Source organism: Butyrivibrio sp. VCD2006, from assembly GCF_000423925.1.
Classification (GTDB): Bacteria; Bacillota; Clostridia; order Lachnospirales; family Lachnospiraceae; genus Butyrivibrio.
This window is the reverse complement of sequence record NZ_AUIX01000001.1, coordinates 115,344-173,014: the sequence shown is the minus strand read 5'-3', so window position 1 is coordinate 173,014 and position 57,671 is coordinate 115,344. Positions and strand designations below refer to the sequence as shown.

Here is a 57,671-nt window from a genome sequence, read left to right as displayed (position 1 = left end):
TAAGGTCATCCTTGTAAATGGAATCAACCCCCTTGTTATCCATCCAGTTTCCTGCCTCATCATACTGCATCCAGAATGTAGGGCACTGAGGTGCAAGAACATAAGCTCCACCCATCACCTTCTGGAATTCATCACTATAAAGAGCAGTTACTTCATTTCCGAGAGTGTTGAGTCTGGGATCATTTCCGCCCTCGCCTGCGCCGTGAAGCCAGATTACGAGAGGATGCTTTTCTCCGTCGTCCTCGGGCTCGTAGGATGCATAGTTAAGAGTGAATTTAGAGCCTTCAAATGTAGCTGTTACATCAGTTTTTGCAAGCTGAGGATAGATAGCACTGTCAAAATTGATTGCCTTCTCAACATCAATTGAAGTTACAGCCTCACCGGCTTCATCTGTAAGTGCTGCGCTGTCGGATAATGCGATTGTAAGATCGTAAGGCGCGCAGATAGTGTTATTACCTTTGAAAAGATCATAGCAGAAGGGTGAGCCTTCATCGGGGCTGTAGCTGAGCTCTAAAGTGATATACTCTGAATCAGCAGCTTTTTCACCATTCTCATCACTTGTATAAGCATCAAGCACTTTTCTGCCTGCTTCTGCCTCTATGTGCTTTGTGGGATCAGCATCTGAGCCTTCTGCAAGCGCTGCCCAGTTAAATGACTCCTTTGTCTCGGTTACTGTGAAAGTATCAGCCTTAACAGAATCTGCCTTTACCTTCTCGTCAAGCTTTATGACTGTTTTTACAACTGCGGGACCCCAATCCTGGCCCTCGATAACAGCTGTCTGTGTTCCTTTTAATTCCTTACCCATGGTGTCCTTTGTTACCTCCTCTTGAGTTGTGTTTTGTTCTGCTGCATCTGTAGCCTCAACGACATCATCTGATGCGTCAGATGGTGCTGCTGCTTCATTTGCCTGCGTTGCTACTTCTGTTTTCTCTGATTCTGCTCCGCATGCAATTAGCCCTAATGCAAGTGAAGCGGTCAGAATAGTAGAAACTACCCTCTTTTTCATGTTACTATAACCTCCCAAATAACATTTAGTATGACAGTGTCCTATACTGATAAGATCTGTCCTTCCCTTTTCCTTCACTTACGATAGACTATAAAACACCCCCAAAAAAGAGCCGGATTTTGACTTTAATGACTATCCTTTACTTTTTCGGGGGTTCGATTTTTGACTTACATACCCGCTTTTTGTTTTTGAGGTCTATTTATGCGAGATTTTCCTCTTTTACAATCTTTACTACTCTACTTGTTCCGAGTCTGTCAGCACCAAGCTCCATGAATTTTTCCGCATCTGCGATACTTCCGATACCACCTGCAGCCTTCATCTTTACATCGGGACCGATATGCTTTGAGAAAAGCTCAATATCTTCAAATGTTGCACCGGCTGTAGAGAAACCTGTGGATGTCTTAATATAATCAGCCTTAGCTTCTGTAACAAGTTCGCACATCTTGATCTTTTCCTCATCTGTAAGGAGGCAGGTCTCGATGATGACCTTCAGGATATTACTTCCGCATGCTGCCTTAATCTCTTTGATCTCATTAAGAACGTAATCGTAGTTCTTTGCGCGAAGCTCGCCAATGTTGATGACCATATCGATCTCATCAGCGCCGTTTGCAAGAGCATCCTTTGTCTCAAATACCTTGGTAGCTGTTGTCATGTTTCCGTTGGGAAAACCGATTACTGTACAAAGCTGAACCTTATCGCCTACATAGTCCTTAGCCCTTTTGATGTAGCAGGGGGGAATGCAGATAGAAGCGGTGTTGTATTTAATAGCATCATCTGCGATTTCCTTTATCTGATCCCAGGTAGCTTCCTGCTTTAAAAGAGTGTGATCACAGTGATTTAAGATTGTTTTGATATCCATTATATTTCCTTCTTTCTTTATAAAACTTAGCCTTGTTTATGCCAAGGTGGCTTGTTACTTGTTGTAATCCTCTAAAAAGCTCATGTTCTTTGGACCAAAGCCAAGAGGTAAGAGCTCTGATAGCTTGAAAATCTTACAATTAGCAGGATCATCCGTACCAAGTATTACATCAAAACTGTCAGGATCAACAAATTCGTTTAGAACCTGTCTGCAGACTCCGCAGGGAGCACAGATTGGAAGATGCTCAGCATTATCGGGACCGCCTACAATGGCAATTGCGGTAAAATTCCGAACGCCTTCGCTGACTGCTTTGAATACGGCAGTTCTTTCGGCACAGTTGGTAGGTGTATAGCCTGCGTTCTCAATATTGCAGCCAAGATATACATCCCCATTCGCTGCCAAGAGTGCAGCACCTACTGCATGATGTGAATATGGTGTATAAGCAAGTTTTCTTGCTTCAAGTGCTTTTTTTACAAGTTCTTCGTATGTCATAGACACCTCTGTTTAATTAGTTATCTTTGACCCTTATCGTAAGGAATACCTTCAGCCTTAGGAGCTCTAGAGTTCTTGGAAGTAAATGCAAGAACAAGGAGTGATATTACGTAAGGCATGATATTGTATACGGTTCCTGAAATAGGAAGTGCCTGCAGGAATCCAATACCCATATATACGTTTGATAAGGATCTGAAAACAGCAAATAATATTGCTGACCATGCAATTCGCTCGGGCTTCCACTGACCAAAGATCATAACGGCAAGTGAGAGGAAACCGGCTCCCGCAACACCATAGTCAAAGTGCCAGGTTGAGTTTGCGGCAGCTATGTAGATGATTCCTCCGACTCCTGCCAGGAATCCGGAGATGATAACGCCTGAGTATCTCATTTTATAAACGTTTATACCAACTGAATCGGCAGCCTGAGGATGCTCACCGCAGGCGCGGAGTCTCAAGGCGAATTTTGTCTTATAGAAGACTACAATTGCAATAACCAGAAGAACTGCAGCTACAACAACAAACCATGAAAGCTGAAGCGGTCCTACACTAAACATGAAGGCATCATGACCTTTGATGTAGTCGAGCTTGGCAGAGAAATCAGAGCCGCCTGACCTTGCTGTATTAAAGGCCTTGATGATAACTGTTGCTGCTGCTGTAGCAAGCATGTTAAGGGCGGTTCCGATAAGTGTCTGGTCTGCATTAAAGTTGATGCAGGCAACAGCGATCAGCAGGGATGAAACCATTCCTGCCAAGGCAGATGCAAGAAGTGTCAATGTTATGATCTTGAACTTTGATGAATCAGCAGGAAGGAGAACCATTACCATGGCTCCTGCCATAGCGCCGAAAACCATTATTCCTTCAAGACCCAGGTTGATGATACCGCTTCGCTCTGAGAACATACCACCTAGAGCAACAAGAATCAAAACAGCGGAGAAGATAAGTGTGTACTGAATAAGTAATGCCATATTCTTACACCTCCTTTTTGTCAGCCGTTTTGTCTGCGGCGTTATTGTCTGATGAAGTTGTAGTGACTATTTTCTTTGGCTTATTGATGATTGTCTTAAAGAACAATACGAAGCCACACAGGTAGATGATGATGGCAATCATCAGATCTGCAACCTGAGGGTTGTAGTAGTTGGTGTTGAGGTACTGACCACCCTGAGTAATATAGGTTACAAAAAGTCCTGCGAATATTGTGCCAATCGGGTGGAGACCACCGAGGAATGCAACAGCGATTCCGGAGAATCCCATACCGGGTACTGAAGAAGCAATCTTATAATGCTCAATACCTGTCAGATAATAAAGTCCTGCAGCCATACCTGCTATAGCACCTGAAATAACAAGGCTGAGGATGATGTTTCTTTTTGCGTTCATACCTGCATATTTTGCAGCATCCTTACTGTGACCGGTTGCTTTGAGCTCATAACCGAAGGTTGTCTGATTCAGTACCCAAAGAATAGCGATAGCAATGATGATAGTAAGAGGTACTGCAATAGTCATGTATTTGTTTTTTCCAAAGAACTCGCTTAAAAATGCAGGAAGGAGACTTGCATCTTTTACGGGATAAGTTTCTGATTTGGTTGTGTTCATTACTGTCTTGTTGCCCAGGATGATGTTGCAGACATACAGTGCAATCCAGTTGAGCATGATTCCGGCTATAACTTCGTTAACATTGCAGTAAGCCTTGAAGAATCCACAGATAGCTCCCCAAAGGGCTCCGGCAAGTATTGCGGAAAGTACACAGAGTATCCAGCTCCAGTGGAGTGCCAGAGCAGTGTAGAGGCTGGCAATAATTCCTACTGTATATTGTCCTGCACAGCCTATGTTGAAAAGTCCTGTCTTATATGCGAAAAGGATTGCCTCCGCACAAAGGATAACCGGTACAGACTTAACGAAAATAGATCCCATGGCATTCATAAGCTTTTTCTGGTTGCCTGCAAACTTAAAGAAGTTACGAAGGATTGCAAACATACCTTCAGCTGCATGCTCCGGGTTCATGAAGAGCAAAATTATATAACCGAGAATTATACCGAGCACTGCACACAAAACGGATGCAAGTAGCGTCTGGAATCCGGGTTTTTTGAAAATGCTTGTATTCTCTTTCACGCTTATGCCTCCTTTCCTGTGTTGCGTTTAGCGCCGGACATATATAGTCCGAGTTCCTGAAGTGTAGTTGTCTTTGGATCGACCTCACCGACAATTTCACCCTCGTACATAACAAGTATTCTGTCGGAAAGATTCATAACCTCATCCAGTTCCAGAGATACCAGAAGAATGGCATTGCCCGCATCGCGCTCTTTGACGATTTCTTTATGAATTGTCTCTATAGCTCCTACGTCAAGACCTCTGGTGGGCTGAACTGCTATAAGGAGCTTGTGCTCGCGATCCATCTCCCTGGCAATGATGGCTTTTTGCTGGTTACCGCCTGACATTGCCCTGACAATGGTGTCAGCGCCCTGCCCCGAACGTACATCAAATTCCTCCGAGAGTTTATCGGAATACTTTCTCATCTCAGCTTTTTTCAGAAGGCCCTTGTTTGAAAAGACGGGTTCGAAATATCTCTGGAGAATCATGTTCTCCTGAAGAGTATAGTTAAGAACAAGACCGTGTTTATGTCTGTCCTCCGGAATGTGGCTCATTCCATGAGTGTTCTTGAATCTTATGGACTTATTGGTTATATCCTCTCCGCAAAGAGTGATTTTTCCTGAAGATATGTCATCGAGACCTGTGAGTGCACCAACAAATTCCGTCTGACCATTTCCATCAATTCCTGCGATACATACTATTTCACCTGCACGTACATTGAAAGAAACGTTGTGTACAGAATCATTTGAGTGAAGCTTGCTCTTAACACAGACATTCTCAACCTTAAGAACTTCTTCTGCAGGCTTTGCTTCAGCTTTATCAACAGCGAACTTGACGTTACGACCAACCATCATGGAAGACAGTTCTTCCTTTGTGGTGTTCTTGACATCTACGGTTCCTATATATTTACCTTTTCTGAGAATGGAGCAGCGGTCAGCAACTTCCATGATCTCATTTAGCTTGTGAGTAATGAAAAGAATAGATTTTCCTTCAGCAGCAAGATTCTTCATTATCTTCATAAGCTCTTCTATCTCCTGAGGAGTAAGAACTGCTGTAGGCTCATCGAAAATAAGAATGTCATTGTCCCTGTAAAGCATCTTCAGGATTTCGACACGCTGTTGCATACCGACGGTAATATCCTCAATAATAGCATCGGGATCAACCTTCAGATTGTATTTGTTTGATAGATCCAAGACCTTTTTTCTGGCCTCGGCTTTTGTCAGAAAACCGAATTTGCTAGGCTCTGAGCCAAGGATGATATTATCCAGAACTGAGAAAATTTCAACCAGCATGAAATGCTGATGAACCATTCCGATACCCAGATCAGTGGCATCGTTGGGATTGGTTATCTTGACCTCCTTGCCATCTTTTTTTATTACACCCTTTTCAGGTGTATAGAGACCGAAAAGGACGCTCATAAGGGTGGATTTTCCGGCACCGTTTTCCCCCAATAGTGCGTGAATCTCGCCGCGCTTAAGCTGCAATGTTATATCATCGTTAGCTATAATGCCGGGAAATTCTTTTGTGATATGCAACATTTCAATTACATAATCTTCCATAAAGTAGCACACCTTTCTTTAGTTTTTGCACAAAAATATGAATTCCGATAAGAACCCATTCTTACTCTCTAGTTTATCATTTTTTGGGGTATAAAAAAAGCGCATTCCCACTATGGAGAATGCGCTTTGAAATTATTGTATTTGATTAGTGGATGTTATCAAACTCGTTTACAGTGATGTCTGTAGAAGGCATAGCCTCGATATCGCTTGAAACTGTGATATCACCTGCATACATAGAAGATACAAGAGTGTTGTAATCATCAACTGTGAAGTTCTCCATTGACCATGTATCTGTAGGAAGCTGTACATAGTTGAGAGAAGGCTCATCTGATACAAGACCAAGGTTCTCGATCTTGCCAGCGTACTTATCCCAGTTGCCATCGAAGAGATCTGTAAGAGTTGTGTTAACTGTTGCAGCAAGACCCTTCATAGCAGATGTTACACAAACGCCATCGCCATAGAGGCCATCGATTGTGCCGGACTGGTCAACGTCTACACCTACAAGCTTGCCGCCTGTCTTCTTAGCAGCCTCACCAGCTGATGTGAAGATACCGCCGCCGCATGCGAATACGATCTCTGTGCCGCCCTGATACCATGTATCCATAACTGCTGTGATGGACTCGTCACCGAAGAACTGTCCGCCGTATACATAGTTAACTTCTACATCAGATGCGTTGCCAAGATCCTTAGCTGCGTCGTTAGCACCCTGAACGAAACCGTAACCATAACGGATAACTGCAGGAACTGCCATACCACCAAGGAAGCCAAGCTTTGTGTAGCCTTCCTTAACTACAGCATAGCCAGCCATGTAACCAGCAAGCTCTTCCTGGTATGTGAATGAGCAAACGTTCTCAGGAAGCTCATCCATGCCGGCGCCTTCAAAGTCGCCCTGGCTGCAGTCAAGAGCGATGATTGTAACCTCCGGGTTATCCTCTGCAACAGATGCGATCATGTCTGCGAAAAGATATCCGGGAACTACGATTACGTTGTAGCCGTCAGCAACAGCGTTATCGAAAGCAGCCTCACGAGCTTCGTTAGAATCCTCTGTGGGCTTGTAGTACTGGTAGTCAACACCCTTAGCCTCAGCGAAAGCCTTTGAAGCCTCGTAAGTTGTCTGGTTGAATGACATATCTGTGATGTCACCTGAGTCTGTGATCATAGCAATCTTGTAATCGCCTGAAGCTTCTGTAGTCTCCTCAGCAACTTCTTCAGTAGCCTCTTCAGCAGCTTCTGTAACTTCCTCAGCTGCATCTTCAACAGCCTCAGTAGCCTCTTCTGCTGCCTCCTCAACAGCTTCTGTTGTCTCTTCAGCAACTGATTCAGCTGTGTTAGCAGTGTTGGATGAAGAGCCGCCACAAGCAACAAGACTGAATGTGAGTGATGCTGTAAGCATCATAGCAAGTAACTTTTTCATAATGTTTGTCTCCCTTTCTTTAAATAATAAAACATTATTTATAGTTTCCTGTGAAAAAAATTCACAGTTCAAAGACATTATAACAAATATGTCAGTTTTCTCAAGTAGGATATTTTTTGCATAAATATAATGTTTATATGATATTTATTTTTACTTAACTAGTAAGATATATTATTTTGCGATACAATAGGTGGGTAATGACATCTATCATTGAGGAGGGTGTTTATGAAGAAAAAGCAATTATCTTTCGACAAGGAACTGTTCAAACGCAGTGTTTTATATAATGTAAAAACACTGTATCGTAAAACCATCGAGGAGGCTTCACCTCAGGAGATTTTCCAGGCTTCTGCATATGCAATCAAAGATGCGATAGTAGATCACTGGATGACTACCCAGAAGGTTGCTAATGAGCAAGACCCCAAGATAGTTTACTACATGTCCATGGAATTCCTAATGGGAAGAGCTTTGGGTAATAACCTGATAAATCTTCAGGCATATAAACCCGTTAAAGAGGCTCTTGATGAGTTGGGCGTGGATATAAACATCATTGAGGATCAGGAGCCGGATCCGGCACTTGGAAACGGTGGTCTTGGAAGACTTGCAGCATGCTTTTTGGATTCACTTGCAACTCTTGGATACATGGCATATGGCTGCGGCATCCGTTATAAATACGGAATGTTCAAACAGAAGATTAAGGATGGATATCAGGTTGAGGTACCTGATAACTGGCTTGAAAATGGTAATCCTTTCGAGCTTCGCCGTCCAGAGTACGCCAAAGAGGTTAAGTTTGGCGGTTATGTAAATGTTTTTGTTGATGACAGAGGAAGAAATGTATTCCGTCAGGAGGGCTATCAGTCTGTAAGAGCCATTCCTTATGACCTTCCGATAGTAGGTTATGGCAATGGAGTTGTTGATACCCTGAGAATATGGGATGCAGAGCCTATCAATTGTTTCGAGCTCGATTCCTTTGATAAGGGAGATTATCAGAAGGCTGTTGAGCAGGAAAATCTGGCAAGTCAGCTTTGTGAAGTCCTTTATCCCAATGATAATCATGTTGCCGGAAAGGAACTGAGACTTAAGCAGCAGTATTTCTTCATTTCTGCTTCGGTTCAGACGGCACTTAAGAGATATCTTCGTCATCATGAGGATATCACCAAGTTCTACGAGAAAGCTGTTTTCCAGCTTAATGATACACACCCTACAGTAGCGGTTGCAGAGTTAATGAGACTTCTTATGGATGAGTATTATCTTCCGTGGGATACTGCATGGGATGTAACCATGAAGACCTGCTGCTACACAAACCATACAATCATGGCTGAGGCTCTTGAGAAGTGGCCTATTGATCTTTTCCAGAGACTTCTTCCCAGAATTTATCAGATTGTTGATGAGATCAACAGAAGATTTGTTGATCAGATCATGCGTCAGTATTCAAATCTGCCCAGCATTGATGTTCAGGATAAGATCCGCAGTATGGCTATTTTGTATGATAACCAGGTTAAGATGGCTCATCTGGCTATTGTTGGTGGTCATTCAGTTAATGGTGTTGCAAGACTTCATACTGAGATTCTTAAGAAGAGAGAGCTTAAGGATTTCTATGAGATGTATCCCGAGAAGTTTAATAACAAAACCAACGGTATCACTCAGAGACGTTTCCTTATGCATGCTAATCCGCTGCTTGCAGACTGGGTTACTGAGCATGTTGGAGAGGACTGGATTACAGATCTGTCTCTTATCGGTAAGCTTAAGGAAGTTGCCGGCGATAAGAAGGCTCAGAAAGAGTTCATGGAGATCAAGTTCAAGAACAAGAAGCGTCTTGCAGAATATATCAGGAAGCATAACGGTGTCGAAGTTGATCCTAATTCAATTTTCGATGTACAGGTTAAGAGACTTCATGAGTATAAGCGTCAGTTCCTGAATATTCTTCAAGTAATGTACATTTATGACATGCTTAAGGCTCACCCTGAGATGGAGTTTACGCCCAAGACATACATTTTCGGAGCTAAGGCTGCAGCCGGCTACCAGACAGCAAAGCTTACCATTAAGCTCATCAATTCCGTTGCTGATGTTATTAATAATGATACTTCTATTGGAGGAAAGCTGAAGGTAGTTTTCATCGAGGATTATAAGGTATCTAACGCTGAGCTTATATTTGCGGCTGCTGATATTTCCGAACAGATTTCAACAGCAAGTAAGGAGGCATCCGGAACAGGTAACATGAAGATGATGCTGAATGGAGCAATCACTCTTGGTACTCTTGACGGAGCTAACGTGGAGATGCTTGAAGAAGTCGGCGAGGAGAATATGTTTATCTTCGGAATGACTTCTGAGGAAGTTATCGCTTATGAAAAGAACGGCGGTTACAATCCCGGAGAGATTTATAACAAAGATCCTAATGTAAAGAAGACCCTTGATAGATTGGTGGACGGTACTTACTCAAGAGACAGAGAGCTTTTCAGACCTCTGTACAATATGCTTCTTAATACTGTCAATTCCAATAAGGCAGACCAGTACTTTATCTTAAAGGATTTTGAATCATATATAGAGGCACAGAGAGCGGTTTCCGAGGCATACAGAGATGCCAAGAGATGGGCAAAGATGGCCATCATGAATACTGCTTCCTGCGGAAAATTCTCTTCTGACAGAACAATTCAGGAATATGTTGATGAGATCTGGCATATTGACAAGCTTGATATGTCCAGAGCCTGAACAGAATGATTTGCCGGTTGGCTGTTTTCAGTCAACCGGTTTTTCTATGTGCGCGATTAAATAGCAATTATTTATACACAAAAGGTGCATAATAGTGGTACAATGGTTCAAAATCTAAGCGACTAGGTATATAAATAGGAAAGGTAGGAATGGGAATGATCAAGACATACGACGGCGGTGCCTATCTGGTAGGTGGCACGGAACTTATTGCAGATGACGCTAATGCTTTAAAAAGCATTGAGGCGAAAATAGGTAAAGTAGTAGACAAAGCTGAAGCAAAGAAAAATACTATTGCTTACGACATACTAAGTAATCACAATACATCAGGTAACATGGATAAGCTTGAGATCAAGTTTGACAAGCTTACCAGTCACGACATTACTTATGTAGGAATTATTCAGACAGCTCGAGCATCAGGACTTGAAAAGTTTCCTATTCCGTATGTACTTACTAACTGTCACAATTCTCTTTGTGCGGTTGGCGGTACAATAAATGAAGATGATCATATGTATGGTCTCACAGCCGCTCAGAAGTATGGCGGAATTTATGTACCCCCTCATCAGGCGGTAATTCATCAGTTTGCAAGAGAAATGCTTGCAACAGGTGGCGGAATGATTCTTGGATCCGATTCCCACACCAGATACGGTGCACTTGGAACCATGGCTATGGGAGAGGGTGGACCTGAGCTTGTAAAACAGCTCCTTAATCAGACTTATGATATTAACATGCCCGGCGTAGTTGCAATTTATCTTACAGGCGAGCCTATGCATGGTGTTGGCCCTCAGGACGTAGCTCTTGCAATCATCGGCAAGGTATTTGGTGACGGATACGTTAAGAATAAAGTAATGGAGTTCGTAGGACCCGGTGTTGCATCTCTTTCAGCTGATTTCCGTATCGGCATCGATGTAATGACTACCGAGACCACATGCCTGTCCTCAATCTGGCAGACAGATGATGAGATAAAGAGCTTCTATGAGACTCATGGAAGAGGCGGAGATTACAAGGAACTTAAGCCCGGTGATGTGGCTTATTACGATGGCGTGGTTGAGGTTGACCTCAGCACAGTTAAGCCTATGATTGCTATGCCGTTCCATCCCAGCAACACGTATGAGATCGAAGAGGTTAATGCAAACCTTTCCGATATCATTGCTGATGTTGAGAAGCGTGCGAAGGTAAGCTTTGGCGATAAGATTGCTTATTCTCTTCAGGATAAGATCAAGAATGGCAAGTTCATGGTAGATCAAGGTGTTATCGCTGGCTGCGCAGGCGGTGGTTTCGAAAATATCTGTGCTGCTGCTGATATTCTTGAAGGCAGATTTACTGGTAACGATAGATTCACTCTTAGTGTTTACCCTGCATCAACACCGATTTTCATGGAAATTGTTAAAAATGGTGTTGCTGCAAAGATTCTTGAGACAGGAGCAATCTTAAAGACAGCATTCTGCGGACCCTGCTTTGGTGCGGGAGATACACCTGCAAATAATGCATTCAGTATCAGACACTCCACGAGAAACTTCCCTAACAGAGAAGGTTCTAAGGTTCAGAGTGGTCAGATTGCATCCGTTGCACTTATGGATGCGAGATCAATTGCTGCAACAGCAGCAAATCAGGGCGTTCTTACACCTGCTACTGAATTTGACGGTAAATTCAATAAGTACACATATCACTTTGATAAGGAAATATATGCAAACCGCGTATTTGATTCAAAGGGAAAAGCTGATGACAGCGTAGAGCTTCAGTTTGGTCCTAACATCAAGGATTGGCCGAAGATGACAGAGCTTACTGAAAACGTACTTCTCCGTGTTGTTTCCGAGATTCATGATCCGGTTACAACAACTGATGAGCTTATTCCTTCAGGTGAGACAAGCTCCTACAGATCCAATCCTCAGGGACTTGCTGAGTTCACACTTTCAAGAAAAGATCCTGAGTATGTTGGAAGAGCTAAGGCGGTTTATGCTGATGAGTTAAAGAGACGCGAGGATGCTTCACTTGATAACATGAGTGCTGAGACAGCAGATGCAGTTAAGGCTATTTCAGAGAAATTCCCTGAAGTAACAGCAGCTAATACAGGAATCGGTTCAACTATTTTCGCAGTTAAGCCCGGTGACGGATCTGCCAGAGAGCAGGCTGCTTCCTGTCAGAAGGTTCTTGGCGGTTGGGCTAATATTGCTAACGAGTATGCAACAAAGCGTTATCGCTCAAATCTTATCAACTGGGGTATGCTGCCGCTTCTTATTAAGGAAGGAGATCTTCCGTTTAAGAATCTGGACTATGTATTCCTTCCGGGTATCAGAAAGGCAGTTGAGGATAAGGCTGATACAATAAAGGCAGTTGCTGTTTCCGAAGGAAAGCTTACTGAGTTCACCATGACACTTGGTGATCTTACAGATAATGAGAGAGAGATAATTTTAGACGGATGTCTTATCAACTATAACCGTGCAGGAAAGAAATAATGATTTGTTTTAGACGGCTTACCGCGTTATCCCTGGCTGCTTTTGTGGCAGCTTTTGGGGTAGGCTGCGGGAGTAATCAAAATATAAATACTGTAAAACCGGAGCAGGAGACGCAATGGAGCGAGCCTGCTCCAAATGTCGTATATGATGTTCCTGTAGTAATTCCCAGTGCTTTTGTGGACCAAAACGGATATAGAACAGGAGCCGAGAAGGCGGTCATTTTCAAAGGAAGTGATCTCCCGGATGTTTTTTATGTTTACGATCTGGAGAACAATGAGCTTGCCTACACAGGCCAGATGCGTACCACCGGTCAGGCAGAAGACGGTGATGAGATAAAAGAAGGCTATTTCACCGATCTGGTTCAAGATGGGGATTATTATATTTATGCTGATAAAATAGGAAGCTCCTATGCATTCAGAATAAAGAACGAGCTTTATGATGATATTTTCAGCGAGGCATTAAAGATCTATTACCGGAACAGGTGCGGAATGACGCTTTCCGAGGATTTTGCGGGTGAGGATGCTCATGCTGCATGTCATACGGGTGAAGCACACCTTCAGGAGGATCCTTCAAAGACCCTGGATGTATCCGGAGGCTGGCATCTTAATTCAGAGGCTGACAGAGAAGTTTCACTTGGATGTAAGATAGCGCAGAACCTTCTTCTTGCATATGAGATGAATTCTGAATCCATCACCGATGACATCGGAATACCGGAAAGTGGCAATGGAATACCGGATATTCTCGATGAGGTAAAATATGAGATAGAATGGCTCATGAAGATGCAGGATGAGCGTACTGGAGGTGTGTACGGATCTGCTCTTACCGCGAGGGATGGCACTGGGGATCTGATGCAGGCTCAGATTGAGGTAACACCTATTACAATGGATGCAACAATCAAATTTGCTACGCTGCTTGCTGAATTCAGTTTTCTCTATCAGAGCTATGATGCCGATTTTGCAACAAAGTGTCTTAAGTCTGCAGATAGAGCCTACAGCTTATATGCCGGTACTGAAAATGTAAATGAAAACCCGGAGGCATTTTATGCTGCGGCCGAGCTTTACAGGGCTACAGGCAATACGGACTATGAGAGAGTACTAACATCGTATTTTGAGAACGGAAAATATACTTCTATGTTTGATGAAAATGAAGATATTTTTCTTGGATGTATTACATATATCTCAACTAACCAGAAGGTGAATGTGGATGTTTGCTCAAAGATAATGAAGCTTCTTATGAGTAAGACGACCAAAATAACGGAAGCCGCAAGAAAAGCGCCCTTCATGGTTACAAGCAGTGATAACGCCCAACTTCTTGATGATATGAGAACAGTAACAATTACTGATCATATAATATATAATTATGAATATACTACAATAATTGAGAATCATGCCCATTACCTTATGGGACGTAATCCTGAAGCTGTTAACTATGTGACCGACTCCACGGAGCGCACATATCTTAATACAGATGAAGGAACCGGAATCATGAATCAGCCGCTGCTTAATGCAAAGTTTATTTTTATGCTGAGTGTTATTAAGGAATAATTTATGAATATTGATATAGATGGTCTTAAAATAAATTATCGTGATGAGGGCGAAGGTCCGCTTCTTATTCTTCTCCACGGATGGGGATCAAATGTTGATCTCTTTGATGGGATTTTTAAATTTGCTTCTAAGAAATACCATGTGGTGGGAATGGATATGCCCGGCTTTGGAAAAAGCGATGAACCCAAAGAACCATGGGAAGTCAGCGATTTCGTGGAATTTGTAATCAAGTTCGTAAAGAAGCTTTTTCCCGATGAGAAGGAAATAATGTTTCTTGGACACTCGATGGGTGGCCGCGTCATTATAAAAATGATAGGCACAAAGAGTGAAGAAGAACTCGGATTTAAAATTCCAAGAGTAATTCTGACTGACAGCGCAGGAATCAAACCTGTTCCTTCAGGTAAACAGTCAAGTAAGACAAAGAGATACAAATTTTGTAAAAATGTTCTGATAAAGACCGGAATAGCAAAAATGTTCCCGGATACTCTGGAGAATCTAAAGAAGAAATTCGGATCGGCTGACTATGCAGCTGCATCACCGGTTATGAGAAACTGCCTTGTTAAAGTGGTCAATGAGGACCTTGCGCCGTATATGCCTAAGGTGACAATGCCTGCTCTTCTAATATGGGGAGACCAGGATACAGCTACTCCACTTTCCAACGGGCAGCAGATGGAAAAGCTAATGCCTGAGGCCGGCCTGGCAGTAATTCCCGGGGCAGGACACTACTCCTTCCTGGATAATCAGTATATGTTTAACAAAATTTTGGGAAGCTTCCTCAAGATAGACTTTTGATCAAGATAGACTTATTAAGGTAGTTTTTGATTAAGTAGGCTTATAAGGTGATTTATTGATTAAGTAGTCTTATTAAGTAGGCTTATAAGGTGATTTATTGATTAAGTAGTCTTATAATGATAGATTTTTGATTGGAATAGACATCAAAAAAGCTGAGTTGTAGACAAAATAATAAAGCCTTCTCCCTAAAAGGGAGAAGGTGTCAGCGAAGCTGACGGATGAGGGTGTTTATGAATATTATATTGATAGTTCTTTATGCCATAGCATATATTGTAGCAACCATTCTGGGTCTTAGATACTACACCCATATGTTGCAGCTTTCTTCATACCAGTTTCAGGGATATTTCAGGTTCCTTAGGTCAAAGCCCCACAGATACGGACTTCATGTGGGCTTTTTATGTGTAACGATCATATCCGGGTCACTTGGAATCAATAAGCTTGGAAGGGCCTTCAGATTTCTTTCATTACTGTTTTTGATTTTTCTTATTTTCCAATATATTCCGAAGCCTGCGAAGAAGAAATTTGTAGTGACAAAGAGAGTGCAGCGACTTTTTATAACATATGCCGTGCTGTTTTTGATACTTGGAGCAGTTGCAGGATTCTTGTATCTTTCAGGTAATACAGCTATATCATCTGTATTTATAGCAACTTCCAATAATGTCTCCAACTTTACCATGGAGGGCAATGGAAAAAGAGTTACAGCAGCCGTAATTGTGGCTGTTTTCATGGGATTGTTGCCACTTTTTATAGCTCTTGGCAATCTGATCAATTTACCCATTGAGAAAAAGGTTAATGACTGGTTTATTCATGATGCGCAGAGAATGCTTGCTGAGCATCCCGGACTCAGAATAATCGGTATCACCGGAAGCTACGGTAAGACAAGCGTTAAATATTATCTCTGGACACTGCTTTCGGAAGGATTCAGAGTTCTCATGACTCCTGAGAGCTTTAATACACCTATGGGAGTTGTTCGAACAATACGTGAGCAGCTTACACCCATGCATGAGATTTTTATCTGCGAGATGGGAGCAAGACATGTCCATGATATCAAGGAAATAACGGACATTGTTCATCCCGATGATGGAATACTGACATCTATAGGACCTCAGCACCTTGAGACCTTTCATTCTATAGTAAATATCATAGATACAAAGTACGAGCTCTTTGATGCAGTGCAGGAAAAGAGCAGCAAGGGTCTAAAGTTTGCTAACGGAGATAATGAAATAATCAGAAGTAACATGCGCCATAACAATGTGGTTCTCTATGGTGTGAGCAAGGGATGTGACTACAGAGCAACAGATGTTAAGTACTCATCTGATGGAGCAACCTTCACTGTTACTGCACCTGATGGAGAATCTGCAGAGTTTAACATGAAGCTTCTTGGTGAGCACAATGTGACAAATGTCGTTGGTGCTATTGCCATGGCTCATACAATGGGTATTCCCATGAGTAAGCTTAAGATGGCTGTTCGAAGGATTACCCCTGCTCCTCACAGACAGGAGCTTATAAAGCACGGAAATGTATCTATAATCGACGATGCTTACAATTCGAATCCTATGGGTGCCAAGATGGCACTTGATACCCTTTCCAAATTCGAGGATAGTGTAAGAATTCTGGTAACTCCGGGAATGGTTGAGCTTGGAGATAAGGAAGCTGAGTACAACAAGGAGTTTGGAAAACAAGCCGCTGACGCAGCTGATTATATAATCCTTGTGGGTGCAGAGCATGTAAAGCCTATAAAAGAAGGTGCACTTGAGGCCGGATTCCCTGAGGATAAGCTTTTTGTTAAGGCCACGCTAAAAGAGGCGACTGATCTTATGTATGAGCTTGATGCCGGTAAACCCAAGGTAATTCTTTTGGAGAACGACCTTCCGGATAATTACACCTGAGACGATTTGCAATATTTTTTTTAGCCTTTATAATGATTTAGTGTTATTAATGGTTTTTGAAAGGAAGTGTTATTTTGAAGTTAAAACTTGCAGTCCTTTTTGGCGGTAAAAGTACAGAGCATGAGATCTCAATCATCTCTGCAATTCAGGCAATCGGATATATAAATAGAGATAAATATGATGTTATTCCTGTGTACATGACCAAGGATAATGATTTTTATGTCGGCGAAGATATAGACAAAATCGAAGAGTACACACACATTCCCGATCTTCTTAAAAAGAGCACCAAGGTCGTATGGATTAAGGATGGTAACAAGATAAACCTTGTCCGCTATCCTATGAAAAAGTTTGGTAACAACGTTATTACCAGCGTTGATATCGCGTTCCCCATTGTACATGGAACAAACGTCGAGGATGGTGTTCTCACAGGATTTTTGCAGACACTTGGACTTCCTGTTGTTGGATGTGATGTTCTTTCATCCGCAGTCGGAATGAATAAATATGTGATGAAAACAGTTCTTAAGGACAACGGAATTTCAGTGCTTGACTGTAAGTGCTATACATGGACTGATTACGAGGACGCAGAAGCTCTCATGAACAAGATAGAGGGCGTTTTCGAGTATCCCGTTATCGTAAAGCCCATTAACCTTGGCTCAAGTATCGGTATTTCAAAAGCCGGAAGCAGAGAGGAGCTTTCAGAGGCTCTTGAACTTGCTTTTGAGTTTTCAAGAAAGATACTTGTTGAGCCTGCTATTGTTAAGCTCAAGGAAATTAACTGTTCAGTACTTGGCGATTACGAGGAGGCAGAGGCTTCCGAGTGCGAAGAGCCTATTAACTCTGATGAGATCCTTTCATTTGAGGATAAGTACATCGGAGGCTCCGGTGCAAAGGGAGCAAAGAGCGGCGGCGCTAAGACAGGCGGTTCAAAAGGAATGGCTTCTCTTAAGAGAAAGATTCCTGCTGATATTACAGATGAGCAGAGAAGTGAAGTCCGCAAGATGGCAGTAGATGCATTTAAATGCCTTGGCTGCAGCGGAGTATCAAGAATAGATTTCATGCTTGATGAAGAGACCGGAAAGATCTACTTGAACGAGATCAATACAATTCCAGGTTCATTGTCATTTTATCTTTGGGAGCCTCTTGGAAAGAAGTATTCACAGCTCCTTGATGACATGATCGAGATAGCTATAAAACAGGATAGAGAGAATCATAAGCTGGTATTCTCGTTTGAGACTAACGTTCTTGAGGGCGTTAAGCTTGGCGGAGGATCAAAGGGCAGCAAGATGTGATTAATAAAAAATAAGGCGTTATACAAGCGCCTTATTTTTTTCATATGTTTCTTTAATTATGTTATAGCAGTAGGTTTCAATATTCTTTTTGTCCTCGGGATCGAGCTGGTCGAGATATATGGGCTTTCCATATTCCAGGATGACATGTGCTTTTCTTAAAAACGGCAGGTGATCCTCGAAAACAGCATTTGAATTGTTGATAGTCATTGGAACTATCGGGCAACCGGTTTTCTGAGCAATCTTGAAGCTTCCCTTATGGAAAGGTAACATCTCATCGGAACTATTACGGGTTCCTTCTGGATATATGGTAATGGATATACCATTTTTCACCTTATCTATTGCTGAGAGAATAACCTCAAGTCCCTGTCTTATGTCAGATCTGTCGAGGAACAGGCAATCCATGTTGCGCATCCACTGAGATAAAATCGGAACCTTCAGGATTTCCTTCTTGGCGATATAGCCGGTGATTCTTGGAACTCTTGAGTAACTTAGAACAATATCAAAATAACTTCTGTGGTTACCTACATATAATACTGCCTGGTCCTTGGGAACATTTTCCTCGCCGATTACTGTGGCCTTGGCTCCCGAGAGAAAAGCGACACATCTGAATGCCCAGCTGACTATTCTGAGTGATGCGACTTTCTTGGCATTCATGTTGAACTTGCCAACGATCCATAGCACCAAATGCATGAAAATACTGCAAATAAAAAAGATGGTTAAAAACAATAGAACTAAAATAAAACGTATCATAAAAACTCTCCGATTAGTGTATAGTATAGATATTATATCATAGTAAAGGAAAAAACATGATTCTTATTAAAAATGGCAGGCTAATTGATCCTGCAACCGGTACAGATGCCTATAGAGACATACTTGTTCATGATGGCAGAATTGTGAAAATCGGTTTTTGCGGAACTCTTGAAGACATGGCTTCTGAGGCACTTTCATATTTTGGAGGTGAGCTTAAGGAAATAGATGCGGGCGGCATGATAGTTGCTCCCGGGCTTGTTGATGCTCATGTTCATTTCAGAGATCCGGGATTTACCGATAAAGAGGATATTTTCACAGGAGCTGAGGCCGCAAAGCGTGGAGGCTTTACCTGCGTTGTCATGATGGGCAATACAGAGCCGCACATGGACAATCCTGAGACAATCAGATATGCACTTGAAAAGGGTGCAAAGACAGGAATCCGTGTATTTACCTGTGCAAACATTACGAAGGATATGCAGGGAAAAGAGCTGACTGACATGGAAGAACTCCTTAAAGAAGGGGCAGTTCTTTTTACTGATGACGGAAAGCCTATTACTGATGAGAAACTAATGCGTGCTGCCTGTGAAAAAGCGGCAAGCTTAAACAAGGTGCTTAGCTTGCATGAAGAGAACCCTTCATTTATTACCGAGAATGGCATAAATGCAGGGGAAGCAGCTGCAAATATGGGACTTACGGGATCTCCCAGAGATGCAGAGATATCCATGGTAAAGAGGGATATTGAGATTGCAAATGAAACAGGCGCTCATATTACGATTCAACATATAAGCACAAAGGAAGCTGTTGAAATGGTAAGAGAGGCCAGAAAGGCCAATCCAAGAATTCATGCGGAAGCTACGCCTCACCATTTTACACTTACAGATGATGCGGTGAGAGTGCATGGAACTATGGCAAAAATGAATCCGCCGCTTCGAAAGGAAGAGGACAGACTTGCTATTATAAATGGAATTGCCGATGGCACGATAGAGACAATCGCTACAGACCATGCACCGCATACAAAGGCAGAAAAGGAGCAGGAGTTTTCAAAGGCACCGAGCGGAATCATTGGCTTGGAGACATCGCTGGGGCTTGGTATCAGGGAGCTTGTGCAAAAGGGGCACATGGATTTGATAACGCTTCTTTCAAGGATGACATATCAGCCTGCGGATATTTACGGTCTTACCATGCTGATGCCTGCTTTAGAGCCGGAAGCTGATGGACAGATTGTTTTTGAGCAGCATCGCCTGGGAAGAATATATGAAGGCGGACCTGCAGATATGGTTATTTTCTCGGAAAATGAGAACTGGATAGTTCCGGAGAAATATGCGTCAAAGGCTTCAAATTCGCCATTTACTGGCGAAGAACTGCCCGGAAAGATTTATTTCACAATCTGCGGCGGTGAGGTTTTTGGTGAAAGTGAGAACTGACAGGTTATCTGTTTTTAATATGTTACTTAATAAGCTTATGGAGGATAGAAATGCCCAAAAAGAAGAAAATTGAAGCAACAGTACTGTCACAAAGAGTCCTGGCAGATGGAATCATGGATTTATTGCTTGAAACGAGTCTTGCTGAGGATGCAGGTCCCGGCCAGTTTATTGGAGTATATCCTAAGAATAAGTCAACACTTCTTCCCAGACCTATAAGTATCTGTGGATATGACAGGGAAAATCAGACACTTAGAATTGTATATAGGATTGCGGGAAGCGGAACAGCAGAATTCGCACTTTATCAGCCCTCCGAGATAGTAAATATTCTTGGAATTCTTGGAAATGGATTTCCTATTGATAAGGCTGCGGGAAAGAACATCCTAATAATTGGAGGAGGAATCGGTGTACCGCCTCTTCTGGGACTTGCAAAGGCTCTTAAGGATGAAAATGGAGATAGCGAGCCTACATCCGTGACAATGGTAATGGGATATAGAAACGCAGATACATTCCTTGCTGACGAGTTTAAAGAATATGGAAAGCTCCTTATTGCAACAGAGGACGGAAGCGTAGGAACAAAGGGCAATGTTATCGACGCCTGCAAAGAGAATGGCGTGAAGGCAGATGTAATCTATGCCTGCGGACCGATGCCCATGCTTCGCGGAGTTGCAGCATATGCAAAGGAAACCGGTGCGAAGGCATATATCAGTCTTGAGGAGCGCATGGCCTGTGGAGTAGGTGCGTGCCTTGGCTGCATTTGCAAGACAAAGAACGTGGATGAGCATTCTCATGTAAATAATGCCCGCATCTGTACTGACGGACCTGTATTTGATGCAGATGAGCTTGAACTTTGAGAGGAGACCTTTAATGAATACATCAGTAACAATTGCAGGAGTGACCTTTAAAAATCCGGTTATGACTGCTTCAGGAACCTTTGGTTCCGGTATGGAATATTCCGAATTTGTGGATCTTAACAGACTTGGCGCAGTAGTTACCAAAGGCGTAGCCAATGTGCCATGGCCGGGAAATCCGACTCCAAGAGTTGCGGAAGTTTACGGAGGAATGCTTAATGCCATTGGCCTTCAGAATCCGGGCGTTGATGTGATGATCGAGAGGGATCTGCCTTTTCTTAAGGATTTTGATACAAAGGTAATAGTAAATGTCTGCGGAAAAAGTACACAGGATTATGTAGACGTGGTGGAGAGACTTGCTGATCAGGATAGTGTTCATATGCTTGAGATAAATGTATCCTGCCCCAATGTTAAGGAGGGAGGAATAGCCTTCGGCCAGAATCCTGATGCTTTATTTGAGATAACAAAAGAGATAAAAAAGCATGCTAAGCAACCGATCATCATGAAGCTGAGCCCCAATGTCACAAGTATTTCCGAGATGGCAAAGGCAGCCGAGGCAGCAGGCTCAGATGCGATATCACTTATAAATACTATCACTGGTATGAAAATTGATATTTACAGAAAGACTTTTGCTATTGCAAACAAAACCGGAGGGCTTTCAGGTCCTGCTATAAAACCTGTGGCAGTACGCATGGTATATGAAGCCTCTAACGCGGTTAAGATTCCTGTTATTGGAATGGGAGGAATTGCAACAGCAGAAGATGCCATAGAGTTCATGCTTGCCGGAGCATCTGCCATAGCTGTTGGAGCAATGAATTTCCATGATCCTTATGCAACTATAAATGTGATCGAGGGTATCGAGAGATACATGCAGGAGCAGGGCGTTTCTGATATTAATGAAATAATCGGCGCTGTGAAATAAGTTTCACAACGCCGGATAAAGATTTACATATTTGAATTTGGGACGAATGATATTCTGACCTTTGAATCCGAAAGCTTGTCACCGTTCATTTGCAATTCATATTGCACGTGAGCGGTGATTTTTTTAGGGTTTTCTTCGATCATAAGAGATCTGGTTATGGCTGTCATTTTCATCAAGCCGTAGGGAGTGTTGTAATCAGTATTCCAGGTTTTGGCAAGAGAAAAATGAAGGTCAGAGGTCACAGCTCCAGTCTGAGCCATGCGCAGAAATCCTTCACCGATCTCCAGCCTGTGAGTTGTCGAAGTTGGTGCCTTGTCTGAAGGATCTGCGACAGATTCAATCGAAGAAGCTTCTGCGTATGTGATTATGTAGGTAGTTCCTTCGCGCTCACAATAGGCTGTAAATTCCTGCTTAATTATCTCAGGCTTCCCATCTCCGTGATCATGAGATCCGATAATTTTAAGTGTTCCATTCATAAATTAACCGCCGTTCTTAATTATTTTGCCGGATTAATAGGGCTTGTAATAAATAATTCGGGTGCTATACCTCTGCTGCGAAGCTCCTTTACTGCGTTTTCAGCGCTTGTGAGGTTTTTGTTCTCGAAAATGCCAAATACTGTAGGGCCGCTACCGCTCATGCGGGCTCCCATAGCTCCGTTTGCAAGAAGAATCTGTCTGATCTCCTCTATTACCGGATATTTTCCTGCAGTTATAGGTTCAAGAACATTGCCAAGGCGCTCGGTTATGCCTGATAGATCACCTGCCTCGATTGCGGATCTGATACCGTCGATATCGGGGTGATTTTCAATTGGTGCAGAATCCAGGGTTGTATACGCCCATGCAGTTGATACATCCAAAAGCGGCTTTGCAATTACGATATGACAGGAGGGCATGTCGCAAAGAGCAGTCAGCTCCTCGCCGATGCCTTCTGAAAGCGCTGTGCCACCTTTAATGCAATAAGGTATATCCGCACCCTTTTTTACTGCAAGTTCACATAAATCATCGGTTCCAAGGCCGAGCTTCCATAACTCGTTAAGAGCAATGTAAGTGGCTGCTGCATCCGTGCTACCGCCTGCCATTCCTGCAGCCATGGGGATATGCTTATTAAGGCGGATAGTTACTCCTTTGTCCTCTACGTGACAATGTGAGCGGAGCTGATCAGCCGCCTTCCAAATGAGATTATGCTCATCCGTTGGAATTCGAGGATCAGAAGTTTCCATAACAATTTTATTATCATCTCTGTTTTCAAAACTCAGTTCATCAAACAGGTCTATGCTTTGCATGATCATTCGTACAAGATGGTAGCCGTCATCGCGTCTTCCGATGACATCAAGCCCCAGATTGATTTTTGCGTAAGCTTTTTTGTTTATCAATACAGTTTCCTCCATGGTTTTTTCTATAGGACTGTCTGTATCATACCATAAAATGGAAAATGACGGTAATTTGGCGGAAAATCGGGAGTTTATAAATAGTTTATATTTCTACTGAAAACATATTATTGAATGGTAAATTTTATACTTATTTAATTGAAAACAGGCAAGAAAATACTTAAGGTTAAATTGAAAACGGTCGATTAATAAGATAAGAAATACTGTAAGTATGCCTTGGCATACCAGTCGTATCGGCGTCAGATTATTTGGCGTAGAAAAGGAGTTCATATGGGCGTAAACGGAATTACGGGCGTAGACCAGACCACGTATTACGAGCCGACCACGACCGCAAAGGTAGCAGAAGCAACTGAGGATAAAACAGCGAAAAACGCTGAGGCAAAAGATACCAATAAAGCTGCGGTTTATGAGAAGTCGGATAATGTAGCAGCATCTACAACAAATAAGACTTATAAGAAAAACGAAGCAGTTGTAAATATGCTTAAGAATGATCTGGAATCAAGGACAAATCAGCTGAAAGATATTGTTTCCCAGATGATTTCAAAACAGGGAAATGCTATAGGACAGGCTGATGATATCTGGTCCTTCCTTGCAAGCGGCAACTATACCGTTGATGAGGCTGCAAAGGTAAAAGCTCAGGAAGAGATATCTGAAGATGGCTATTGGGGCGTTAAGCAGACATCTCAGCGTATTTTGGATTTTGCAAATGCACTGACAGGCGGAGATCCGAGCCAGATTGAGAAAATGCGCGATGCATTTAAGAAAGGCTTCGATGAAGCTACTAAGGCATGGGGCAAAGAATTACCTGATATTTCAAAGCAGACATATGATGCAGTTATGAAGGGCTTTGATGAAATGGCTGAGAAGAACAAGACAGAAACTGCTGAAGCAGCAGACACCGGAGAGATTGAAGCATAAAAACTTAATAATTTTGAGCATAGAAAAAGCTTCCCGATTTTGGGAAGCTTTTTATTTTATACAATAATTATAAACTACGTATTATTTAACCTGAGTTGCTCCTGCCTTCTCCTGAGCCTTAGCGATAAGATCCTTCCAGAAGCCCTTCTTTTTCTCTTCCTTCTGAACGTTGCCGCCTCTGATACCCTTGACAGAAATAACATAGATTCCGCTTACATCAGCTTTAACTTCCTTTTTAACAGGAACAGAATCAAAAATCTTCTCGTCACAAACAAGGTTCATGATCTGAGGACCAATTTTAACCTTAAGGATCGGGAGCTTTGATCTGCGAAGTAACTTGGGAGTGTTCTCCAAAACTGCTGAGGGAAGACCTGCTTCATTGATCTTCATGCGCTTTTTATCAATGACGAGCATTGAAATGCTCTGCTTCATGGACTCCATCTGAGCCTGTTGCTCTTCCTGACGCTTCTGTGCTCTCTTGCCCAGAATAGTGAGGACAACAAGACCTATGATTAGAATAACTATAATAACTAATAATACGATTAATACCGGACTCAAAACATTCCTCCAAACTATACAAAAAAACTTATTACTACAATTGGCGAATAATTATCGCGCAAAATGTATTTTAACATTGAATGGTTTCATAGGCAACAAAATACTTTTATATAAGTAGAAACTGTGCTAGTATTAAAAAAGTTTTATTTTTGTATTTAAGGAGTAATTATTTATGAAAAAATTAGTGTCAGTTATGATGGCTGCAGTAATTGCGGCAGGCGCACTCACCGGTTGCGGTAAGGCTGCCAAGAATGCCGATGTAGCCTACCTTAAAGATATGAATTTATCAGACTATGTAACACTCGGTGATTATAAAGGAGTATCTGTAGAAGTAGCTTCACCTGAGGTTACAGACGAAGAGGTTGAGCAGTACATGCAGTATATCAGCTCATCAATGAAGGCTACTGTTGATGTGACAGACAGAGCAGTTCAGGAAGGTGATACCTGCAATATCGATTATTCAGGTAAAAGAGTTGATACAGGAGAGGTTTTCGAAGGCGGTACTGCTGAAGGATATGATCTTACAATCGGATCACACTCATTTATAGACGGTTTTGAGGATGGTCTTATCGGAGCTGAGATTGGTGAGACAAGAGATTTAAACCTTACATTCCCTGAGAATTACACTGCAGAGCTTGCAGGTGTTGATGTTATCTTCACAGTTAAGGTGAACAGCATCAAAGTTAAGCCTGATCTTGATGACGCATATGCAGCTTCACTTGGTATCGAGAACGTAGCTACACTTGATGATCTTAAGAATTATATCAAGGACAGACTTCTTGAGGAAAAGCAGACAGATTACCAGAATGAAGTAAATAATAAGATTCTTGAGGCTGTTACAGCGAATTGTAAGTTTAATGAGCCCCCTGCAGCTTCACTTGATCGCTTCAAGGGACTTTACACTGAGCAGGCAGACCTTGTAGCTTCTTACTACTCTGCAAATTATGGTACAAGCTATACAACAGATCAGGTTCTTTCAATGCTTATGTCACAGGAAGGCTTTACTGGTGAGCAGGAAGAGTACCTTGCTAACAAGTCAGTTGAACTTGCCAATCAGTTCATCATGCTTGGTGCTATTGCTCAGGCAGAAGGCATTGAGGTCACAGACGATGAGCTTAATGAGAAGCTTAATACCGATATGGCAAATGCCAATGCAACTGCTGAGGAAGGCAAATCAGTAGCAAGTCTTGATGAGTACAAGAAGACAGTTGATGTTGAGAATGTGAAGGAGAATCTCCTTACAAATAAAGTTATAGAGTTCCTTGCTGACAATGCTAATGTTACAGAGCCCACCGGTGATGATGCAGAAGCTACAGACACTGAGGAGTCAGCTGAAACAGAAACAGCAGAGGAAACAGAAAGCGCAGATTGATTCGATTAACGGACAGAGATACGGAGGTATATATGGAACTGACAGATATCAGAGAGCTCTTTGCAGCTCCGGAAAAGTACGCAGACAAAGAAGTTACGGTTGGAGGATGGATCCGTAATATCCGTGATTCTAAGACTATCGGATTTGTTTCATTAAACGACGGTACATATTTTTCACCCCTTCAGGTGGTTTATTCCGACGAGCTTAGTAACTTTACAGAAGTAAGCAAGCTCAACGTAGGTGCGGCTATTATCGCAACAGGTAAGATTGTAATGACTCCCGATGCAAAGCAGCCCTTCGAGATGCAGGCAACAGGTATTGAGATAGAGGGACCTTCAACTCCTGATTATCCGATTCAGCCTAAGCGTCATACACTTGAGTATTTGAGAACACTTCCTCATCTTCGTGCAAGAACAAACACCTTTGAGGCAGTTTTCAGAGTTCGTTCACTTGCTGCATACGCTATTCACTCATTCTTCCAGGAGAGAGGCTTTGTATATGTTCACACACCTCTTATCACAGGAAGTGACTGTGAGGGTGCAGGTGAGATGTTCCAGGTAACAACCTTGGATCTTAACAATGTTCCCAAGACTGAGGACGGAGAGGTTGATTATACTAAGGATTTCTTCGGAAAGCCTGTTAACCTTACTGTTTCAGGACAGCTCAATGTTGAGACTTATGCATTCGCATTCAAGAACGTTTACACATTTGGTCCTACATTCCGTGCAGAGAATTCTAACACAACACGTCATGCAGCTGAGTTCTGGATGATCGAGCCTGAGATGTGCTTTGCAGATCTTAAGGATGACTGTGATTGTGCAGAGGCTATGCTTAAGTATGTTATCAACTATGTACTTGAGAACGCTCCTGCTGAGATGGAGTTCTTTAACACATTTGTAGACAAGGGCCTTATCGATAGACTTAAGAATGTTGCTAACAGTGACTTTGGCAGAATTACTTACACTGAGGCAGTTGAAATTCTTAAGAAGCACAACGACAAGTTTGATTACAAGGTTGAGTGGGGATGTGACCTCCAGACTGAGCATGAGAGATACCTCACTGAGGAAATCTTCAAGAAGCCTGTATTCGTAACTGATTATCCGAAGGAAATCAAGGCTTTCTACATGAAGCTTAACGAGGACGGTAAGACTGTAGCAGCTGCTGACTGTCTTGTACCCGGAATCGGTGAGATTGTCGGTGGTAGCCAGAGAGAGGATGATCTTGAGACTCTTGAGAAGAGAATGGAAGAGCTTGGACTTAAGAAGGAAGATTATCAGTTCTATCTTGACCTTCGTCGTTATGGTTCAGTTCGCCATGCAGGATTTGGACTTGGCTTTGAGCGTTGCGTAATGTACCTCACAGGTATGGGTAACATCCGTGACGTTGAGTCATTCCCTCGTACAGTTGGTAACTGCGAACTTTAATTTATAGTATAGTGATTTTAAAACTGCTGTATTTTCAATGAAAGAAGGAAAATACAGCAGTTTTTTCGTATATATGAAGGGTGTCGGAGTTTTGCATGCACAACCCTATCTTGTTATAATTGTATTAATAAGTTTTGTTTCTTTAGTGGGGATTAAATGAAAAAATTCAACTTTAAATCATATAAAAGATATATGTGTGCCTTGATAGCAGCTACTTTTGTGGTATGCTCCGGAGAACCTGTTTTGGCGACCACAAGTAAGGAGCTTAAGGAACAGCAAAAGGAACTGGAAAAAGAGAAAAAAACACTCGAGAAGCAGCAGGATGCAATCGAAACTCAGCAGCAGGAGAGCCAGAGTGAGCTCAATGAGGCTCAGCAGAATATAAGCAATATTCAGGGAGAGCAGGCTGAGATTCAGGAGGGAATTGATGCTGCAAATGAGGAACTTTTGGGGCTCCTTACAAGTATTGATCTGATCCAGGCTGATATTGAGGATACCCAGGTAAAAATTGAAAAGACTCAGCAGGAATACGACGAGGCAAAGGCTCAGGAAGAGACTCTTTATGATTCCATGAAGAAGCGCATAAAATTCATGTATGAAAAGGGCGAATTTTCATATGCAGAGCTTCTTCTTCAGGCGCAGAGTGTCGGAGATATGCTTAATAAAGCAGGCTATGCGGAAGAGCTTTATGATTATGACCGCACTAAGCTTAATGAGTTCATTGCGGCTAAGGAAGCGGCTGAGCAATATGGTGAGGAGCTTGAGGAAGCGAAGGCAGAACTCGAGACCTCAGAGTATGAGCTTAAAGAAGAGCAGAATTATGTAGAAACGGTCATAGATCAGTATAAGAAGCAGTATGCAAATTTTGATGTTCAGCTCGCCAAGGCAAAGCAGAATGCAGCCATTTATTCCGAGCAGCTTAAGCGTCAGACGGCTCAGATTCGAGATCTGCAGGCGCAGATAGATGCGAAGGATGCTGAGGTTAAGAAAACCAAGAAGGCAGCAGACGAAGCGGCATCTAAGGAAGTTGAGGAAGAAAGAAAGAAGAAAGAGGCTGAGGAGGCTGCCAGAAAGAAAAAGGAACAGGAAGATCTTGCTGCTAAAAATGCAGAGAATAATGATGATGACAATAATGATCAGGCTAGTGCTTCATCTGCAAGCAGTGAAGCATCATCAGCGGCTCCTTCAAATACAGCACCGTCACCTTCAGGCTCCGCTACCGGCCAGAATATTGCAAATTATGCCTGTCAGTTTGTCGGAAATCCTTATGTTGCAGGAGGAACCAGTCTGACAAATGGAGCGGATTGCTCCGGATTTGTTTATTCGGTTTATAAGGCATTTGGTATAAATGTACCAAGAACTTCATATTCTCAGGCAACATATGGGCGTGAGGTTTCATATCAGAATGCGCAGGCCGGAGATGTTATTTACTATGGAGGACATGTTGGAATTTATCTTGGTGGCGGAAGAATTGTCCATGCAAGTACAGCCAAGACAGGAATTAAGTATGAAAATGCGACCTACAGAACTATCCTGACAATCAGAAGGTTTGTAGGGTGAGATTTGTAAGACTTGGATTATGCAGGATCGTTCGTCGGTTGTGCTGTCTGAGCATATATAAGGAGATAAGAATTTGGAATGGAATAAGCTTCTCTGCGGGGATCGAGTGCGACCGATAGTTAAACGTGAAGGATCAAATGATCTTCGCAGTGAATTTGAAAAGGATTATCACAGAATAATAGGAAGTGCTTCTTTCAGAAGGCTTCAGGATAAAACTCAGGTTTTTCCCTTGGATCAGTCAGATTTTATCAGAACGAGACTTACCCATTCGCTGGAGGTCTCTTCTTTTTGTAAATCCCTTGGACAGAACATTGCCAGAAAGATAATAACTGAGATAAAGGATGAAAGCTTCGAACTCGGTTTTCAGCAGGATATATGCGATATTCTGCAGTGTGCAGGGCTTCTGCATGACATAGGGAATCCGCCCTTTGGACACTTTGGAGAGTCTGTTATCAGGGAGTGGTTTAAGGATAATCTTCCGGGGCTTTGTGCTCCCGGAAGTGAAAAGAGCCTTGTGGAAGTTCTGAATCCGCAGATGCAGAATGATTTTTATCATTTTGAAGGTAATACGCAGGCCTTGCGAGTAGTAAGTAAGCTTCACTACCTTGTAGATGAGCATGGAATGAACCTTACGAAGGCACTTTTGGCAACCATAATCAAATATCCGGTTTCATCGCTGGATGTGGATAAGAATAGTGAAGATATATGTCGCCATAAGATGGGGTATTACTATGCTGACAGGGAACTTTTTAAGGATATTGAGGATTCCTGCGGCCTTAATGGAAGAAGACATCCTCTGACATATATTCTGGAAGCTGCCGATGATATCGCCTATAGAACAGCTGATATTGAGGACTCTTTTAAAAAGGGATTAATCAGCTATGACATGCTCGTCCGCGAACTTGAGAAGAGATGTTATGAGGATCAGTCGGATCATGTGTACAGGGATTTAATAGGCACGTTAAAGTATAGATACGGCAAGGGAATTGAACATGGTGTAAGTGATCCCGGCGAATACGCTGTTCAGAACTGGATCGTGGCTGTGCAGGGAAGGCTGATCTATCTGGCAACTGACAGCTTCGCCAGTCATTATAGTGAGATCATGGACGGATCCTTTGGGTCTGAGCTTCTTGAAGGAACGGAGGGCAAGCATATTGTTGATGCCCTTGGTGATATTGCTGTTAAGTATGCTTTCAATTCGGAGCAGATATTGAAAATAGAAGTCAGCGCAGATAGGATTTTGAGATATCTCTTGGATAAACTGGTTCCTGCAGCAATATGTTATGATACAGATGCAAAACAGAGGCCGATTGATTCGAGGATGATTTCTTTTATTTCGGATAATTACAAGAGCATTTATCATATTTATTCTGAGGATAAGAGCGAGGAAGAAAAGCTATACTTACGACTTCTTCTGGTGACTGATTATGTGTGCGGAATGACTGACAGTTATGCTAAGAGATTGTACCAGGAGCTGAACGGGCTTGTCTAAGTATTCTGTTTATAAGGTTTTTACTTGCAATTTTGCTATCTAGCATATATGTTATTTTAAGTAGTTTAACAAACAGAGCAGAAAGAGAGAAAATATGGCAAGAGAAATGGTTGTAGTTCTTGATTTTGGCGGACAGTACAAGCAGCTTATTGCAAGACGCGTCCGTGAGTGCAACGTTTACTGCGAGATTCATCCGTATAATATCGGACTCGATAAGATTAAAGAGATGAATCCCAAGGGAATTATTTTAACCGGTGGTCCCAACAGCGTATATGGTGATCAGGCGGTTTTGTGCGAGAAGGAGCTTTATGAGCTCGGAATTCCGGTACTTGGAATCTGCTATGGTGCACAGCTTACGGCATTCTTAAATGGCGGAGAGGTAAAGACAGCTCCTGTCAGCGAGTATGGTAAGACAGAGACCTATCTTAATACTTCATCCAAGTTGTTTGCAGGTTTTACAGAGAACGAGGATGGTATTCCCGTAAGATATTCTGACAATGATTTCTCAGTTCAAAGGAGTGGCGACGCAGTTTCTTCTGCACAGGCGAATAGTACTTATGGCCCTGAGGCAGTCGTTACAACCTGGATGAGCCATACTGATTATATTGCAAAGGTTCCTGAAGGATTTGTTATCACAGCGAATACTCCTAATTGCCCAGTTGCAGCTATGGAGAATGCTGACAGGAAGATATACGCAGTTCAGTTCCACCCCGAGGTTATGCACACTGAGTGTGGAACAATGATGCTTAAGAATTTTGTTATGGATATTTGTGGCTGCGCAGGCGACTGGAAGATGGCAGACTTCGTTGAGAGAAGCATCGCTGAGATCAGAGAGAAGGTTGGAGATGGCCGTGCACTCTGCGCTCTTTCAGGTGGTGTTGATTCATCAGTTGCAGCGGTACTTATGAGTAAGGCTATCGGAAAGCAGCTAACATGTGTATTTGTTGATCATGGTCTTCTTCGTAAGAATGAAGGCGATGAGGTTGAGGCAGTATTTGGACCTAACGGTGCATACGACCTTAACTTTATAAGAGTTAATGCTCAGGACAGATTTTATGAGGCACTTAAGGGTGTTGAGGAGCCTGAGAAGAAGAGAAAGATCATCGGCGAGATGTTCATTCGTGTATTTGAGGAAGAGGCTAAGAAAATCGGAGCTGTTGACTTCCTTGTACAGGGAACAATTTATCCTGATGTTGTAGAGAGCGGAATCGGTGAAGGTGCAGTTATCAAGTCTCACCACAATGTAGGCGGTCTTCCGGATTATGTTGATTTCAAGGAGATCATTGAGCCTCTCCGCATGCTCTTTAAGGATGAGGTAAGAGCTTCAGGACTTGAACTTGGTATCCCCGAGCATCTTGTTTTCAGACAGCCCTTCCCCGGCCCTGGCCTTGGTATTCGTATCATCGGTGAGGTTACAGCCGAGAAGGTTCGCATCGTTCAGGATGCAGATGCCATCTACCGCGAGGAGATTGGCAAGGCAGCAGCTGCTTATAAGGAAGAGAACGGCAAGAATCCTTCATGGCTTCCGGCACAGTACTTTGCAGCACTTACAAATATGCGTTCCGTTGGTGTCATGGGTGATTTCAGAACCTACGATTATGCGGTAGCACTCCGTGCAGTTAATACGTCAGACTTCATGACAGCTGACGCAACAAACCTTCCTTGGGAGATTCTTCAGACAGTAATGAACAGGATCATTAACGAGGTTAAGGGAGTCAACAGAGTAATGTATGATCTGACTTCGAAACCGCCGGGAACAATCGAAATGGAGTAAAGTAATAGCCCCTGGAATCCGCTTGTGTAGCGGCTTCCGGGGTTTTTTATTATAAGATGACGTCGGTTTGTTTGCGCCTTGACGTAGCTTTTGGAGTTTCTCTTTACAAGCTGTTGATTGTTCTGTATAGTAGTCGATGGATTTATGAAAGATTTTCTTTTCAATAATTCTTTTGAATGGTTGCTTTAATCATAAAGCGGCTTATATTCCAAATATGAGAATTTATATACCTTTTTGGAAGCTATGGGGAGAAATAGGTATATAAGACTAAAACATAATATTGAGGGTTGATTGGTTAGATAGTGGATACTGCCGGTATGCGGGATAGAAGTATGACCTACGAGGGAACAAGTCTTGATAGGGCTGGATTTTACCGATTAGAACCTCTGCGGAGAGAATTCATCGGTGGGTAAAGCGTGAAATCGCGAACAAATTCCGATTAGATATTTAGGGAGGGATATTTAATCGGTGTGAGGAATAACGTGTCATATGGAAAACACCGACTAATTTGCATAATTCGGAAACTTATCGGTATGGCAGAAATAAAATCAGTAAATGGACTACGATTAAATAAGGTATTCGAAGAATAAGTCGGAACAGTACTAATAAATCAACTTGTGTGACACCGATTATAAATACCAAGAGAAGCAAATCATCGGTGTAATAAGAATTATATGTCTAGATAAGAACCGATTAAATGGAGGTAAATGAAAATTAGTTGGTGTAGCTCTGGAAATGGAAGAAAATCAATGAACTAAAAACATGCAAATATATGATGGAGGTTAGAATTTGAATGACAAATAAGGGACAGAAGAAAAGTCTGGCGTTTTTTAATGATGAAAGGCTATTTGAAGAATTACAGCAAAGAAAAATCAATCTGGAAGCTATTATCAGGAATAAGGAAAGTGAACTAAAATCAGCACCTTCTGAACATTTGAGAATATGTGATAGGAAGACATTTGTTGAATATTATGTCAGGAGAAATCCGCAAGAAAAGAATGGAAAATACATATCGAAAGAGAAAATGGATTATGTGAAAAGCCTTGCACAGAAAGATTATAATCAGAAGGTATTAAATATGGCAAAGAGAGAATTGAGTAAGAATTCTGATTATATAAATTTTCTTAAAGATAACCAGCTTACTAAAATTTATGATAGATTTTCCGAACCCAGAAAACAGCTGGTTATTCCAATAAAAATGCCAGATGATAATTATTTGAACGAATGGAGAAAGCAATCCTACGAGCCAATGGGATTTGCTGATGATTCAATAGAATACTATTCAGATAATGGTGTAAGGGTCAGGTCAAAATCAGAAATAATTATTGCAAACATGCTTGAGAAATATGCTGTGCCATATAAATATGAATGTCCTCTGAAACTTGAAAAATGGGGTATGGTGCGACCTGATTTCACATGTCTTAATATTAGAACACGAAAAGAATATATCTGGGAACATTATGGGATGATGGATGATGAGAACTACGCAAACAAAAATGTTTCAAAAATAAATTCTTATGAAGAAAACGGTTATCATGCAGGAAAAAATATGATTATTACATTTGAAACTTCTCAACATCCCATAAATTCGAATATAATAAAGACTATGATTCGTTCATATCTTATATGAGGAGTACGTGGGAATACAGTTACCACCTATGGGGACGAGGGATCGATCAGCAGATACTGGATTGAAATATTGAGGTAGAGTCTTATCTGGGAGATGATAGATATGGAATTGTGGGATGCTTATGATGATAAGCTTAATAAAATTGATGGGGTTACTTTGGTTAGAGGGGAACAGATACCGGAGGGCTGTTTTCATTTGTGTAGCGAAGTCATTGTCAGGCATAAGGATGGAAGCTATCTGATAGTGCAGAGAGATAAAAGAAAACATTTAGGTGGAATGTGGGAAGCTACCGCCGGTGGTTCAGCATTGCAGGGAGAAAATCCATTAGAATGTGCACGCAGGGAGCTTCAGGAAGAAACAGGTATATTATCCAATGAGATGATCGAGATAGGACGAGTGTTGCATCATGAGCATAAGACATTCTATGTGGATTATCTTTGTGTTACAGATGCAGATAAGAATAGTGTGGTTTTGCAAGAGGGAGAAACACAAGATTATAAATGGGTATCCGCAAGTGAACTTAGGGGAATGTCCAGAGATGAACTGGCAACAATGCGGAGCCTGAATTTTATAGGGGAACTAAACTAAATACGGAGGATGGAAAATATGGGGAAGGTAATATTCTTAGATATTGATGGGGTTCTTAATTCTAATTTCTGGAATGCAGATCATCAGAGAGAAATCAGCGACGGAAAATATATTGATACTGAAAAGGTAAAACTATTATCAAAGCTTGTGAAGAAATCAGAGGCTTCTATTATCCTGCATTCAGGATGGCGATTTTGGTTTGGAAAGGATCTGAAACCACTGCGATCAGAAGCAGGATATCTTGCGGATCTTCTTGGTGCGGAGGGAATAGTAGTTTCTGGAATGACTCCGGATCTTACAACTGAAGAGATCAGGAAAACAAAGAAATTTAGTAAGGTTAAGGCTGATGAAATCCTGATGTGGCTTAAAAATCATCCCGAGACAGAAAGCTGGGTGGTTCTTGATGATCTTGAACTTCACAATGAGGACGTTGCAAAATTCCAAGTCATGACAGACCCTGAGCAGGGACTAACCGAGGAGGATGTGGAGAAGGCTTTGGGAATATTGTGTTGACCTTGCCCTTAGGGCATACAGTATGATTAGGCAAAATAAATTCAAAAGGGGAATTGGATATGGTTTTCAAGTACTGTGCTGAATGTGGTCATAAATTAGAGGATATAAGGCTTGGGGATGATGATTGCAAAATTTGCCCATCATGTAAAAGGATATATGGCAACAATCCTCTGCCTGTAGTGGAAGTGCTGGTGGTGAACGAGCTAAATGAAGTACTTCTTTTAAAACAGAACTATATCTCAGAGGATAAGTGGACTGTTGTGTCGGGATATATGGTTGAGGGCGAGACAATAGAGGAGGCTGTCGCCAGAGAGGTAAAAGAAGAAACAGGGCAAATAGTCAATAAATGCCAATATGTATCCAGTTATTACTTTGAGCCTAAGCAGCTTATCATGATAGGTTTTATTGCTTATGTAAATAAAAGCGATTTTGCTGATTCTAATGAGGTGGATGACCTTAAATGGTGCAAGCTTGACGAAGTGGAACCGCTGATTGCCAGAGAGAATAACTGCTCCGGAATGCATTTTGATAAGTGTAAAAAGTATCTTATTTGAAGCTGAAAAATCAAAGCGAATATGAAGTCGAAAAATTAAAGCGAAAACGGAACTAAATATTTTAGCTAAATATACAGCTTGTGGCAGAAGGGAGTACGTGATGTTTGAAGCAGAAAAAATGCCCAAAAGACTTGAGAGGACAACTATTTATGAAAGCGATTTTGTATGCCTTTATACAGATAAGGTTGAGCTTCCAAGTGGATATATAATAGAGAACTATCATCAAATTCATTACCCCAAAAAGGCAGTATCGATAGTCATTTTTGACGAAGAGGAAAACATTCTTTTTATTCAGAATAGAAGGTATACCGTAGGACGTTTGGAATGGGAAATACCTGCCGGAAGAATTGAAGAGGGGGAATCCATCGAAGAAGCTGCCAGAAGAGAAGCTATGGAAGAGACAGGGTGTGAGCTGTCAGATTTGAAGTACCTTTGTGAATATAATCCGGCAAATGGAATGTCAGATTCGCTGGTCCATTGTTTTGCTGCAAAGGTGGTAAAGGAAGGGAGCATTAAGGACATCGATGAGATAAGCAGTAAGAGATGGTTCTCGAAAGAAGAGTATATGGATTTGTTAATGAATAATGGTACCAGGGATGGAGTTACTATTCTTCCAATTCTTTATGCGCTGCAATTTTATAAATAAATATTCAGTTGGTGACAAATTGTCACTGGCTAGATATATGAATTTATTGCATTGTAAAAAAACAAGGTGGGGAGAATGAAAATAAGAAAAGCATCAGGCGAAGAAATGCTTTCTTTATGGGGATATAAGGATGCTTTAGTTATTATATAAGAATATTTCAGGAGATGAAAAATAAGTGTCAGATAAAATCAGCTTAGCTATCATGACAAGGGAAATGTGTCATGAGCTATATAAATCATGGGAAAACGATGAATCCATATACATGGATATGTCACTGTTTAAGCCGTATACATACAAAGAGAAATCGGTAAACAAATATTTTGATTCCAAACAGGAGCCATTCCGCAGACTGTTTGCAATAATGCTTGGAGATAAACCTATAGGCGAGGTGCAGCTTAAAAGTATTGATCAGAGCAAGAAAGAGTGCACTCTTAGTATTCATATGCAAAATGATAATTTTAAGGGCAAGGGATACGGAACAGAGGCGGAGAGATTGGCTGTTAGGTACGCTTTTGATGAGCTTGGGATGAAGGCGGTAAATGCGGATACTGTTGTTAAAAATGTAAGAAGCCAGCATATACTTGATAAACTGGGATTTGAGTTTATAGGGAAAGAGGGCGATTTTAAATACTATCGTTTGGAGAATGCAGAGTGAGATAAGGACAGACATTTTATAGAGTAATATCCGTTTGCAAAACAGGATAGAAGAATTGAGTTGGGGGAATGGATGAAAACATATCTTGACGATGGAAGCATAAAAGTCCGTAGCATGTTAGAAACAGATGCGAAAATCATCTATGATACGTATTTTTCATATGGATGGCATCCGGAAATGGAAACATACGAGAACTATTACAAAGAACAGGAATCAGGAGATAGATTTGTTTTTATAGCGGAATATGAGGGCAGAGTTGCAGGATTATGTACGCTGTTATTGAAGCCGACAGAAGGTCCGTGGCTTGATACAAACTGGCCTGAGATAGTTGATCTTTGCGTTTTCTTTGACGTCCATGGAAAGGGAATAGGGACGAGACTTCTTGATGCTGCAGAGGCAGAGGCTAAAGGGATAGCTGATCATGTTTTCCTTGCAGTTGGAGTTCATTCAGGATATGGACCGGCTCAGAGGATGTATGTAAGCAGAGGCTATAACTTTGATGGTAGCGGAGTCTGGTACAAGGGGAAGCAGCTTGGACAGTACGAACAATGTTGTAATGACGATGATCTTTTGCTGTTTATGTCCAAGAAATTAAACTGAGGAAATCACCACTCATGGTTATCACCTAACTTAACACATAGAAATAAGACTTAAATTACTTTAGGAGGGAACAGCATGCTGCCAACAGCGGAGGAAGTAAAAAGAGAATTAGAAATAGCGGGGGAGCTTAATCCCGGGCCATGGATAAAGCATTCCATCAATACAGGAATTGCGGCGAGGAATATCGCTGAAAAGATCCCCGGGATGGATGCAGAGAAGGCTTATATAGTAGGATCTATGCATGATATTGGTCGTAGGGCTGGCATTACAGATATTCCGACTCATGTGTATGACGGTTACAAATATTGTATGGAAAAAGGATGGGACGAGGTTGCAAGAATATGCATGACGCATTCCTATCTCAGGATGCAGGATGAGTTTGACTATGAGCCTGAAACTGAGCATGAAAAAGCGATCAAGGCCTACATTATGAACTGTGAAGCGGATGACTATGATAAGCTGATTCAGCTTTGTGATTCGCTTGCAGTGGACTATGGCTTTGTGATTTTGGAAAAGAGATTTGTAGATGTTACCAGACGATATGGAATCATGGAAGGTTATATAAAGGGTTGGGAAATAGCGTTTAAGATTAAAGAGGAGTTTGAGGCGCGCATGGGATGCTCTATTTATGATGTGCTTCCAGACATTGGAAAGACATCACTCCTGACACCTAAGCCCTGGAAGCCACCTGTAAAGCAAGTTGATTAAAACTAAACACGAATAAGGCAGCGAGATGTTATAACTTGGAGAAAAATATGAATAGTTTGTTTTACGAGGGACTAATTGAAAATGATATAAAGAAGCTTCTGGCGGTTCCCAAAAGTGATCTTCACAATCATTCAACGAAGGGATGCAGACGAGAGTGGCTTGCTGAGCAGTTAAACATGGATTTGCCAAAACCGCCTGAAAAGTTCGGGGGCCTTGATGGAATGCAGGAATGGTTTACCAGGAACCTCAAACCGTATTGCTTGGGGAGCGAGGGAATTATCCTAAGATGGGAAGGAGCATTTGCGGAGGCAAAGCGAAATAATATAACAAGACTTGCCATGAACTTTGGGGCTCAGGAAATTGATCTTGTTGGAGGAGTGGATACTTTTACAAAGATGATTGAAGGCTTCTGGAAGGAGTATTGTCCGGAAACCAATTTTGAGCCGGAGCTTACCTATGTATCCTTGTGCGATGTTTCAAAGGAAGCAGACAGAATCGATGAGTATGTATCCACCGGCTTTTTCAAATCCATCGATGTATGCGGTGGTGAGAACCTAAAGCCCTTTGAGGATTTCCTGCCACTTTATAAAAAAGCTGAACAATATCATCTGATCAAGAGAATTCATGTTGGCGAGAGCGGATCTGCGGAGGATGTAAGACGGGCTGTGGATGTACTGGGGCTTGATGAAATCCATCATGGAATACATGCTGCGACTTCAAAGGAAGTGATGAAATTTCTTGCCAAGAACAAGATAATATTGCACGTCTGTCCCAGCAGTAATGTGATGCTGGGATATGCTAAAAGCTATGAAGATCATCCAATAAGGACATTGGTTCAGAATGGGGTTCAGGTTACGATAAACACCGACGACCTTCTGATATTTGATAGCTCAATAGAAAATGAATATCTATTACTGTACAACTCAGGGGCACTTAGTGCAGAAGAGCTTGATGAAATAAGGCTTGCTGGGTTAGAACAATAATGAAAAGAGAGCAGGTACTAAGATAATGAGTTGGTGACAAATTGTCATCAAGTGAGAGCAAAAAGTAGGCATCATTCGGGAGGAGACAATAATGGCAAAGCAGAATATCTATGATAACGATGCGTTCTACGATAATTTCAAGAGTTTAAGAGATAGCGATATAAATTTCAACGATCTCATCGAAACGCCGATAATAACAGCAATGATGCCAGATCTTAAGGGAAAGAGAGTTTTGGACATCGGCTGTGGCATGGGACAGCATGCCATGCAGTATGTAAAATCAGGTGCGCGTTCGGTTGTCGGAATAGACATTTCTGAGAAGATGCTCGCTTACGCAAAGGAGCACAATTCTGATGAGAAGATCACATATAAAAGAATGGCCTTTGAGGAACTGGATAGTCTTGATGAAAAATTCGATGTCATAACAAGTTCGCTTGCTTTTGACTATGTCGAAGACTTTGGGAAGCTTATGAAGACTATATATGGAAAACTGGATGAGTCTGAGTATCTGGTTTTCTCAATGTCGCATCCCCTTTCAACGGCATATGATGGAGTTTACGATAGGTACACCAGGACGGAGACAGGGAAAAGACTTTATGCCAACCTTCACAACTATGGTATAGAGGGGCTTAGGCATATTCACTGGGTTGTCGATGACTATGAAGTATATCACAGAACGGTATCCACGCTTATAAATGAAATTGCGGCAGCAGGTTTCGTGATTGAGGAGTGTCAGGAATCGAAGATTTCTGAGGAACTGCTGCAGAAGTACCCGGATCAGTTTGACGGAGTGATTCACCAGCCGGATTTCATATTCTTTAGATGCAGAAAATGATTATAGGGCTATGTAATACAAATTTTATATAAACTACGAAAAGTTAGTTTTCTATTTGCTATATAGAAGACTTTGGAGGCATAAATGGGGAGAGTTGCAATTATAACGGGAGCTGCAGGCGGCCTTGGCAGAGCTGATTTCTGTTTCACTTCAGTATATGCGCGAAGGATCAGGAATCATCAATGTTTCGTCCGCATCTTCTTTTCAGCCAAATCCATATCTTAGCATGTATTCAGCCAGCAAGGTGTTCCTTAAGAACTTCTCAAGAGCGCTTGGTGTGGAGCTCAAGGAGAGGAAAATCACTGTAACCTGCGTGTGTCCTGGGTGGGTTGATACCGGAATGCTTCCTAAGACAAAGGATGGCAAAGAGATTAAGTATTCCGGAATGCTTAAGGCTTCCTATGTAGTTAAAACGGCTATGTCTGATTTTGCCAAGGGGAAGGATATGTCAGTTCCCGGATTTTTCGCGGGATATTTCAGATTGTATTCAAAGATAATGCCAACCAAAATTGTAATGAAGCAGTGGCTAAGGGGGATAAAGGAGTACGTATGAAATACGGGATCTCAACGGAAAGAGTTGATCTTTTTGATGTGAATATCGTAATTGTTATGCAGGTCAAATTGCGCGAAGCTGTTCCGTTTGAGGAGCTGCAAAAAGCCTTTGAAAAAGCATGCAGCGCCCATGAAGTCTTGCGCTCCAAGGTTGTGATAGACGAAGAGGGAGAAGCTTTCTATGTGGATTGCGACTGCCCTAAAAATAGTTTTTCAGAAACCACGCAGACACTTACAGAACTCATAAATTCTAATGAAAGGAAGCGTTTTAAAATTGAGGAGGGCGAGTTTATAAGGGGATTCGCAGCTCCTGATGGCCTCGTCTTTATGATGCATCATTTAGGCGGTGATGGAAAATCACTTCTGTACTTCATAGAAACTTTTATGAATTGTCTTTCCGGAAATGAAATTGGGGAGGTTCCTTTTAAAAATCTCACACTGGAAAATCTTCCTGAAAATAGCAGAATTCCATTTTTCTACAAAATCCTGGTAAATAGATGGAATCGTAAGTGGCAAAAGGATAAGCGCGTGTTTGACTTCTTAGACATGGACAGAGCTTACAAGAACTTCTGGGAGAATAGAAAGACCAAGACCATAATTAAGAGATATGAGAAGTCTGACATAGAGCAGCTGATACAGAAAGCAAAAAGAGCAGGCGTATCACTGACCGCTTACCTTATCACTGACATGATCAAGGATGAAAAGAAGAAGGTAGATGTGGGCCTTGCTGTTGATGGAAGGACAGACAATAACAGATCCATGGGAAACCAAGCCACAGGCATTTCTGTTGAATATAAATACGACGAGAAGAAGTCATTCGAAGAAAACGCCATGGCGATTCACAGTCTAATGCAGAAGAAGCTTAATGATGACAGATATCGTTTCTTCGTGCTTGGGTTCATGGGTAAATTGGATTCGACTTTGAAGGATGCACTAAATCTTGAGCATGCAGGATATTTTCATGCAAAATCATCATCTACGGTGGCGGAGCTTCTGGGGTATGGTGAGAAGGTTAAGGACTATAGCATAACGAATCTTACGAGGGCGGATATTCCGCTTAAGTATGGAGATTATGAAATAAAGGAAATTGCATTTATTCCGCCGGTTATTTCATATGGCAAGAACATAATAGGAATCGTTACGGCGGGAGATGTCATGAATATTGCATGGCACACCTATGAAGAATAGTAATCATCAAATATTGCATGGCATACTTACGAAGAATAGTAGTAGAGAAAGGTGCAGATGCTATCTGCTAAAAGCAAGTAGATGTGGGTATCAGAGTTAGAAAAATCAAATCTGACAGAAGACATAGTGGACAGAATATTGTATAAAGGGCTTGAGGATAGCGGCGAGAGCGCTGACTGCATACTGGTGCTTGGCAGCATTAAGGCGCCTGAGTTCAGAATTCCTGTGGCAGTTTCTGCCTATAAAAATGGCAGGGCTCCAAAGATACTGTTATCCGGAGGTTCTGTGAGAAATTTTGAAGACGGAAGAATGGGCGAAGCGGAGCGCATGCTAAATGCGGCGTTGGAACTTGGTGTGAAAAGGGAAGATATAATCCTGGAGCAGGAATCCCAGAACACTGTTGAGAATATGCTGGCATCGCTGATGGCACTTCATAGAGCATTTTGGATAAATAAGGTTAAGAGAGTTTTAATTGTGACAACAACTTTTCATATGAGAAGGAGTATTCAGCTCGCAAGATATCTTTTCCCTGACCATATAGAAGTGTTGCCGTGTCCTGCGGATGATATAAATACAAGACGTGAAAACTGGTATAAAACCGAGGCTGGAAAAGAGCGGGCTATGGGTGAAGTTTACAAGATAATGGAATCCGTAGAAAATGGGCTTTTCCCGGATTTCGAGATTTAAACGGCCAAGGTCATGGAATGTGGCATAAGTTTCATAAAATGAGCTGAAAAAGAGGGAGCTAAATGACTAAACAGATAGGCGTAATTTCAGACATACATAGTAACTATACCGCCTTTAAGACTGCGGTAGAATATATGAAAGAAAGAGGCATCACCGAGTTCTTTTTGCTGGGAGATTATGTGTCCGATACAACGGATACCAAAGAGACACTGAAGTATTTGCATGAACTAATGGATAACTATAAGGTTACTGCCATAAGAGGAAATCGTGAGGACTATTTACTTGGTCAGAGAAAGGTTATGCGCGGAGAATCTGATGCACCGCTGTGGCTTTACAATTCGGCATGTGGAAATCTTCTTTACACATTTGAGCTTTTGTCCGATGAAGATTTGGATTTCTTCGAATCACTGCCAATTTCCTTTAAATATGAGTGCGATGGATATCCTTCTATAACCTGTTGCCACGGATCTCCCAAAAACAGTCGAGAGCCGCTTTTGATGAATAATGGGAGCGCAAAGAACTGGTTAAAAAAGGTAGACACTGATTACATCGTTGCTGGGCATACGCATATTCAGGGCGAGTTAGAGTGTGAAGGAAAACACTATTTTAATACCGGATCGACAGGAATTGCCATAAATGCTGCGGGACAGGCTCAGTGCCTGATACTTCATGGCTATGATGAAACAGAACCGGAAGGCCCTTGCTGGAAGGCAGAGTTTTTAAATATTCCCTATGATGTGGATTACGTAATCGATGCAATCTATGAAAAGGGGCTCATGGACAAGGGAAAATGGTTTGCAGCCAACAATATTTTTATTTTAAAAACCGGAAATGACTATACTGTGGACCTCTTGAAAAAGGTAGCGAGTCTCCAGAAGGAAGCAACAGGGCAGGAGGTCAACTGGCCTTATATCGAGGAAGAGTATTTCACGAAAGCCGCTAAAATTGTAGGGATTCCGGATTACAGGCAGAGAGCCTGATTTGTAACAGAGGTAGCTTTTAAATAATCTAAATTGAATCATTGATAAAGCAGGGGGCAGGTGAGCTATAACTCATCTGCCTCTTTGGTTTATTTTTTCGGAGTGTCTTTCAGGTTGAAAATCGGTGCAAATATAGTAAACATCAGTGTTTATCTCTTGGCAGCAATGCATGTAATTTAATATAATATAGACCTACGGTCTTGTTTTGTTGGGTGGTGAAAAATGATAGAAATTCAGGATATTCCGATAGAAAACATAAATGATTTTTGGAAACTTCACATAAAGTATCTTGTGGATGATGAGATCAGCGAGGATGAAGAGGACAAGGAATATTTCGAAGGCGATGAGTATGACATGCCTCTTTTTATAAAAAAAATTTTTACAAATCTTCTTGACCTTGCCCTTGGGGCGGCATTTACGATGACTTCATTACTTACATCAGGAGGAAAAAGGTATGAAGTTTTATATTAACGAAGAGGCAAAGGTTAAGGAGCAGTACACTAAGGCAGAAGGACTCAGTACAAGAATATCAATTCATAATAAGTACTCGACAAACAAGATGGGACTGGGCAATTGGTACTTTACTGTTTTTGAGATAGAAGAAGGAATGAAGGTTTTGGAACTTGGCTGCGGCACAGGTTCAATGTGGGCTGGTCACGAGGATGTGATTAAGAAATGTTCCGAGATAATCTTTTCGGATTTTTCTGAAGGAGTACTGGAGACCGCAAAGAGTAATATAGGCGAACATCCAAACGCAGAGTTTAAAACGATCAACATTCAGGACATTCCTTCTGAAGACAACTTTTTTGACATAATTATTGCAAACAACATGCTTTATCATGTTCCTGATATAGAGAAGGCTCTTTCGGAAGTCAAAAGAGTTCTTAAAAAGGGCGGTAAATTTTATGCGGGAACCAGCGGCGAGAAGGGAATCATGGAGACCATCGTGAGCTGGATGGGAATTCCCGGAGCATATGTAAATACATTTTCATTGGAAAATGGTGGCGAAAAGCTGGAAAGACATTTTTCAGAAGTTAAGATTGAGAGATATATAGATTCTCTGGAAGTAACAAATCTGGATGATCTTATGGACTATATTTATTCTGGGATAACCTTTAAAAATGTCTGCAAACTCTCTAAGGAAGAGGTCAGGACGATTCTGGAGAGTCATGTGGAAAACGGAGTGCTGAAGCTTCCAAAGGATCCCGGGATGTTTGTATCACTGAAATAAAGGGGAAAATATGCATTTTGTAGATGCGAAGGGAATACTGACAACAAATGGCGGACGCTGTGGAATGAATATTTATCGCGGCTGCTCCCATGGCTGCATTTATTGTGACAGCAGGAGTAAGTGTTATCAGTTCACGCATCCTTTCGAGGATATAGAGGTGAAGCAAAATGCTCCGGAGCTGTTGGAGGCAGCTCTTAAGTCCAAGAGGAAAAAATGCATGATCGGCACAGGTGCGATGTCTGACCCCTACATGCACTGTGAGATGGAACTGGGACTCACAAGGAAGTGCCTTGAGATAATAAGAATGTATGAGTTTGGACTGGCTATACAGACCAAGTCGGACAGAATACTTAGAGATATAGATTTACTTGATGATATAAACAGAGCTGCAAAATGCGTCGTGGAAATGACGCTCACAACTTTTGATGATGAGCTGTGCAGCATATTGGAGCCGAATGTATGTAATACAAAGAGGCGCATAGAGGTTCTTGAAGAGATGCAAAAGAGGGGGATTCCAACGATAGTGTGGATTACTCCGATTTTGCCATATATAAATGATACTGAGGAAAATGTCTCGCAGATACTTGATGAGTGTGCCCGCGTTGGAGTTAAGGGAATCATTGATTTTGGAATGGGACTGACTCTGAGGGAGGGCGACAGGGAGTATTATTATGAAGCTCTTGATAAGCATTTCCCCGGATTAAAGCGCAAATACATTGAGAGATATGGAAATGCCTATGATCTTCCAAGTCCGAATGCGAAGAGGCTGCTGAAACTGTTAAGAGAAAAGTGCAAAGAAAACAACATGCTCTATAAGCCGGAGGATTGCTTTGAATATATGAATGAGCTACCGGAGAGATTTGAGCAGATGAGCTTGTTTGACATAGATAATTGAGCGGTTAGCTGTAGGTAGAGTATAAGAAGATAAATTGAGGATGCTGATAGGGGGAGAATCATGAATCTTATTATCCATGATTTGAATGAAACTGAATGGAAAGAAATAGCGGCTGATTACGAAGGATGGGAAGTGTTGTCAGGTAATGAGAACGTTACACCCTGCGTTGGATGCTTTGGCTGCTGGCTTAAAACTCCGGGAGAGTGCGTCCTTAAGGATGGCTATAACCATATGGGCGAGCTTATCCATAAGGCGGATGAAGTTGTGATCATGAGCAGATACACCTACGGCGGATTCAGCAGCTCGGTTAAAAGTATCTTAGACAGAAGCATAGGGTACATACTGCCGTTTTTCAGAATGGTAAATGGTGAAATGCACCATAAACCAAGATATCCGGAGATCAAGCCACTGAGATTTGTTTTCAGAGGTACTGGGCTGACTGAGGAGGATAAGGAAAAAGCAAGGAAATATGCCGAAGCTGTGCGCACAAATCTGAATGGAAAGATAACAGAGATAAGGTTTGTTGAGTGTGAAGATAAAGATGCGAAGGCTGTCAGGGCGGATGGTGTTGATTCTGTTCGGGACAATATGGCAGATAAAACAGTTTTTATAAACTGCAGCATGCGCGGAGATGAGGCGAATTCCAAGAAATTTCTGGATGTTATCGCTGATAAGGTCAGTGGTGATACGGAGAGGATAAACATCGCGTCCTATGTGAAGAGGCTAGATGAGCTCTGCGGGATTGTTCTTGGTGCGAAGAAAGTGGTGCTTGGAATGCCGCTCTATGTGGATGGAATACCTGCGCTTCCGTTAAGGCTCATGGAGATGGTGGAAAAAGAGTGCACCGATGGAGATAAAAAGATTTATGTTGTCGCAAACATGGGGTTTTTTGAGAGTGAGCAGATTGTGAATCTGCTTAGCATGGTGAAGACCTGGTGCGAAAAGTGCGGATTTAAGTACTGCGGCGGAATGGCCATAGGTGCCGGTGAGATGATGGGACAGGTTCTCAAATTTGGAAGTAATGGTCCGGGAAAATTCGTTTACGATGAGCTCATCAGATTTGGAGAAGCGATTAATTCATCGGAAGCTGTGGAAGATATTTACACGAAGTCCAATAAATTTCCGCGCATTGCATATTTCCTAGCGGGCAATAGCGGGATGACAAAATCCGGTAAAAGCAATGGACTTTCGAAGAAGGATCTGATGATGAGAATAGGCTAGAGATCAGAGGAAGAGTTTTTATGACTAACGAAGAGATAAGAAGAATTGCTCTGGAGCAGTCCGCAGAGGACTTGGGCTGTAAGGCAGAGGATTTTCTTGCTAATGAAAATATAGTGGTTCCGTTTAAGCTCGGGAAAAATGCGAGAAAGTATTTGAAGGAGCCTATTACCTGCAATCTTGTTTCCTATGGAAACAACATAGTTGCGGGAGTAACTGAAGAAGTGGCAGAAATTGTGAAGGAGTACATTGGAAGATACGAGTTTTACCACTGCTTCGAGACTCCAAACATGCACTGGCTTGATGATCGCATGAAGGAAAAAGGGCATAAGATATGCTTCATGGCTGAGTATTATCTTCCGGATGTAAATAACCTTCCAAAGCTCTCCTGTGGTTATGAGCTTAGAGTGCTTGGGCAGGAAGACTTTGGAGAGCTCTATAAACCGGAATGGGACAATGCTTTGTGTGCTGACAGAAGGCAGTTAGATGTTCTTGGTGTTGGTGCCTACGATGGAGATAAGCTTGTTGGATTTTCAGCCTGCTCAGCTGATGGAGAGGAGATGTGGCAGATTGGCGTTGATGTACTTCCTGAGTACAGACAAAATGGAATAGCTTCTGCAATCACGGCAAGACTTGTAAGAGAGATATTAGACCGCGATAAGGTTCCTTTTTACTGCACAGCATGGTCCAACATAAGGTCAGTCAGAAATGGAATCAAGAGCGGACTTATCCCTGCCTGGGCTGAGATGACTGTGAAGCCGGCAGCAGTCGTGGATGGGTTTAATGAAGTGGATAAATAGTATTAAATAGTTAAGAGGAATGACGGATGATTGGAAAGTTCTGATTAAATAGATAAACGTACGGAGGATTAGAAAAATGTTTTGGGATAAAATATCACCGCTATATGATTTCTTTGAGAATGTGTACAACCACAAGGTTTACTCCGGGACAGGAAAAAAGGTAGCGGAATTTATTAGCAAATCAGATGAAGTGTTTGAGTGTGCCTGTGGTACAGGTGCAATAAGCCAGTATATTGCACCAAAATGTAGGAGCCTGATTGCAACAGATTTTTCATCAGGAATGCTCAAACAGGCAGAAGCAAAATGTAAAGAGTATAAGAATGTCAGCTTCAAGAAAGCAGACATAACAAACATAAAGTGCAAAGCAAACAGGTTTGATAAGGTGGTTGCGGGAAATGTAATTCACTTATTACCTGAGCCGGAGAAGGCGCTATCAGAGATGCTGCGCGTAGTAAAGCCCGGTGGCAAGGTTATCATTCCGACTTACATAAACAAGTCAAAGACTTCAGCTAATTTCGCTGTAAAATTTGTTGAACTTTTGGGAGCGGATTTCAAGCAGCAATTTGATCTTTCTTCTTACAAGAAATTCTTTGCAGACATGGGATATAAGGATGTAAAATATTGCGTGGTTGATGGTAGAATGCCCTGTGCAATTGCAGTGATCACAAAGTAATAGTGCCATATTATAAATATAGTTTTTTAGCACAAATACAATTAAATAACATATTGGAAAATTCTGGAGAGACAATAATGACATTACTTGTAATAGATATTCAAAAGGGAATTACTGACAACAGATTATATAGATTTGAAAAGTTTTTGGCCAATGTAAAAGAGCTAATTGCCCTTGCACGAAGTAATGGTCAGGAAGTGATTTTTGTGCAGCATGATGATGGACCTGGAAGCGGTTTTTCAATAGGGGATGAGGACTACGAGATATTTGAAGAGGTTGCACCTGAAGGCAGAGAAAAGATTTTCACAAAAACAGTAAACAGTGCACTGCATCCATCTACAGGACTTCTCAAATATTTGCGGGACAAGGATGAGAAGGCTTTGATGATAATCGGACTTCAGACCAATTTCTGCATAGACGCAACAATAAGGACAGCCTTCGATAATGGTTTCGAAGTGCTGGTTCCGGAACACACTAACTCAACTTTTGACAATGTGTATATGAATAACGATGCATGCTACCACTACTACAATGAGTTCATGTGGCCAGGCAGATTTGCAAAATGTATCAGCATGGATGAGGCTAGAGAACGTCTTACTGTAGAGTGATAAGTATATAGAGGGGACAAAAACTACATAATGGAGGTGAAGTTTGGAGGAATATTTGAACATGAAAGAAGTAGAAATTGTTGGGGACAACTATTTTGGCAGTTGGGTTAAAAGCCGTATTGCCTGCAGAGGAATAATAGTGCAGGATGGAAAAATCCTTCTTACCTATGAGCCGGACAATGGTCAGTACATGATTCCGGGTGGCGGACTCGAGGAGGGTGAAAACGAGGAAGAGTGCTGTATCAGGGAGATGGCTGAGGAGACAGGAAAAGTAGTTGAGGTCTCTGACTGCAAGCTTGATATCATGGAGTACTACGAAGACTGGATGGGACATTCCAAGTATTTCTTATGCAAAATAGTTGGTGAGACCAAGACAAACTATACTGAGCAGGAGCTTGCTGTAAAAATGGAGACCAGATGGGTTTCGGTGGATGAAGCTATTGAGGAATTCTCTAAGCATGAATCCTACAGAGCTACTGATGAGATGCGAAGGGGAATGTATTTAAGGGAATATACTGCTCTTAAGGAACTATTGGGGATATAATGCTTTTTACACTATTTATTACATTTGCAAAAATAGGGCTGTTCACCTTTGGCGGTGGACTGGCCATGATTTCATTGATTGAAAATATCTGTGTGGAACAGAAAAAGTGGATCACGCATGAAGAGATGATGAATGTAACAGTTATTGCCCAGTCCACTCCCGGACCGATAGCAATTAACTGTGCTACATATGTTGGATATAAGAAAAGAGGTTTAGCGGGTGCCATTGCAGCGACCGTTGGAATGGTGCTTCCTTCATTCATAATAATTCTGATTATCTCCAGATTCCTGGACAGCTTTCTTGAGATTACATGGATTGCCAACGCATTTAAAGGAATTCGTATCGCAGTCGGAATACTGATTCTGGATGTAGCAATCAATATGATAAGTAAGATGAAAAAGAAAAAGTTTCCATGCGTAATCATGGGCTGTTCATTCTTTGTGATGCTTCTCATAAACATTTTTTCCTGGAAGTTTTCATCAATAAGTCTGATGTTGATCTCTGGAATTATCAGTTTGTCAGTCTATATGGCTCTCGGCTCACCATCAGGGAAAGGTGGTGAATCTAAATGATTTATCTGGATTTGCTCATTGGATTTTTAAAGGTTGGATTTTTCTCTTTTGGTGGGGCGTATGGTGCAATACCGCTTATAAGAGATGTTGTGCTTGAGTATGGCTGGATGGATGAAGAATCCGTAATGGATATGATAGCTATTGGCGAGAGTACGCCCGGCCCTATTATGGTCAACCTCGCAACTTATGTAGGCAGCAGACAAGCCGGCATTTTAGGCGCAGCACTTGCGACGCTGGCTGTGGTACTTCCTGCATTCCTTATAATTCTACTGATTATGGTCCTTCTTAAAAAGCTTCTTGAAAATCAATATGTTCAGGCGATTTTAAGAGGACTAAAGCCCTGTATTATAGGAATAATACTATCTACAGGTGTTTATATGATTATTAAAAACGGAATATATCCGGTTACAGAAAATAAGGATATGTTACCGATTATTCTTACAGCAATATTGGCTGTAATTTACTATGGTTCAAGGAAATTACTTAAAAAGAAAATGACTCCGATAATGCTGATAATAGCGTCAGCAGTGCTGGGTATAGCGATATACGGAGTATGAGAATCTAATGTCAATTGCAACTTGTGCATCCCCAAATGCAACTTATGCAGATTTGAATATTTGGGTTTTCTTTTTCTGATAAAGTAAAAACATCTTAAGAAAAGGAGCACAAAACAAATGAAAAAGAACACAATCGTTAAGGTAATAAAAATCACATTAGGAGTAGTTGCAGCGCTGATAGTTGTCGGCTCAATCGGAATGGCAAAGCTTGTTACCGATGGCGTATTTTATCAGAATAAAAACAATGATACTCAGGGCAATTCAGTTAAGCAGCTTGCAAAATATGGATTTGACCTTGACGGATTTAATGCTACATATAAGGGCGAAGAGATTTCAGCTACAGCAGAGGATGGAAATGTTGTTCCCGCAACATATTTCGATATGGATAGCGACAAGTGCGTAGTACTTGTACACGGAGCCGGCGGCGACAGAGTAGCAACCTATCCTCTTGCACAGCAGTATATTGAGAGAGGTTATGACGTAATTGCTTTTGATGACAGAGGCCACGGATTAAACCCTGATACAAAGGTAACTTTTGGTGTTAATGAGCAGCGCGATGTTAAGGCTCTTGTAAAGTATGCAAGAGAGACTCTTGGAAGCTCAAAGGTTATTGTTCACGGCCAGTCAATGGGCGGAGAGGTTACAGCAGTTTATGCATCAAACGTAACTCCCGGAACCGTAGAGGCAGCAGATGCCGTTATACTTGATAGCCCTGTTCCCGGAATGGAGTACATGATCAGAAGCGTCATTGCAGATGATGACCCGGTGGAAATGGAATCAGCTATGACATCTTACTTAATTGAAACAGGTAAGCTTTACTCAGATATTTGCTACCATGTTAACTGGAACAAGGGTGATACAATCAAGGTTGTAGCAAATGATCAGCTTCCTACACTTGTATTTGTTTCAGAAAAAGATACAGTTTGTCTTCCTGAGAAGGTTGAGGAAGTATATGAAAATGTTGGAAGCGAAGTAAAGAGCATTGCTTATGTAGACAGTGCACACATTGAAGGAGTTATTGATGATCCTGCAGGATACATGGAATATGTTGAGGATTTCCTTGCAAATGCCGGATTATAAATGGGAGTATGAAGCTAAATCTATTCGAAGATAAGAACATTTTAGATGAGCATGTGGACGTGTATTTCTCAAATATGCGTCCACAGATTAAGCAGATAATGGATATCGTCAAATCAGAGAGGATATCGCTTTCAGGAAGACCTGCGGATGATGATCTTGACGATGGTGAAGAGATACTTATCGATCCAAAAGAGGTATACTACCTGGACTATGTGGACAGAAAGCTTTTCATGTACACAGGAAATGGTGTTTATCGAATCATGAAGACTCTTGCGGAGTGCGAGGAGCTTCTTTGGAACTATGGATTTGTGAGAGTTTCCAAGTCCAATCTCATAAACATTTTCAAAATAAAACAGCTAAAGCCTGACCTTAACATGAAGGTTTATGCCTATTTTGATAATGGTGAGAGAATCTGTGTCAACAGAAGCTACAAGAAGGAATTTGATCAGTATCTTCAGAAAATGCGGAGAATGGTATAGTGAAAAAGTATTTTAGCAATTTAGCCTTAATGATCAGTATTTCATACACGATGGTTTCTGTATCTGCTACAGTTTGCAATATTATGCTGGGCGGTCAGACTAATAACATGAACGAACTCCTGATGTTTGCGATATGTATCATAGCTTCTGTGGTTTTATCGATGCATGGGCTCTTTGATAGTGTGAGCCCGCTTTTGATGATGGTTATTCAATATCTGGTGGCGTGTGCGCTGATTGCAGTGCTGCTCCTTATTATAAGCCGCTTCGATACGATTACTCCAAGAGGATGGTTTGAGCTCTATCGATCCTTTACGATTCCATACATCATCCTGGCGGGAATCTATTACTACAGTGTGTTCGCGGATGCAAGAAAAAAAGAAAGTCTGATCAAGGATTTGCAGAAGCAGATGGGTGAATCTGCAGGCTTTAAGGGATAATGCAAGGCTTAATAAAAACTTAATTCTTTATAAAGCGGATTTTAATTAATTTCGGTTATGATGTTGCCTAATTGAAGTAGTTCTATCATTTCAACAGTTCTAATTTTAGGAGGTAATGAAAATGAAGAAAATTATTTCTGTAATCCTGGCAACAACATTGTTTTGTGCACTGACAATTTCAGCTAGTGCAGCACCTCTTAGCCCCGACAAAATTGTGCCGGGTGAGCTTGAGAACAATGCGGTTCTCGGTGCTGAGATGGTTGAGACAGATACTTTCATTCCTGTTTCCACAGGTGTTGGCGGAGTAAAGCGGGACGCTGACGAAGTAACCGGAATGACAGCTGTTATTACTCATGTAAATCCTGTTTATACAGGAACTGCACAGAAAATTGCTTCTAAGCTCGGAGCAAATGTAGTTGGTGCTTTTCACGTTACTCTTCCTTGTGGAGTTAGAGATGCCGGTGTCACATTTGACATAAAGGAAGGCTTCACAATGCCTGAAAATCCGGTATTCATTTCCTTACATGGAAAGGCATTCTGCACTCCAAAGGGAATTATAAAACTCAATGACAGGCAGATTGTTGTGGTATTCAATGCTTCTGACAGAGATTTCTATATGCTTGATGGTGGTGCACTTGAGTTTGACCAGCACATTACATACAGAGATTTCTTTGGTAAAAAATAATATAAAATAAAAACATAAAAATCCTCAGGGCACGTATCAATGCTCTGAGGATTTTTTTAGTAAATTATTATGTCAGCATCTCGTAGGTTACACCATATTTTTTAGCGATATCTGCGGCATAGGACAGACCAACCGGCGGGGCAAGCTTCACTTTATAGGAGCGGACTCCGTTATCTGATGCGACGATCAGGGAAGCTGCCTTGAACTGACCACTTTTTTCGTTCAGCTCATCTATATCGTAGGCGAGCTTGTGCATATGAGTGTTGTAAATGGTGCGACAGCCCTTATCAAGGATTGCCTTTGAACAGTCTCTTGCAATGAAATAACCCTCATAGCCGTTGTCGTTGTAGAGCTTTTGAACATAATCCTTGAGTGCGATAAGGCCTTCTGAGTGGATATCAGCAGTCGACAGACATTCATAAATTGAATCAAGGCACTGGATATAATCGTTGATTTCTTCCAGTCTATGCAGAAGATCCCAGATACCCAGCTCATGGTCGTGGTCATGCTTGTAGCTTCCGTACTCCCTAAGGAAATTTATCCTGTCAAAAAGCGCCACAATTTTTTCGCGCATTTCCCGATTTTTCATAAGGTCATCGAAAATCTCGCTTCGGAATTTGGCGTTTTTAGCTGAGTCAGTCATCATGCTCATTACATTGTAAATGTAGGTCTGCTCCGCAGGCTGAATGGACAGCTTTGTGACAATGTTATCCATGCCTATATCATGAAGTGTGACCTCGCTTAATTTATTGAATTTTAAAGTCTGATCCGGAAATAAAAGACTGATTTTTTCTGACATATGTTTTCCCCAATAAAGATACCCTTCTAACATTTTTCATATAGAGTATTCTATGATGAAAAACTGAGGGATACAATGCACTAGAATTACAAAAAGAGGCAGGTGTTTTTGGATATCACGTGCTTAAAAGATAAGTGTAAAATCATGGCAAATGGGTGTATTGTGAGATATTATTTTTTTATGGTTTAGAATAAAAGAGTAGAGGAGAACTGGTATGAAGGTAGGATTATCAGCATGTTCAAACGGGCATATAGAGGATTGGATGCCGGAGCTTGATAAGCTTTGCGATGTGCTTTATGGCATGGGAATTGAGGCAGTAAGGGCACCGCACATTTTAGATAAAATAGATAAGTTCAGCGGAACTGACAAGGAACGCGCCGAAGATCTGATGAACTTTTTCAAGGATGATTCCATAGATGCGATATATGACATATCGGGCGGAGATCTGGCAAACGGAGTACTCAAATATCTGGATTTTGATGTTATAGAGAATGCGGACAAGATGTTTTGGGGCTACAGCGATCTCACCACTGTGATCAATTCCATATATGCGAAAAGCGGAAAGTCATCTGTACTCTTTCAGATAAAGAATCTGGTGTGGTCTAAGGCAGAGCTCCAACAGAAGAGATTTAAGGACTATATTGAAGGTAAAAACGAGGATCTCTTCGATGTGAAATATGAATTCCTTCAGGGTGACTCCATGGAGGGAATTGTGGTTGGAGGAAATATCAGATGCCTCACAAAGCTTGCAGGAACGCAGTTCTGGCCTGATATGACAGGAAAAATCCTCTTGCTTGAATCTTTAAGCGGACAGTGCGGACCTATGGCTACACTTTTTACACAGCTAGAACATATGGGAGTGTTTGACCAGGTGGCGGGAGTACTCCTTGGTACATTTACTGAGTATGAAAAATCCGGCATGGAGCTGTCTGTATTTGATCTTTTGAAGATGCATATTGGTGATGACCTTCCTGTGGCTAAGACCAATGAGATAGGACACGGACACGATGCAAAGGCCATTGTTATAGGGCAGACAAGAAGTTTTTACAAAGATTAAGTCAGAATAAAGCAGCTTTGAATTTATTGATAATAGTATTACATCCGGATGTGTATATGCATAATTATCACAAAATTAGATAAATTGTATTTGAACTATTGAAAAGTTTGGAAATTAGTCGTACACTAAGTGCTAATATTCCAAAAACAAAGAAAATATTCTGAAAAGGAGATTATATGAGAATTCGAGGTAACTACTCGGTGCAGCTATAAAGCTGACAGCGGTTGTATCGAGGTTACGGATTACTCCGGCTTGTGAGTTTGTTTATTTGGACCGGAGTGGTTAAAAGCTGCCAGAGGCTGCACCGACAAATAATGGATGCGAGACTAACAATTTTACAAACTAAAAACGTTATTTGAAAAGGAGCAGTTATGAACACAGAAAGAATTGAAACATTAAGAAGAGAGTGGCTTGAGGAAGAGAGCATTGCACACATAAAGGGTTGGGATTTTTCTCACATTGATGATCGTTACAAAGAGGAGGATGATCTTCCCTGGGAGTATGAGGATGTTATAAACAAGTACAGAAACGGAGATATGAAGCTTCTGGACTTTGACACAGGCGGTGGAGAGTTCCTTCTTTCACTGGGACATCCCTACAAGAACACAGCGGCAACGGAAGGTTACCCGCCGAATGTAGAGCTCTGCAAGGAGAGACTACTTCCCCTTGGAATTGATTTTAAGGCTTGTGATGATGCGTCAAACATTCCTTTTGCTGATAACTCTTTTGATATTTACATAAATCGTCACGGTGATTTTGATCCTAAGGAGGCACACAGAGTGCTTAAACCCGGCGGAGTGTTTGTTACTCAGCAGGTTGGATCAAAGAATGACAGAGATCTCGTGCAGATGGTACTGCCGGATTCAGAGGAACCATTTCCCGACAACTGTCTTGAAATTCGAAGGAAGCAGTTTGAAGAGGCAGGTTTTGAGATTCTTGAAGCTGATGAAGTTTTCAGACCAATTTCGTTCTACGACGTAGGTGCATTCGTGTGGTTCGCAAGAATCATTGAGTGGGAGTTCCCGGATTTTTCAGTAGATAAGTGCTTCGATGAGCTTCTTAAGATGCAGGAAGAGATCGACAGAAATGGCAAGGTGACAGGAACCATTCACCGTTTCCTGCTTGTTGCAAGAAAGAAGTAATGCATAGTCCAAGTAGCCAGTATGGCTTTAGGATTACAGAAAATAAGTAGTCACATAATGATTGCAGAAAGGAAAAATACTATGATGAAAAACTATAGTCTCGTCAATAGAATGGTCACTAACGTGCTCGTGAATAATAATCAGGGGCATAATTTGACGTGCGAGATGAGGCTGTAATGGATCATATATTTTTCCGGGATTCATATAAAAAGACTAAAGACCTTATCAAGCACAAAAACTTGGTAAGGTCTTATTTTTATAAAAAGTATATCGCAAGCGAAATTACATTTTAGCTCAGCAAAGAAGGAGGAAAAACTTAATGAGAATCGAAACAGAAACATTGACGCTTAAGGATGGACGTACACTTACGCTTCGAACACCTGATGAAAATGATGCACAGGCATTTATAGACTATATGGTAAAGGCAGCAGAAGATACACATTTTCTTATAAGATATCCCGAGGAAATAAGTCCAACACTCGAAAAAGAAAAAGAAATAATAATGGAGAATGCAGAGGCCGATGACGCTGCATGGTTTTCGGTTTTTGATGGTGATAAGGTAGTAGGCAATTGTTCAATATGCCGCTATAGGAGCCATCTTAAGGTTAAGCACAGATGTGTTTTTGCCATAGCCATTGATAAGGAATACTGGGGATGCGGACTTGGCGAGATTCTTATGAAAAAATCAATTGCTAAGGCTAAGGAGATGGGCTTTGATCAGCTTGAGCTCGGAGTATATGAGGACAACGAAAGAGCCAGGGCACTGTATAGAAAGATGGGCTTTGAGGAGTGCGGAATACTTCCAAGAGCCTACAAACTAAAGGATGGCACTTATGTTGGCGAAGTAAGTATGGTTCGATTTCTGTAATGTCTAAGATCCGGGAACATAATTGTTTAAAACAGAGCCCGGTAAGAACATGAATTTAAGGAGGAAACGTATGATTATTAAAAGTGATATTCCGATTCTTGAGTTTGATGATGAATCCCCGGAGGTTATTCCTGCCGACCATGGTAGCAACGGCAACAGTTTTCCTGAAAAATGCCTGTTTGCATTTCTTGGAGATGTTGTTCACGATTATGCAAAGAGGAATAACGCTGAAGTGGCAGAAGAATTTATCACTGTTGCTAATACATTTGAAATATATGTTCTTCATGAAAAGGATGAGGATATCTGCCTTGTGCAGTCCCCGATCGGAGCTCCTGCAGCAACATCATTATTGGATACACTGATATGCAGAGGTTGTAAAAAGATAATCGC

59 protein-coding genes (2 of these 59 cut by a window edge) are annotated in these 57,671 nt (G+C 41.6%); 47 read left to right on the top strand and 12 right to left on the bottom strand.

Annotated elements, in window-relative coordinates; all coding sequences use genetic code 11:
- The 7 genes from G586_RS0100740 to G586_RS0100710 form a co-directional block, all read right to left on the bottom strand.
- A protein-coding gene (locus tag G586_RS0100740) for a prolyl oligopeptidase family serine peptidase (RefSeq protein ID WP_051204322.1) crosses the window boundary here: on the bottom strand, positions 1 to 1,006 show its 5' portion. The gene continues 470 nt to the left of window position 1, outside the view; 1,006 of the gene's 1,476 nt are visible here — the first part of the coding sequence; the start codon lies at positions 1,004 to 1,006; the stop codon falls past the left edge of the window.
- A 199-nt stretch (positions 1,007 to 1,205) separates the two neighbouring features.
- Positions 1,206 to 1,865 carry a deoxyribose-phosphate aldolase gene (deoC, locus tag G586_RS0100735; protein ID WP_026526150.1) on the bottom strand — a complete coding sequence of 220 codons (660 nt, stop codon included), beginning with the start codon at positions 1,863 to 1,865 and terminating at the stop codon, positions 1,206 to 1,208.
- Between the two features lie 54 nt (positions 1,866 to 1,919).
- A complete protein-coding gene (locus G586_RS0100730) occupies positions 1,920 to 2,357 on the bottom strand; it encodes a cytidine deaminase (RefSeq protein WP_026526149.1) in 438 nt (145 codons plus the stop codon).
- Between the two features lie 20 nt (positions 2,358 to 2,377).
- A complete protein-coding gene (locus G586_RS0100725; protein ID WP_026526148.1) occupies positions 2,378 to 3,322 on the bottom strand; it encodes an ABC transporter permease in 945 nt (314 codons plus the stop codon).
- Between the two features lie 4 nt (positions 3,323 to 3,326).
- Positions 3,327 to 4,463 (bottom strand): ABC transporter permease, encoded by a 1,137-nt coding sequence (locus G586_RS21215; protein ID WP_035772015.1) that lies wholly within the window; start codon positions 4,461 to 4,463, stop codon positions 3,327 to 3,329.
- A 2-nt stretch (positions 4,464 to 4,465) separates the two neighbouring features.
- Positions 4,466 to 6,001 carry an ABC transporter ATP-binding protein gene (locus G586_RS0100715; protein WP_026526147.1) on the bottom strand — a complete coding sequence of 512 codons (1,536 nt, stop codon included), beginning with the start codon at positions 5,999 to 6,001 and terminating at the stop codon, positions 4,466 to 4,468.
- 145 nt (positions 6,002 to 6,146) lie between these two features.
- Positions 6,147 to 7,415, bottom strand: coding sequence for a BMP family lipoprotein (locus G586_RS0100710; protein WP_051204321.1), 1,269 nt, complete (start codon positions 7,413 to 7,415; stop codon positions 6,147 to 6,149).
- 225 nt (positions 7,416 to 7,640) lie between these two features.
- Between G586_RS0100710 and G586_RS0100705 the strand changes: the two genes are divergently transcribed.
- The 6 genes from G586_RS0100705 (at position 7,641) to G586_RS0100680 (ending at position 18,088) form a co-directional block, all read left to right on the top strand.
- A complete protein-coding gene (locus G586_RS0100705) occupies positions 7,641 to 10,121 on the top strand; it encodes a glycogen/starch/alpha-glucan phosphorylase (protein ID WP_026526145.1) in 2,481 nt (826 codons plus the stop codon).
- Between the two features lie 155 nt (positions 10,122 to 10,276).
- Positions 10,277 to 12,574 (top strand): hydratase, encoded by a 2,298-nt coding sequence (locus G586_RS0100700; protein WP_026526144.1) that lies wholly within the window; start codon positions 10,277 to 10,279, stop codon positions 12,572 to 12,574.
- Positions 12,574 to 14,118, top strand: coding sequence for a glycoside hydrolase family 9 protein (locus G586_RS24410; protein WP_026526143.1), 1,545 nt, complete (start codon positions 12,574 to 12,576; stop codon positions 14,116 to 14,118). The genes G586_RS0100700 and G586_RS24410 overlap by 1 nt, the downstream gene beginning before the upstream one ends.
- A 3-nt stretch (positions 14,119 to 14,121) precedes the next feature.
- Positions 14,122 to 14,910, top strand: a complete 789-nt coding sequence (locus G586_RS0100690) for an alpha/beta fold hydrolase (protein ID WP_026526142.1) — start codon at positions 14,122 to 14,124, stop codon at positions 14,908 to 14,910.
- A 230-nt stretch (positions 14,911 to 15,140) separates the two neighbouring features.
- Positions 15,141 to 16,799: a Mur ligase family protein gene (locus tag G586_RS0100685; RefSeq protein WP_035772013.1), complete on the top strand. Its 1,659-nt coding sequence runs from the start codon at positions 15,141 to 15,143 to the stop codon at positions 16,797 to 16,799.
- Between the two features lie 74 nt (positions 16,800 to 16,873).
- On the top strand, positions 16,874 to 18,088 hold the full coding sequence (locus G586_RS0100680; protein WP_026526140.1) for a D-alanine--D-alanine ligase family protein: 1,215 nt from the start codon (positions 16,874 to 16,876) through the stop codon (positions 18,086 to 18,088).
- A gap of 18 nt (positions 18,089 to 18,106) precedes the next feature.
- Here G586_RS0100680 and G586_RS0100675 read toward each other — a convergent pair whose 3' ends face one another.
- The gene (locus tag G586_RS0100675) at positions 18,107 to 18,838 is read right to left on the bottom strand and encodes a lysophospholipid acyltransferase family protein (protein ID WP_026526139.1); all 732 of its coding nucleotides are present in this window, start codon (positions 18,836 to 18,838) and stop codon (positions 18,107 to 18,109) included.
- Positions 18,839 to 18,894: 56 nt separating this feature from the next.
- On the opposite strand from G586_RS0100675, the gene G586_RS0100670 reads away from it, so the two are divergent.
- Genes G586_RS0100670 through G586_RS0100660 form a run of 3 tightly spaced genes read left to right on the top strand, consistent with a single transcriptional unit; the run spans position 18,895 to position 22,032 of the window.
- Positions 18,895 to 20,262 (top strand): dihydroorotase, encoded by a 1,368-nt coding sequence (locus G586_RS0100670; RefSeq protein WP_026526138.1) that lies wholly within the window; start codon positions 18,895 to 18,897, stop codon positions 20,260 to 20,262.
- Between the two features lie 50 nt (positions 20,263 to 20,312).
- Positions 20,313 to 21,113, top strand: coding sequence for a dihydroorotate dehydrogenase electron transfer subunit (locus tag G586_RS0100665; RefSeq protein ID WP_026526137.1), 801 nt, complete (start codon positions 20,313 to 20,315; stop codon positions 21,111 to 21,113).
- A gap of 13 nt (positions 21,114 to 21,126) precedes the next feature.
- Positions 21,127 to 22,032 (top strand): dihydroorotate dehydrogenase, encoded by a 906-nt coding sequence (locus G586_RS0100660; protein ID WP_026526136.1) that lies wholly within the window; start codon positions 21,127 to 21,129, stop codon positions 22,030 to 22,032.
- Between the two features lie 23 nt (positions 22,033 to 22,055).
- On the opposite strand, the gene G586_RS0100655 is transcribed toward G586_RS0100660, so the two are convergent.
- Positions 22,056 to 22,508: a DUF1934 domain-containing protein gene (locus G586_RS0100655; protein WP_026526135.1), complete on the bottom strand. Its 453-nt coding sequence runs from the start codon at positions 22,506 to 22,508 to the stop codon at positions 22,056 to 22,058.
- Positions 22,509 to 22,528: 20 nt separating this feature from the next.
- Positions 22,529 to 23,404: a 4-(cytidine 5'-diphospho)-2-C-methyl-D-erythritol kinase gene (gene ispE / locus G586_RS0100650; RefSeq protein ID WP_242831946.1), complete on the bottom strand. Its 876-nt coding sequence runs from the start codon at positions 23,402 to 23,404 to the stop codon at positions 22,529 to 22,531.
- Between the two features lie 285 nt (positions 23,405 to 23,689).
- Between ispE and G586_RS0100645 the strand changes: the two genes are divergently transcribed.
- On the top strand, positions 23,690 to 24,337 hold the full coding sequence (locus G586_RS0100645; RefSeq protein ID WP_026526133.1) for a hypothetical protein: 648 nt from the start codon (positions 23,690 to 23,692) through the stop codon (positions 24,335 to 24,337).
- 81 nt (positions 24,338 to 24,418) lie between these two features.
- Here G586_RS0100645 and G586_RS0100640 read toward each other — a convergent pair whose 3' ends face one another.
- The gene (locus tag G586_RS0100640; RefSeq protein WP_026526132.1) at positions 24,419 to 24,895 is read right to left on the bottom strand and encodes a hypothetical protein; all 477 of its coding nucleotides are present in this window, start codon (positions 24,893 to 24,895) and stop codon (positions 24,419 to 24,421) included.
- A 172-nt stretch (positions 24,896 to 25,067) separates the two neighbouring features.
- Here G586_RS0100640 and tig point away from each other — a divergent pair, with 172 nt between their 5' ends.
- From tig to G586_RS0100475, 33 genes are all read left to right on the top strand, one after another.
- Positions 25,068 to 26,267, top strand: coding sequence for a trigger factor (tig, locus tag G586_RS0100635; RefSeq protein WP_026526131.1), 1,200 nt, complete (start codon positions 25,068 to 25,070; stop codon positions 26,265 to 26,267).
- A gap of 32 nt (positions 26,268 to 26,299) precedes the next feature.
- On the top strand, positions 26,300 to 27,691 hold the full coding sequence (asnS, locus tag G586_RS0100630) for an asparagine--tRNA ligase (RefSeq protein ID WP_026526130.1): 1,392 nt from the start codon (positions 26,300 to 26,302) through the stop codon (positions 27,689 to 27,691).
- A 156-nt stretch (positions 27,692 to 27,847) separates the two neighbouring features.
- Complete coding sequence (locus tag G586_RS0100625; RefSeq protein WP_026526129.1) at positions 27,848 to 29,251, top strand: NlpC/P60 family protein; 1,404 nt, start codon at positions 27,848 to 27,850, stop codon at positions 29,249 to 29,251.
- Positions 29,252 to 29,324: 73 nt separating this feature from the next.
- The gene (locus G586_RS0100620) at positions 29,325 to 30,743 is read left to right on the top strand and encodes a deoxyguanosinetriphosphate triphosphohydrolase (protein ID WP_026526128.1); all 1,419 of its coding nucleotides are present in this window, start codon (positions 29,325 to 29,327) and stop codon (positions 30,741 to 30,743) included.
- Between the two features lie 94 nt (positions 30,744 to 30,837).
- Positions 30,838 to 32,517, top strand: a complete 1,680-nt coding sequence (gene guaA, locus G586_RS0100615) for a glutamine-hydrolyzing GMP synthase (protein ID WP_026526127.1) — start codon at positions 30,838 to 30,840, stop codon at positions 32,515 to 32,517.
- 793 nt (positions 32,518 to 33,310) lie between these two features.
- Entirely contained in the window at positions 33,311 to 34,147 is an 837-nt protein-coding gene (locus G586_RS21205) for a hypothetical protein (RefSeq protein ID WP_051204319.1), read from the top strand.
- A 102-nt stretch (positions 34,148 to 34,249) separates the two neighbouring features.
- Positions 34,250 to 34,735, top strand: coding sequence for an NUDIX hydrolase (locus G586_RS0100605; RefSeq protein ID WP_026526126.1), 486 nt, complete (start codon positions 34,250 to 34,252; stop codon positions 34,733 to 34,735).
- An 18-nt stretch (positions 34,736 to 34,753) separates the two neighbouring features.
- On the top strand, positions 34,754 to 35,248 hold the full coding sequence (locus G586_RS0100600; RefSeq protein WP_026526125.1) for an HAD domain-containing protein: 495 nt from the start codon (positions 34,754 to 34,756) through the stop codon (positions 35,246 to 35,248).
- Between the two features lie 59 nt (positions 35,249 to 35,307).
- On the top strand, positions 35,308 to 35,802 hold the full coding sequence (locus tag G586_RS0100595; protein WP_026526124.1) for an NUDIX domain-containing protein: 495 nt from the start codon (positions 35,308 to 35,310) through the stop codon (positions 35,800 to 35,802).
- A 100-nt stretch (positions 35,803 to 35,902) separates the two neighbouring features.
- On the top strand, positions 35,903 to 36,448 hold the full coding sequence (locus G586_RS0100590; protein ID WP_035772008.1) for an NUDIX hydrolase: 546 nt from the start codon (positions 35,903 to 35,905) through the stop codon (positions 36,446 to 36,448).
- Positions 36,449 to 36,623: 175 nt separating this feature from the next.
- Positions 36,624 to 37,103 (top strand): GNAT family N-acetyltransferase, encoded by a 480-nt coding sequence (locus tag G586_RS21200; protein ID WP_051204317.1) that lies wholly within the window; start codon positions 36,624 to 36,626, stop codon positions 37,101 to 37,103.
- Positions 37,104 to 37,175: 72 nt separating this feature from the next.
- Positions 37,176 to 37,703: a GNAT family N-acetyltransferase gene (locus G586_RS0100580; protein ID WP_026526122.1), complete on the top strand. Its 528-nt coding sequence runs from the start codon at positions 37,176 to 37,178 to the stop codon at positions 37,701 to 37,703.
- Between the two features lie 75 nt (positions 37,704 to 37,778).
- Positions 37,779 to 38,411 (top strand): HD domain-containing protein, encoded by a 633-nt coding sequence (locus tag G586_RS0100575; protein ID WP_026526121.1) that lies wholly within the window; start codon positions 37,779 to 37,781, stop codon positions 38,409 to 38,411.
- Positions 38,412 to 38,458: 47 nt separating this feature from the next.
- Positions 38,459 to 39,394, top strand: coding sequence for a hypothetical protein (locus tag G586_RS0100570; RefSeq protein WP_026526120.1), 936 nt, complete (start codon positions 38,459 to 38,461; stop codon positions 39,392 to 39,394).
- A 70-nt stretch (positions 39,395 to 39,464) separates the two neighbouring features.
- Positions 39,465 to 40,229 (top strand): class I SAM-dependent methyltransferase, encoded by a 765-nt coding sequence (locus G586_RS0100565; protein WP_330363220.1) that lies wholly within the window; start codon positions 39,465 to 39,467, stop codon positions 40,227 to 40,229.
- A gap of 124 nt (positions 40,230 to 40,353) precedes the next feature.
- Positions 40,354 to 40,782: an SDR family NAD(P)-dependent oxidoreductase gene (locus tag G586_RS21195; protein WP_051204316.1), complete on the top strand. Its 429-nt coding sequence runs from the start codon at positions 40,354 to 40,356 to the stop codon at positions 40,780 to 40,782.
- Positions 40,779 to 41,969, top strand: a complete 1,191-nt coding sequence (locus tag G586_RS0100555; protein WP_026526118.1) for a hypothetical protein — start codon at positions 40,779 to 40,781, stop codon at positions 41,967 to 41,969. The genes G586_RS21195 and G586_RS0100555 overlap by 4 nt, the downstream gene beginning before the upstream one ends.
- Before the next feature lie 81 nt (positions 41,970 to 42,050).
- Positions 42,051 to 42,656, top strand: coding sequence for a YdcF family protein (locus G586_RS0100550; protein WP_026526117.1), 606 nt, complete (start codon positions 42,051 to 42,053; stop codon positions 42,654 to 42,656).
- Between the two features lie 62 nt (positions 42,657 to 42,718).
- Entirely contained in the window at positions 42,719 to 43,636 is a 918-nt protein-coding gene (locus G586_RS21190; RefSeq protein ID WP_051204314.1) for a metallophosphoesterase family protein, read from the top strand.
- 222 nt (positions 43,637 to 43,858) lie between these two features.
- A complete protein-coding gene (locus tag G586_RS0100540) occupies positions 43,859 to 44,107 on the top strand; it encodes a hypothetical protein (protein WP_026526116.1) in 249 nt (82 codons plus the stop codon).
- Entirely contained in the window at positions 44,091 to 44,867 is a 777-nt protein-coding gene (locus G586_RS0100535) for a class I SAM-dependent methyltransferase (protein ID WP_035772004.1), read from the top strand. The genes G586_RS0100540 and G586_RS0100535 overlap by 17 nt, the downstream gene beginning before the upstream one ends.
- 10 nt (positions 44,868 to 44,877) lie before the next feature.
- Positions 44,878 to 45,762 (top strand): SPL family radical SAM protein, encoded by an 885-nt coding sequence (locus G586_RS0100530; RefSeq protein WP_026526114.1) that lies wholly within the window; start codon positions 44,878 to 44,880, stop codon positions 45,760 to 45,762.
- A gap of 60 nt (positions 45,763 to 45,822) precedes the next feature.
- Positions 45,823 to 46,983, top strand: a complete 1,161-nt coding sequence (locus G586_RS24405; protein WP_051204312.1) for a flavodoxin family protein — start codon at positions 45,823 to 45,825, stop codon at positions 46,981 to 46,983.
- A gap of 20 nt (positions 46,984 to 47,003) precedes the next feature.
- Positions 47,004 to 47,780, top strand: a complete 777-nt coding sequence (locus G586_RS0100520; RefSeq protein WP_026526113.1) for a GNAT family N-acetyltransferase — start codon at positions 47,004 to 47,006, stop codon at positions 47,778 to 47,780.
- Between the two features lie 76 nt (positions 47,781 to 47,856).
- Positions 47,857 to 48,453, top strand: coding sequence for a class I SAM-dependent methyltransferase (locus tag G586_RS0100515; protein WP_026526112.1), 597 nt, complete (start codon positions 47,857 to 47,859; stop codon positions 48,451 to 48,453).
- Positions 48,454 to 48,530: 77 nt separating this feature from the next.
- Complete coding sequence (locus tag G586_RS0100510; RefSeq protein ID WP_026526111.1) at positions 48,531 to 49,061, top strand: cysteine hydrolase family protein; 531 nt, start codon at positions 48,531 to 48,533, stop codon at positions 49,059 to 49,061.
- Between the two features lie 61 nt (positions 49,062 to 49,122).
- On the top strand, positions 49,123 to 49,605 hold the full coding sequence (locus G586_RS0100505; protein ID WP_026526110.1) for an NUDIX domain-containing protein: 483 nt from the start codon (positions 49,123 to 49,125) through the stop codon (positions 49,603 to 49,605).
- Positions 49,605 to 50,177: a chromate transporter gene (locus G586_RS0100500; protein ID WP_026526109.1), complete on the top strand. Its 573-nt coding sequence runs from the start codon at positions 49,605 to 49,607 to the stop codon at positions 50,175 to 50,177. Before G586_RS0100505 ends, G586_RS0100500 begins: the two co-directional genes overlap by 1 nt.
- Positions 50,174 to 50,734, top strand: a complete 561-nt coding sequence (locus tag G586_RS0100495) for a chromate transporter (protein WP_026526108.1) — start codon at positions 50,174 to 50,176, stop codon at positions 50,732 to 50,734. The genes G586_RS0100500 and G586_RS0100495 overlap by 4 nt, the downstream gene beginning before the upstream one ends.
- Before the next feature lie 117 nt (positions 50,735 to 50,851).
- A complete protein-coding gene (locus G586_RS0100490; RefSeq protein WP_026526107.1) occupies positions 50,852 to 51,814 on the top strand; it encodes an alpha/beta hydrolase in 963 nt (320 codons plus the stop codon).
- Between the two features lie 8 nt (positions 51,815 to 51,822).
- Positions 51,823 to 52,293 (top strand): LytTR family DNA-binding domain-containing protein, encoded by a 471-nt coding sequence (locus G586_RS24400; protein ID WP_051204308.1) that lies wholly within the window; start codon positions 51,823 to 51,825, stop codon positions 52,291 to 52,293.
- Entirely contained in the window at positions 52,293 to 52,730 is a 438-nt protein-coding gene (locus G586_RS0100480; protein ID WP_026526106.1) for a DUF6608 family protein, read from the top strand. Before G586_RS24400 ends, G586_RS0100480 begins: the two co-directional genes overlap by 1 nt.
- 121 nt (positions 52,731 to 52,851) lie before the next feature.
- Entirely contained in the window at positions 52,852 to 53,415 is a 564-nt protein-coding gene (locus G586_RS0100475; protein WP_026526105.1) for a hypothetical protein, read from the top strand.
- A gap of 67 nt (positions 53,416 to 53,482) precedes the next feature.
- On the opposite strand, the gene G586_RS0100470 is transcribed toward G586_RS0100475, so the two are convergent.
- Positions 53,483 to 54,214 (bottom strand): hypothetical protein, encoded by a 732-nt coding sequence (locus G586_RS0100470; protein WP_026526104.1) that lies wholly within the window; start codon positions 54,212 to 54,214, stop codon positions 53,483 to 53,485.
- Positions 54,215 to 54,428: 214 nt separating this feature from the next.
- Between G586_RS0100470 and G586_RS0100465 the strand changes: the two genes are divergently transcribed.
- The 4 genes from G586_RS0100465 to G586_RS0100445 form a co-directional block, all read left to right on the top strand.
- Positions 54,429 to 55,271, top strand: coding sequence for an LD-carboxypeptidase (locus tag G586_RS0100465; RefSeq protein ID WP_026526103.1), 843 nt, complete (start codon positions 54,429 to 54,431; stop codon positions 55,269 to 55,271).
- A gap of 371 nt (positions 55,272 to 55,642) precedes the next feature.
- Positions 55,643 to 56,413: a class I SAM-dependent methyltransferase gene (locus G586_RS0100460; RefSeq protein WP_026526102.1), complete on the top strand. Its 771-nt coding sequence runs from the start codon at positions 55,643 to 55,645 to the stop codon at positions 56,411 to 56,413.
- 319 nt (positions 56,414 to 56,732) lie between these two features.
- The gene (locus tag G586_RS0100450; protein ID WP_026526101.1) at positions 56,733 to 57,281 is read left to right on the top strand and encodes a GNAT family N-acetyltransferase; all 549 of its coding nucleotides are present in this window, start codon (positions 56,733 to 56,735) and stop codon (positions 57,279 to 57,281) included.
- Between the two features lie 70 nt (positions 57,282 to 57,351).
- Positions 57,352 to 57,671: the start of a nucleoside phosphorylase gene (locus G586_RS0100445; protein ID WP_026526100.1), read on the top strand. The gene runs 448 nt beyond the window's last position; only the first 320 of its 768 coding nucleotides appear in the window; the start codon lies at positions 57,352 to 57,354; its stop codon lies off the right edge, out of view.

What these genes read in the sequence shown, in the direction of transcription:
- asnS (WP_026526130.1), top strand. Translation starts at nt 26,300, where the DNA reads ATGGAACTGACAGATATCAGAGAGCTCTTTGCAGCTCCGGAAAAGTAC.
- G586_RS0100550 (WP_026526117.1), top strand. Translation starts at nt 42,051, where the DNA reads ATGTGGGTATCAGAGTTAGAAAAATCAAATCTGACAGAAGACATAGTG.
- G586_RS0100535 (WP_035772004.1), top strand. Translation starts at nt 44,091, where the DNA reads ATGAAGTTTTATATTAACGAAGAGGCAAAGGTTAAGGAGCAGTACACT.
- G586_RS0100505 (WP_026526110.1), top strand. Translation starts at nt 49,123, where the DNA reads ATGAAAGAAGTAGAAATTGTTGGGGACAACTATTTTGGCAGTTGGGTT.
- G586_RS0100530 (WP_026526114.1), top strand. Translation starts at nt 44,878, where the DNA reads ATGCATTTTGTAGATGCGAAGGGAATACTGACAACAAATGGCGGACGC.
- G586_RS0100580 (WP_026526122.1), top strand. Translation starts at nt 37,176, where the DNA reads ATGAAAACATATCTTGACGATGGAAGCATAAAAGTCCGTAGCATGTTA.
- G586_RS0100510 (WP_026526111.1), top strand. Translation starts at nt 48,531, where the DNA reads ATGACATTACTTGTAATAGATATTCAAAAGGGAATTACTGACAACAGA.
- G586_RS0100710 (WP_051204321.1), bottom strand. Translation starts at nt 7,415, where the DNA reads ATGAAAAAGTTACTTGCTATGATGCTTACAGCATCACTCACATTCAGT.
- G586_RS0100475 (WP_026526105.1), top strand. Translation starts at nt 52,852, where the DNA reads ATGAAGAAAATTATTTCTGTAATCCTGGCAACAACATTGTTTTGTGCA.
- G586_RS0100515 (WP_026526112.1), top strand. Translation starts at nt 47,857, where the DNA reads ATGTTTTGGGATAAAATATCACCGCTATATGATTTCTTTGAGAATGTG.
- G586_RS0100685 (WP_035772013.1), top strand. Translation starts at nt 15,141, where the DNA reads ATGAATATTATATTGATAGTTCTTTATGCCATAGCATATATTGTAGCA.
- G586_RS0100460 (WP_026526102.1), top strand. Translation starts at nt 55,643, where the DNA reads ATGAACACAGAAAGAATTGAAACATTAAGAAGAGAGTGGCTTGAGGAA.
- G586_RS0100670 (WP_026526138.1), top strand. Translation starts at nt 18,895, where the DNA reads ATGATTCTTATTAAAAATGGCAGGCTAATTGATCCTGCAACCGGTACA.
- G586_RS0100520 (WP_026526113.1), top strand. Translation starts at nt 47,004, where the DNA reads ATGACTAACGAAGAGATAAGAAGAATTGCTCTGGAGCAGTCCGCAGAG.
- tig (WP_026526131.1), top strand. Translation starts at nt 25,068, where the DNA reads ATGAAAAAATTAGTGTCAGTTATGATGGCTGCAGTAATTGCGGCAGGC.
- G586_RS0100450 (WP_026526101.1), top strand. Translation starts at nt 56,733, where the DNA reads ATGAGAATCGAAACAGAAACATTGACGCTTAAGGATGGACGTACACTT.
- deoC (WP_026526150.1), bottom strand. Translation starts at nt 1,865, where the DNA reads ATGGATATCAAAACAATCTTAAATCACTGTGATCACACTCTTTTAAAG.
- G586_RS0100570 (WP_026526120.1), top strand. Translation starts at nt 38,459, where the DNA reads ATGAATAGTTTGTTTTACGAGGGACTAATTGAAAATGATATAAAGAAG.
- G586_RS0100465 (WP_026526103.1), top strand. Translation starts at nt 54,429, where the DNA reads ATGAAGGTAGGATTATCAGCATGTTCAAACGGGCATATAGAGGATTGG.
- G586_RS24400 (WP_051204308.1), top strand. Translation starts at nt 51,823, where the DNA reads ATGAAGCTAAATCTATTCGAAGATAAGAACATTTTAGATGAGCATGTG.
- G586_RS0100705 (WP_026526145.1), top strand. Translation starts at nt 7,641, where the DNA reads ATGAAGAAAAAGCAATTATCTTTCGACAAGGAACTGTTCAAACGCAGT.
- G586_RS0100470 (WP_026526104.1), bottom strand. Translation starts at nt 54,214, where the DNA reads ATGTCAGAAAAAATCAGTCTTTTATTTCCGGATCAGACTTTAAAATTC.
- G586_RS0100575 (WP_026526121.1), top strand. Translation starts at nt 37,779, where the DNA reads ATGCTGCCAACAGCGGAGGAAGTAAAAAGAGAATTAGAAATAGCGGGG.
- G586_RS0100715 (WP_026526147.1), bottom strand. Translation starts at nt 6,001, where the DNA reads ATGGAAGATTATGTAATTGAAATGTTGCATATCACAAAAGAATTTCCC.
- G586_RS0100665 (WP_026526137.1), top strand. Translation starts at nt 20,313, where the DNA reads ATGCCCAAAAAGAAGAAAATTGAAGCAACAGTACTGTCACAAAGAGTC.
- G586_RS0100690 (WP_026526142.1), top strand. Translation starts at nt 14,122, where the DNA reads ATGAATATTGATATAGATGGTCTTAAAATAAATTATCGTGATGAGGGC.
- G586_RS0100555 (WP_026526118.1), top strand. Translation starts at nt 40,779, where the DNA reads ATGAAATACGGGATCTCAACGGAAAGAGTTGATCTTTTTGATGTGAAT.
- G586_RS24405 (WP_051204312.1), top strand. Translation starts at nt 45,823, where the DNA reads ATGAATCTTATTATCCATGATTTGAATGAAACTGAATGGAAAGAAATA.
- G586_RS0100730 (WP_026526149.1), bottom strand. Translation starts at nt 2,357, where the DNA reads ATGACATACGAAGAACTTGTAAAAAAAGCACTTGAAGCAAGAAAACTT.
- G586_RS21190 (WP_051204314.1), top strand. Translation starts at nt 42,719, where the DNA reads ATGACTAAACAGATAGGCGTAATTTCAGACATACATAGTAACTATACC.
- G586_RS0100700 (WP_026526144.1), top strand. Translation starts at nt 10,277, where the DNA reads ATGATCAAGACATACGACGGCGGTGCCTATCTGGTAGGTGGCACGGAA.
- G586_RS21205 (WP_051204319.1), top strand. Translation starts at nt 33,311, where the DNA reads ATGACAAATAAGGGACAGAAGAAAAGTCTGGCGTTTTTTAATGATGAA.
- guaA (WP_026526127.1), top strand. Translation starts at nt 30,838, where the DNA reads ATGGCAAGAGAAATGGTTGTAGTTCTTGATTTTGGCGGACAGTACAAG.
- G586_RS0100540 (WP_026526116.1), top strand. Translation starts at nt 43,859, where the DNA reads ATGATAGAAATTCAGGATATTCCGATAGAAAACATAAATGATTTTTGG.
- G586_RS0100655 (WP_026526135.1), bottom strand. Translation starts at nt 22,508, where the DNA reads ATGAATGGAACACTTAAAATTATCGGATCTCATGATCACGGAGATGGG.
- G586_RS24410 (WP_026526143.1), top strand. Translation starts at nt 12,574, where the DNA reads ATGATTTGTTTTAGACGGCTTACCGCGTTATCCCTGGCTGCTTTTGTG.
- G586_RS0100725 (WP_026526148.1), bottom strand. Translation starts at nt 3,322, where the DNA reads ATGGCATTACTTATTCAGTACACACTTATCTTCTCCGCTGTTTTGATT.
- G586_RS0100600 (WP_026526125.1), top strand. Translation starts at nt 34,754, where the DNA reads ATGGGGAAGGTAATATTCTTAGATATTGATGGGGTTCTTAATTCTAAT.
- G586_RS0100495 (WP_026526108.1), top strand. Translation starts at nt 50,174, where the DNA reads ATGATTTATCTGGATTTGCTCATTGGATTTTTAAAGGTTGGATTTTTC.
- G586_RS0100590 (WP_035772008.1), top strand. Translation starts at nt 35,903, where the DNA reads ATGTTTGAAGCAGAAAAAATGCCCAAAAGACTTGAGAGGACAACTATT.
- G586_RS0100645 (WP_026526133.1), top strand. Translation starts at nt 23,690, where the DNA reads ATGGGCGTAAACGGAATTACGGGCGTAGACCAGACCACGTATTACGAG.
- G586_RS0100660 (WP_026526136.1), top strand. Translation starts at nt 21,127, where the DNA reads ATGAATACATCAGTAACAATTGCAGGAGTGACCTTTAAAAATCCGGTT.
- G586_RS0100605 (WP_026526126.1), top strand. Translation starts at nt 34,250, where the DNA reads ATGGAATTGTGGGATGCTTATGATGATAAGCTTAATAAAATTGATGGG.
- G586_RS0100595 (WP_026526124.1), top strand. Translation starts at nt 35,308, where the DNA reads ATGGTTTTCAAGTACTGTGCTGAATGTGGTCATAAATTAGAGGATATA.
- G586_RS0100625 (WP_026526129.1), top strand. Translation starts at nt 27,848, where the DNA reads ATGAAAAAATTCAACTTTAAATCATATAAAAGATATATGTGTGCCTTG.
- G586_RS0100500 (WP_026526109.1), top strand. Translation starts at nt 49,605, where the DNA reads ATGCTTTTTACACTATTTATTACATTTGCAAAAATAGGGCTGTTCACC.
- G586_RS0100675 (WP_026526139.1), bottom strand. Translation starts at nt 18,838, where the DNA reads ATGATACGTTTTATTTTAGTTCTATTGTTTTTAACCATCTTTTTTATT.
- G586_RS0100490 (WP_026526107.1), top strand. Translation starts at nt 50,852, where the DNA reads ATGAAAAAGAACACAATCGTTAAGGTAATAAAAATCACATTAGGAGTA.